General features: G+C 64.0%; 48 protein-coding genes, 1 tRNA gene and 2 riboswitches (2 of these 51 cut by a window edge). Of the genes, 21 read left to right on the top strand and 28 right to left on the bottom strand.

The window, feature by feature from the left end; translation table 11 throughout:
* Both ettA and ACE2AA_RS12750 read right to left on the bottom strand, forming a co-directional pair.
* Positions 1 to 1,610, bottom strand: partial view of an energy-dependent translational throttle protein EttA gene (ettA, locus tag ACE2AA_RS12755; protein ID WP_141261773.1) — the 5' portion only. It extends 70 nt beyond the left edge of the window; 1,610 of the gene's 1,680 nt are visible here — the first part of the coding sequence; the start codon lies at positions 1,608 to 1,610; the stop codon falls past the left edge of the window.
* Positions 1,611 to 1,710: 100 nt separating this feature from the next.
* Positions 1,711 to 1,784, bottom strand: a tRNA-Ile gene (locus tag ACE2AA_RS12750).
* 262 nt (positions 1,785 to 2,046) lie between these two features.
* Here ACE2AA_RS12750 and ppa point away from each other — a divergent pair.
* Complete coding sequence (gene ppa, locus ACE2AA_RS12745; protein WP_395370026.1) at positions 2,047 to 2,574, top strand: inorganic diphosphatase; 528 nt, start codon at positions 2,047 to 2,049, stop codon at positions 2,572 to 2,574.
* Positions 2,575 to 2,613: 39 nt separating this feature from the next.
* On the opposite strand, the gene ACE2AA_RS12740 is transcribed toward ppa, so the two are convergent.
* The 7 genes from ACE2AA_RS12740 to ACE2AA_RS12710 all read right to left on the bottom strand — a co-directional run bounded on the left by ACE2AA_RS12740 (position 2,614) and on the right by ACE2AA_RS12710 (position 14,066).
* On the bottom strand, positions 2,614 to 3,870 hold the full coding sequence (locus ACE2AA_RS12740; RefSeq protein WP_141261813.1) for a glycosyltransferase: 1,257 nt from the start codon (positions 3,868 to 3,870) through the stop codon (positions 2,614 to 2,616).
* Positions 3,871 to 3,976: 106 nt separating this feature from the next.
* Positions 3,977 to 5,077 carry a hypothetical protein gene (locus ACE2AA_RS12735; RefSeq protein WP_395370024.1) on the bottom strand — a complete coding sequence of 367 codons (1,101 nt, stop codon included), beginning with the start codon at positions 5,075 to 5,077 and terminating at the stop codon, positions 3,977 to 3,979.
* An 81-nt stretch (positions 5,078 to 5,158) separates the two neighbouring features.
* Positions 5,159 to 8,110 carry a glycosyltransferase gene (locus ACE2AA_RS12730; RefSeq protein ID WP_395370023.1) on the bottom strand — a complete coding sequence of 984 codons (2,952 nt, stop codon included), beginning with the start codon at positions 8,108 to 8,110 and terminating at the stop codon, positions 5,159 to 5,161.
* Positions 8,097 to 9,884 (bottom strand): tetratricopeptide repeat protein, encoded by a 1,788-nt coding sequence (locus ACE2AA_RS12725; protein ID WP_395370021.1) that lies wholly within the window; start codon positions 9,882 to 9,884, stop codon positions 8,097 to 8,099. The genes ACE2AA_RS12730 and ACE2AA_RS12725 overlap by 14 nt, the downstream gene beginning before the upstream one ends.
* A 13-nt stretch (positions 9,885 to 9,897) precedes the next feature.
* Positions 9,898 to 11,343 carry an HlyD family type I secretion periplasmic adaptor subunit gene (locus ACE2AA_RS12720; protein ID WP_395370019.1) on the bottom strand — a complete coding sequence of 482 codons (1,446 nt, stop codon included), beginning with the start codon at positions 11,341 to 11,343 and terminating at the stop codon, positions 9,898 to 9,900.
* Positions 11,340 to 13,592 carry a peptidase domain-containing ABC transporter gene (locus ACE2AA_RS12715; protein WP_395370017.1) on the bottom strand — a complete coding sequence of 751 codons (2,253 nt, stop codon included), beginning with the start codon at positions 13,590 to 13,592 and terminating at the stop codon, positions 11,340 to 11,342. The genes ACE2AA_RS12720 and ACE2AA_RS12715 overlap by 4 nt, the downstream gene beginning before the upstream one ends.
* An 87-nt stretch (positions 13,593 to 13,679) precedes the next feature.
* A complete protein-coding gene (locus ACE2AA_RS12710; protein ID WP_395370016.1) occupies positions 13,680 to 14,066 on the bottom strand; it encodes a hypothetical protein in 387 nt (128 codons plus the stop codon).
* A 186-nt stretch (positions 14,067 to 14,252) separates the two neighbouring features.
* Between ACE2AA_RS12710 and metH the strand changes: the two genes are divergently transcribed.
* From metH to ybaK, 6 genes are all read left to right on the top strand, one after another.
* The gene (gene metH / locus ACE2AA_RS12705; RefSeq protein ID WP_141261766.1) at positions 14,253 to 17,762 is read left to right on the top strand and encodes a methionine synthase; all 3,510 of its coding nucleotides are present in this window, start codon (positions 14,253 to 14,255) and stop codon (positions 17,760 to 17,762) included.
* A gap of 67 nt (positions 17,763 to 17,829) precedes the next feature.
* Positions 17,830 to 18,243 carry a phosphoribosyl-ATP pyrophosphatase gene (locus ACE2AA_RS12700; protein WP_395370014.1) on the top strand — a complete coding sequence of 138 codons (414 nt, stop codon included), beginning with the start codon at positions 17,830 to 17,832 and terminating at the stop codon, positions 18,241 to 18,243.
* Positions 18,244 to 18,408: 165 nt separating this feature from the next.
* Complete coding sequence (locus ACE2AA_RS12695; RefSeq protein WP_141301836.1) at positions 18,409 to 18,933, top strand: CvpA family protein; 525 nt, start codon at positions 18,409 to 18,411, stop codon at positions 18,931 to 18,933.
* Positions 18,934 to 18,984: 51 nt separating this feature from the next.
* A complete protein-coding gene (purF, locus tag ACE2AA_RS12690; RefSeq protein WP_141261763.1) occupies positions 18,985 to 20,499 on the top strand; it encodes an amidophosphoribosyltransferase in 1,515 nt (504 codons plus the stop codon).
* Positions 20,496 to 21,233: an SDR family NAD(P)-dependent oxidoreductase gene (locus ACE2AA_RS12685; RefSeq protein WP_141261762.1), complete on the top strand. Its 738-nt coding sequence runs from the start codon at positions 20,496 to 20,498 to the stop codon at positions 21,231 to 21,233. The genes purF and ACE2AA_RS12685 overlap by 4 nt, the downstream gene beginning before the upstream one ends.
* A 113-nt stretch (positions 21,234 to 21,346) precedes the next feature.
* Positions 21,347 to 21,820 (top strand): Cys-tRNA(Pro) deacylase, encoded by a 474-nt coding sequence (gene ybaK / locus ACE2AA_RS12680; RefSeq protein WP_395370011.1) that lies wholly within the window; start codon positions 21,347 to 21,349, stop codon positions 21,818 to 21,820.
* Positions 21,821 to 21,937: 117 nt separating this feature from the next.
* Here ybaK and ACE2AA_RS12675 read toward each other — a convergent pair whose 3' ends face one another.
* From ACE2AA_RS12675 to xseA, 4 genes are all read right to left on the bottom strand, one after another.
* On the bottom strand, positions 21,938 to 22,657 hold the full coding sequence (locus ACE2AA_RS12675) for an OmpH family outer membrane protein (RefSeq protein ID WP_141261812.1): 720 nt from the start codon (positions 22,655 to 22,657) through the stop codon (positions 21,938 to 21,940).
* A gap of 127 nt (positions 22,658 to 22,784) precedes the next feature.
* Entirely contained in the window at positions 22,785 to 23,192 is a 408-nt protein-coding gene (locus tag ACE2AA_RS12670; protein ID WP_141261811.1) for a DNA-binding protein, read from the bottom strand.
* 160 nt (positions 23,193 to 23,352) lie between these two features.
* The gene (locus ACE2AA_RS12665) at positions 23,353 to 23,709 is read right to left on the bottom strand and encodes a hypothetical protein (protein ID WP_395372207.1); all 357 of its coding nucleotides are present in this window, start codon (positions 23,707 to 23,709) and stop codon (positions 23,353 to 23,355) included.
* A gap of 47 nt (positions 23,710 to 23,756) precedes the next feature.
* Entirely contained in the window at positions 23,757 to 25,217 is a 1,461-nt protein-coding gene (xseA, locus tag ACE2AA_RS12660; RefSeq protein ID WP_141261760.1) for an exodeoxyribonuclease VII large subunit, read from the bottom strand.
* A 66-nt stretch (positions 25,218 to 25,283) separates the two neighbouring features.
* Between xseA and purD the strand changes: the two genes are divergently transcribed.
* The 3 genes from purD (at position 25,284) to ACE2AA_RS12645 (ending at position 28,412) form a co-directional block, all read left to right on the top strand.
* Positions 25,284 to 26,564 carry a phosphoribosylamine--glycine ligase gene (gene purD, locus ACE2AA_RS12655; protein ID WP_395372206.1) on the top strand — a complete coding sequence of 427 codons (1,281 nt, stop codon included), beginning with the start codon at positions 25,284 to 25,286 and terminating at the stop codon, positions 26,562 to 26,564.
* A gap of 118 nt (positions 26,565 to 26,682) precedes the next feature.
* A complete protein-coding gene (locus ACE2AA_RS12650; RefSeq protein ID WP_395370009.1) occupies positions 26,683 to 28,074 on the top strand; it encodes an MFS transporter in 1,392 nt (463 codons plus the stop codon).
* Between the two features lie 194 nt (positions 28,075 to 28,268).
* A complete protein-coding gene (locus ACE2AA_RS12645; RefSeq protein WP_154670677.1) occupies positions 28,269 to 28,412 on the top strand; it encodes a hypothetical protein in 144 nt (47 codons plus the stop codon).
* 10 nt (positions 28,413 to 28,422) lie between these two features.
* On the opposite strand, the gene ACE2AA_RS12640 is transcribed toward ACE2AA_RS12645, so the two are convergent.
* The 10 genes from ACE2AA_RS12640 to ade all read right to left on the bottom strand — a co-directional run bounded on the left by ACE2AA_RS12640 (position 28,423) and on the right by ade (position 40,361).
* Positions 28,423 to 29,796 carry a uracil-xanthine permease family protein gene (locus tag ACE2AA_RS12640; protein ID WP_395370006.1) on the bottom strand — a complete coding sequence of 458 codons (1,374 nt, stop codon included), beginning with the start codon at positions 29,794 to 29,796 and terminating at the stop codon, positions 28,423 to 28,425.
* A gap of 111 nt (positions 29,797 to 29,907) precedes the next feature.
* Positions 29,908 to 32,412 carry a TonB-dependent receptor gene (locus ACE2AA_RS12635; RefSeq protein ID WP_141261758.1) on the bottom strand — a complete coding sequence of 835 codons (2,505 nt, stop codon included), beginning with the start codon at positions 32,410 to 32,412 and terminating at the stop codon, positions 29,908 to 29,910.
* Positions 32,413 to 32,896: 484 nt separating this feature from the next.
* Positions 32,897 to 33,337 carry a biopolymer transporter ExbD gene (locus tag ACE2AA_RS12630; protein WP_141261757.1) on the bottom strand — a complete coding sequence of 147 codons (441 nt, stop codon included), beginning with the start codon at positions 33,335 to 33,337 and terminating at the stop codon, positions 32,897 to 32,899.
* 54 nt (positions 33,338 to 33,391) lie between these two features.
* The gene (locus tag ACE2AA_RS12625; RefSeq protein ID WP_141261756.1) at positions 33,392 to 33,814 is read right to left on the bottom strand and encodes a biopolymer transporter ExbD; all 423 of its coding nucleotides are present in this window, start codon (positions 33,812 to 33,814) and stop codon (positions 33,392 to 33,394) included.
* A gap of 2 nt (positions 33,815 to 33,816) precedes the next feature.
* Positions 33,817 to 34,860 (bottom strand): MotA/TolQ/ExbB proton channel family protein, encoded by a 1,044-nt coding sequence (locus ACE2AA_RS12620; RefSeq protein ID WP_141261755.1) that lies wholly within the window; start codon positions 34,858 to 34,860, stop codon positions 33,817 to 33,819.
* 86 nt (positions 34,861 to 34,946) lie between these two features.
* Positions 34,947 to 35,615 (bottom strand): energy transducer TonB, encoded by a 669-nt coding sequence (locus tag ACE2AA_RS12615; protein WP_141261754.1) that lies wholly within the window; start codon positions 35,613 to 35,615, stop codon positions 34,947 to 34,949.
* A gap of 634 nt (positions 35,616 to 36,249) precedes the next feature.
* On the bottom strand, positions 36,250 to 37,065 hold the full coding sequence (locus tag ACE2AA_RS12610; protein ID WP_395370004.1) for a segregation and condensation protein A: 816 nt from the start codon (positions 37,063 to 37,065) through the stop codon (positions 36,250 to 36,252).
* On the bottom strand, positions 37,062 to 37,766 hold the full coding sequence (locus tag ACE2AA_RS12605) for a hypothetical protein (RefSeq protein WP_395370002.1): 705 nt from the start codon (positions 37,764 to 37,766) through the stop codon (positions 37,062 to 37,064). Before ACE2AA_RS12605 ends, ACE2AA_RS12610 begins: the two co-directional genes overlap by 4 nt.
* Complete coding sequence (locus ACE2AA_RS12600) at positions 37,759 to 38,634, bottom strand: tyrosine-type recombinase/integrase (protein ID WP_141261751.1); 876 nt, start codon at positions 38,632 to 38,634, stop codon at positions 37,759 to 37,761. The genes ACE2AA_RS12605 and ACE2AA_RS12600 overlap by 8 nt, the downstream gene beginning before the upstream one ends.
* Before the next feature lie 26 nt (positions 38,635 to 38,660).
* Positions 38,661 to 40,361 carry an adenine deaminase gene (gene ade / locus ACE2AA_RS12595; RefSeq protein WP_141261750.1) on the bottom strand — a complete coding sequence of 567 codons (1,701 nt, stop codon included), beginning with the start codon at positions 40,359 to 40,361 and terminating at the stop codon, positions 38,661 to 38,663.
* 148 nt (positions 40,362 to 40,509) lie between these two features.
* A riboswitch (TPP riboswitch) is annotated at positions 40,510 to 40,656 on the top strand.
* 99 nt (positions 40,657 to 40,755) lie between these two features.
* Here ade and thiC point away from each other — a divergent pair.
* Complete coding sequence (thiC, locus tag ACE2AA_RS12590) at positions 40,756 to 42,597, top strand: phosphomethylpyrimidine synthase ThiC (protein WP_395370000.1); 1,842 nt, start codon at positions 40,756 to 40,758, stop codon at positions 42,595 to 42,597.
* A 141-nt stretch (positions 42,598 to 42,738) separates the two neighbouring features.
* Here thiC and ACE2AA_RS12585 read toward each other — a convergent pair whose 3' ends face one another.
* From ACE2AA_RS12585 to ACE2AA_RS12575, 3 genes are all read right to left on the bottom strand, one after another.
* Positions 42,739 to 43,167, bottom strand: a complete 429-nt coding sequence (locus ACE2AA_RS12585) for a hypothetical protein (protein WP_141261748.1) — start codon at positions 43,165 to 43,167, stop codon at positions 42,739 to 42,741.
* A 197-nt stretch (positions 43,168 to 43,364) separates the two neighbouring features.
* On the bottom strand, positions 43,365 to 44,456 hold the full coding sequence (locus ACE2AA_RS12580; protein ID WP_141261747.1) for a branched-chain amino acid aminotransferase: 1,092 nt from the start codon (positions 44,454 to 44,456) through the stop codon (positions 43,365 to 43,367).
* 141 nt (positions 44,457 to 44,597) lie between these two features.
* Positions 44,598 to 45,461 (bottom strand): nitroreductase family protein, encoded by an 864-nt coding sequence (locus ACE2AA_RS12575; protein WP_141301818.1) that lies wholly within the window; start codon positions 45,459 to 45,461, stop codon positions 44,598 to 44,600.
* 331 nt (positions 45,462 to 45,792) lie between these two features.
* Between ACE2AA_RS12575 and ACE2AA_RS12570 the strand changes: the two genes are divergently transcribed.
* Entirely contained in the window at positions 45,793 to 46,773 is a 981-nt protein-coding gene (locus tag ACE2AA_RS12570; RefSeq protein ID WP_141261745.1) for an MDR family oxidoreductase, read from the top strand.
* 175 nt (positions 46,774 to 46,948) lie between these two features.
* Here ACE2AA_RS12570 and ACE2AA_RS12565 read toward each other — a convergent pair whose 3' ends face one another.
* Positions 46,949 to 47,173 (bottom strand): CbtB domain-containing protein, encoded by a 225-nt coding sequence (locus ACE2AA_RS12565; RefSeq protein ID WP_025439714.1) that lies wholly within the window; start codon positions 47,171 to 47,173, stop codon positions 46,949 to 46,951.
* A gap of 91 nt (positions 47,174 to 47,264) precedes the next feature.
* Between ACE2AA_RS12565 and ACE2AA_RS12560 the strand changes: the two genes are divergently transcribed.
* The 8 genes from ACE2AA_RS12560 (at position 47,265) to cobJ (ending at position 56,556) form a co-directional block, all read left to right on the top strand.
* The gene (locus tag ACE2AA_RS12560; RefSeq protein ID WP_395369997.1) at positions 47,265 to 47,873 is read left to right on the top strand and encodes a histidine phosphatase family protein; all 609 of its coding nucleotides are present in this window, start codon (positions 47,265 to 47,267) and stop codon (positions 47,871 to 47,873) included.
* Positions 47,874 to 47,926: 53 nt separating this feature from the next.
* Positions 47,927 to 48,171: riboswitch (cobalamin riboswitch) on the top strand.
* 156 nt (positions 48,172 to 48,327) lie between these two features.
* Positions 48,328 to 48,726: a DUF1636 domain-containing protein gene (locus ACE2AA_RS12555; protein ID WP_141301814.1), complete on the top strand. Its 399-nt coding sequence runs from the start codon at positions 48,328 to 48,330 to the stop codon at positions 48,724 to 48,726.
* Between the two features lie 5 nt (positions 48,727 to 48,731).
* On the top strand, positions 48,732 to 49,784 hold the full coding sequence (cobW, locus tag ACE2AA_RS12550; protein ID WP_141261742.1) for a cobalamin biosynthesis protein CobW: 1,053 nt from the start codon (positions 48,732 to 48,734) through the stop codon (positions 49,782 to 49,784).
* Between the two features lie 31 nt (positions 49,785 to 49,815).
* Complete coding sequence (gene cobN, locus ACE2AA_RS12545; protein WP_395369996.1) at positions 49,816 to 53,187, top strand: cobaltochelatase subunit CobN; 3,372 nt, start codon at positions 49,816 to 49,818, stop codon at positions 53,185 to 53,187.
* Positions 53,184 to 54,401: a precorrin-3B synthase gene (gene cobG, locus ACE2AA_RS12540; RefSeq protein ID WP_395369994.1), complete on the top strand. Its 1,218-nt coding sequence runs from the start codon at positions 53,184 to 53,186 to the stop codon at positions 54,399 to 54,401. The genes cobN and cobG overlap by 4 nt, the downstream gene beginning before the upstream one ends.
* A 6-nt stretch (positions 54,402 to 54,407) precedes the next feature.
* Positions 54,408 to 55,049 (top strand): precorrin-8X methylmutase, encoded by a 642-nt coding sequence (locus tag ACE2AA_RS12535; protein WP_141301808.1) that lies wholly within the window; start codon positions 54,408 to 54,410, stop codon positions 55,047 to 55,049.
* Entirely contained in the window at positions 55,046 to 55,783 is a 738-nt protein-coding gene (locus ACE2AA_RS12530) for a precorrin-2 C(20)-methyltransferase (RefSeq protein ID WP_395369993.1), read from the top strand. Before ACE2AA_RS12535 ends, ACE2AA_RS12530 begins: the two co-directional genes overlap by 4 nt.
* The gene (cobJ, locus tag ACE2AA_RS12525; protein WP_395369992.1) at positions 55,780 to 56,556 is read left to right on the top strand and encodes a precorrin-3B C(17)-methyltransferase; all 777 of its coding nucleotides are present in this window, start codon (positions 55,780 to 55,782) and stop codon (positions 56,554 to 56,556) included. Before ACE2AA_RS12530 ends, cobJ begins: the two co-directional genes overlap by 4 nt.
* Here the strand turns inward: cobJ and ACE2AA_RS12520 are convergent.
* A complete protein-coding gene (locus tag ACE2AA_RS12520) occupies positions 56,520 to 57,290 on the bottom strand; it encodes a cobalt-precorrin-6A reductase (protein WP_395369990.1) in 771 nt (256 codons plus the stop codon). The two genes, cobJ and ACE2AA_RS12520, sit on opposite strands and share 37 nt — an antisense overlap.
* Positions 57,291 to 57,322: 32 nt before the next feature.
* Between ACE2AA_RS12520 and cbiE the strand changes: the two genes are divergently transcribed.
* Positions 57,323 to 57,671, top strand: partial view of a precorrin-6y C5,15-methyltransferase (decarboxylating) subunit CbiE gene (cbiE, locus tag ACE2AA_RS12515; protein ID WP_395369988.1) — the 5' end (the start) only. 899 nt of this gene lie beyond the right edge of the window; 349 of the gene's 1,248 nt are visible here — the first part of the coding sequence; it begins with the start codon at positions 57,323 to 57,325; its stop codon lies off the right edge, out of view.

The following is a 57,671-nucleotide window of genomic DNA, read 5'->3' as shown; positions in this document are numbered from 1 at the left end:
TCTTCTTCATACGCCTGGAAGTTGCCCTCGAACCACTCGACGTGGCTGTCCCCTTCAAAGGCGAGGATATGGGTCGCCAGACGGTCAAGGAACCAGCGGTCATGGCTGATGATGACCGCACAGCCCGCGAATTCGGCCAGAGCCTCCTCCAGCGCGCGCAGGGTATCAACGTCAAGGTCGTTGGTCGGCTCATCGAGCAGGATGACATTGCTTTCCTGCCGCAGCATCTTGGCCAGATGGACGCGGTTACGCTCACCCCCCGACAGGACGCCCACCTTCTTCTGCTGGTCCGGCCCCTTGAAGTTGAAAGCCCCGACATAGGCGCGTGACGGCACGGCCCGCTTGCCCAGATAGATGACATCCGTCCCGCCGGAGATTTCCTCCCACACGGTCTTGTCGTCATCAAGGCTGAAGCGCGACTGGTCCACATAACCCAGCTTCACGGTCTCACCGATGGTCAGCGTGCCGCTATCGGGCGTTTCCTGCCCCATGATCATCTTGAACAGGGTGGACTTGCCCGCGCCATTCGGGCCGATCACGCCCACGATGCCGCCCGGTGGCAGCTTGAAGTTCAGGTCATCGATCAGCAGGCGGTTGCCGAAGCCCTTGCGCAGGTCCTCGGCCTCGATCACCGTGCCGCCCAGACGGGGCCCGGGCGGAATGATGATGTCGGCCACACCACCGCCCTTCTCGTTATTCTGGGCCAGCATTTCCTCATAGCGCGCGATACGCGACTTGCTCTTGGCCTGACGGGCCTTGGGCGAGGAGCCGATCCATTCCTGCTCGGCGGCAAGGGCGCGCTGGCGGGCGCTTTCTTCCTTCTCTTCCTGCGCCAGACGCTTGCGCTTCTGTTCCAGCCAGGAGGAGTAGTTGCCCTCGAACGGATAGCCGCGGCCGCGCTCGAGTTCGAGAATCCAGTTGGTGACGTTGTCGAGGAAGTAACGGTCATGGGTAATGACCATCACGGTGCCTTCGTAATCACGCAGCGTCTTTTCCAGCCACGATACGCTTTCCGCATCAAGATGGTTGGTCGGCTCATCCAGCAGCAGCAGGTCGGGCTTTTCCAGCAGCAGGCGGCACAGGGCCACGCGACGGCGTTCACCACCGGACAGCTTGTCAACGGGGCTGTCGGCGGGCGGGCAGCGCAGGGCTTCCAGCGCGATTTCCAGCTTGCGGTCCAGTTCCCAGCCATCGCCCGCGTCGATCACTTCCTGCAGTTCGGCCTGTTCGGCCAGCAGGGTGTTCATTTCGTCATCGGACATGGGTTCGGCGAACTTCATCGAAATCTCGTTGAAGCGGTCCACGGCCTTTTTCAGTTCACCAAAACCCAGGGCCACGTTTTCGCCAACCGTCAGGCTTTCATCCAGCTTGGGTTCCTGCTCCAGATAGCCCACGCGCGCGCCTTCGGCCGCCCATGCCTCGCCGCCGAATTCCTTTTCCACGCCCGCCATGATCTTGAGCAGCGTGGATTTACCGGCACCGTTGACACCCAGCACGCCAATCTTGACGCCGGGCAGGAAGGACAGGGTAATACCCTTGAAGACTTCACGCCCACCCGGATACGCCTTGGTCAGGTCCTTCATCACATAGACATATTGCGTGGCGGCCATGACGGTCGGCTCCTGATAAACTGAAAGAAAAACTGGCAAGTCACCCGCACGGCGTGGACTGGCACGGGGCCATTACCGCTGTGCTGCATGCTAAAAAGCCTGCGCCCGGCAGGACTTGAACCCGCAACCAAGCCGTTATGAGCGGCCCGCTCTAACCAATTGAGCTACGGGCGCGCAGGCAGCCCCTGATCTCGCGCATGTAGAAGGATTTGGCAAGATCCACGTGCCTTTTTCCGCGTAATTTTTTCCATTCCGATGGCGATATCGCCATAAAAAAAACAACTTCATGATCTGGCTCATGGTTGGACATCCTGCCACGGAACATGACTTGCACAGGAAACGGTGGGAGATATACCGTCATCCCCCGTTAATTCATGCCGCAACACCCCGGGGCGGCCCTTAACGCACATACAGGCAGCAGGAGGCCTGAACAGCAATGGACGTATCGAAGATTTCCCCCGGCAAGGACGTACCCAACGACATCAACGTCGTGATCGAGATCCCGCAGGGTTCAGGCGTCAAGTACGAGATCGACAAGGACAGCGGCGCGCTGGTCGTGGACCGCATCCTGTTCACGCCCATGGTCTATCCCGCAGCCTATGGCTTCATTCCCAACACGCTGGCCGCCGATGGCGACCCGACCGATGCGCTGGTGCTGATGCCCGCAGCCGTCGTGCCGGGTGTCGTGGTGCGTGCGCGCCCCATTGGCGTGCTACGCATGGAAGACGAAAGCGGGCAGGATGAAAAGATCATCTGCGTGCCGCATGACAAGGTGCATCCCTACTACTCCAGGGTGGAGAAGCTGGAAGACCTGCCCGAGATCGTGCTGAAGGAAATCGAGCATTTCTTCACCCGCTACAAGGATCTGGAAAAGGGCAAGTGGGTCAAGGTCGCAGGCTGGGCCGACAAGAAGGTCGCCGGCGAAGTGATCCTTGAATCCGTCAAAGCCGTAGCTGGCAAGTAAGCCACGCCCTGCTGTCCGCCGGGCCATGCGGCCCGGAGGTCACGCAACGGCATCGGTCAGCGCGGCGTGGGCCATGCCTCCCGCAAGCTGACCGATCAGCCGGTGATAGCGCGCCATGTAGGCGTGCATGTCCAGCATGCGTTCCGCCTGTGTGCGGACATTGGCCCGCAGCCTGTGCGCCAGACGCCTGTCTTCCAGCAGTTCCAGCACGCCTTCGGCAATCCGCCGGGGTTCAAGGAACGGCACCAGCCGCGCCGTCCTGCCATCACGCAGGAATTCCTCGACTGGCGGCGTCCGGCTTCCCACGATGGCGCAGCCACACGCCATTGCTTCACGCAGCGACCATGACGCCACGAACGGATATGTCAGGTAGACATGCGCATCCGATCGCTGCAGCAGGCGGCAGAAATCACCGTAACCGACCTTTCCCGCAAAATGGACGCGCCCCGCATCCAGCGTGGAGCCCAGTTCCGCCAGCATATGCTGCCGCCAGGTCCGGCCATCCGGCGCGCGACCGCCGTAGCTTACGCCATCGCCGCCGACCATGATCACCCGTACGTCGCCGCGTTGGCGCAGGATATGTGGCAGGGCGCGCATGAATACGTGAAACCCGCGATATGGCTCCAGATCACGGGCAATATAGGTGACCAGCTTTTCATCCGTGCCCACATGGATGTCCCCCAGTGCGAATGGCTGCGTGGCTGCCTGCGGGTCGGGGGCGCATCGATCCAGATCCACTCCTTCAGGCAGGAGCGTTATGCGCGCGCGCGCCCAGTCGGGATAGGTGTCGCGCTGGAAGCGGGTGGGGGAATGCCCCCAGCCTGAACCGGCAAGGGCCAGCAGGTTCAGCGTATTGCGTGCCCGGACCAGGGGGGCAACGCCAGCGGCGGGGGCGAATTCCGGGTCAAAGCCCACATCCAGGCCGGTAGGGTGGTAGAAGAATTCGTAATATCCCAGCATCGGCACATCGGGATAGACATCGGCCAGTTCCAGCATCTCGCCCCAGCCATGGTGGCCGATGATGATGTCGGGCACGTAACCCAGCCCCCGCAACGTTCGGGCCGCCCGCGCCACCTCGGCCGCGCGCTGCATGGCGCGGGCCAGTTCGGCCACCGGGGCCGGGGCCGCCATCCGCACGGGTGGCGGCAGGCGATAGGATACCCGCCGCACGCCGGGCATGTGCCCCTGTCCCGTTTCACTTATGAAAACGATTTCATTCCCGCCCCGCGTCCGCAGGTCACGCAGCAGATGCACGAACTGGGCGGGAAAATTCTGGTGCACGAACAGGTATTTCATCCCCTGTCGCCCCGATTGTTCCTCCGGCACGCCGGCTGTTTCCAGAACCAGACCGTTCGGGCCGGGCATGGTGGAAGGGCACTACGTGCTGGCAGGTCACAAATGTTCACGACCCCACCATTGTGCGTGACTGTCGCCCCACCTTGCGGCGCCGGTCGCGCGGCGGGGCGGCGGATGCGGATGCGGGTGCTGCGGCATGCTTTTCGGGCCTGCGGTGCCACCATGGCACGGACTGGCCAGACTTGTTTTCGGGTGTTTCGGACTGATGCGCCGGCACACGCGCGGGCGGGGTGCGCCTGCCCCGCCGCACGCGGGGGACGGGCGATGGCGCCGGTTCGTCATGTGGAACGGTCGCCTGCAATGCGTCTTCCGCCCCGCCATCGGGACATGAGGATGGCGGCGGAACAGCCTGCCGGGGCAGGATTTCAATCCGGAAGGCTTCCAGTGGCGCATGCGAAGGCGCCATGACCGGCGCGTCCTCCTGCGGGCCAAGACGGGTACCATCGGTAAAGCAGGCTTCGATATGGCATGTAAACCGCCGCGCGGCGTCCCCCTTCAGCCGGGCCCGCAGGCCCAGCAGGGGCAGCGCCATGCCCCGGCTGCCGCAATAGGCTCCACCGTCCACCCATGGCGAAAACCAGTCTTCGCCCAGAATGGCCTGATACTCCATGTCACCTGCGGCAAGGCCGGAAGCGGGCTGGATGGCAAACCCTTCCAGCCACTGCCCGCTGCCACCCTTGCCCAACCACGTCCCGAGCGGGGCGCTGATATCACCCCGGCCCTGAATATGGGCGATCATGCTGCCTGCATCGATTCCCCCGGCGTCCACCGCCGCTGGTGGCGGGGCGGCGACTGCCGCGTCCACTGCCTGTGGGCCGGACAGCCTGACCACCTGCAATCCCGGCAGGGCAGCCCCATCATGCGCCGGATCACGATAGGTGGTGACCAGCACCCCGCCGCCGCCATCAGGCATGCGGACCAGGGCCGCCCCACCCTGCGCCCCCATCCAGCCATCCGCATCGAATGCACTGACCTTGACCCCGGCCATGCCGGGTGGCGCGGTCACGCGCATGCCCGACAGAGGGCTGAACCCGGCACCTGCGGGGGCTGAGGCATGGAAAATGCAATACGTGCCACCTTCCAGCCGCATAAGCTGCGCGCTGGCCTGTATGTCACCTGCCCGCGGGGCAGTTCCTGCGGTCCCCATTACCGGCATCCCGCCACGAAAAGGCACAACACCGCACGCACATGGGCTGGGACAATAACGATCAAGACGGGCCTCTTTCGCTTAAATCAATGGATGGACGCTGGCCATGGCGGGATGCCCGGCCCGGGCATAAGACAGCAAAAACGTATTCAATTGGTGAACGGGCAGCCCCAGCGGCAGACATGTCCCCCGCCCCGTTGCGCGGATGCGGGTCGCGACGGCACCAAGGTCAAATGCCACGCAGCGCAGTCCTGCACGCCAGAGCTGGGTCAGGGTGAAGCACCATGTCTCGGGACAGATGGAGGGCACGAACCCCACATCCCCCGCCGCCCCACGCAGCAGGGACACCGCTTCCTCCCCCTCATACCGTCCGGTAATGAACACGCGCCCGGTTTCCAGCAGGGCCGCGTCATCGGACGTATGGCCCACCACGATGAATTCCAGCGGCAGGTCCCGCGCCTGCGCGTCCCGTGCAGCCGCAAGCATGATCCCATGCCCCTTGTCCGGTCCGATGCCGCCTGCCACCACGACACGGCACCGATCATTACGCGGCGGCAGGCCGATTGCGGGCCGGTCCGCGCAGGCTGCAGCGAACTGGCGCAGGGACAGGCCGGGACTGTCATGTTCCAGCGCGGATATTTCATACGGAACATCCGGGACGTAACGCGCCAGCCTGCTGGCCACATCCGCCGACGGCACGATCACGCGCCGCGCCCCGGCAAGTTCACACGCCGTAATGCTGCGCAGGCGGTCCACATCCGTCTCATCCACCAGTGAACCCAGCGCATCGACACAGGCCCGGCACCCCGCCACATCCGGCTCCCCGCAATAACGCCCCGCAGGCCCCACCAGCGTAATACGCGGGCAGATCCCGGCATAATCATGCACATGCCGGTCATATGGCACGTCCAGTCGCGCACACAGGTCACGCACCCGCGCACCATGGCCCAGATGGTGGTGTACCTCGACCAGACGCAGACCAACTGCCCGCAACAGCGCCACCAGCGCGTCCCCCTGTGCCGGCCATGCAAAATGCAGCGCGGGACACGGGCTGGCCTGCCTGCCGTCACGCAGCAAGAACCCATCCGCCGCCGGTTCCAGCACAAGCGGGCTGCAACCCGCCTTCCCCCATTCCCGCACGCGATGGGCGACCACGCGGGCTACGCCCCCCGTCCCGGCATGGGTTACCAGCAGGACCGCACCATCCCCCCCCATCTGGCGCGCGGCACGATGCCACACCAGAAGCGACAGGCGCTGGCGTGCCGCCGCCAGCGGGTCCGCCGCGATATGCGCCTGCACCAGTGCGTCATAACCGGGAAACAGCCGGTTCAGTATCCACAGGTTACGCTGCTGCAGCGCCCTGCGCTGCGCCCCGAACGACACACCGCCCACATGCCCCACGAATACGCCCGCCGCCACCCGGTGCCGCCAGCCCGCCAGCCGGGCGCGCATGGAAAAATCATTTTCCTCCCCATATCCCCGGCCATAGAATTCGGGGCGGAACAGGCCGGTCTGGCGCAGGCAGTCATGACGGACCAGCATGCAGAAACCATGCGCGGTGGGGATTTCCACATCCTGCCCCCCATTGGCGTGCAGGCTGGCCGCCATAATCCGGTGGACCGTCTCCATGTCACAGGGCCAGGGCGCCTCCGGCTCGGGCCATGTCAGGATGGAGGCATCATTGGACAGGGGAGAGACCGTGCCCGTATCAATCCGCATGTAAGCCACGCGCAGCATTTCATCCAGCCAGCCAGGAGCCAGCAGCGTGTCGCTGTTCAGCAGCACGACATCCATGCCATCCGCGTCGGACAGGGCGGTATTGACCGCTGCCGGATACCCCAGATTGGCATCATGCCGACGCAGGCTGATCCGTCCCGCCTCCGCCAGATCATCCAGCGCCAATGCCAGCGCCGGCTCCGGCGTCGCATCGTCCACCACCATGATTTCCGTGACTGTGCCATCAGACCGCCGGGCCAGCGTGTCAAACACGCTGTTCAGGCAGGCCAGCGTACGCACCCGATTGGCATAGACCGGGATCACCACCCGGCAGCGCGCCGCACGCGGGGGCATATGGGCGGGGATGCGCACCCGTCGCCGCATGGTGGGAAACACCTGCCGCGCCCGTGGCAGGCACACCGGCAGCGGGGCACCAGTCAGTTGCCGCCCATCAGGCAAGGCGACATGCACCATACCCTGTGGCGCAAGATCGGCCCACGCCATGCCAAAGCCCCATACCGGCGCGCCTGGACCAGCAATATCGTCCCCCCCTGCCCCCCACTGCCGCGACAGGACAGGGGAACGCCTGCCATAGGCATCATCGGATACGGACAGCACGGGGGGGTGATCAGGCTGCGCGGGCATGAAGGCCCAGCCTGTCATGCCCTGAGCATCGGGCATGACAGCCCCTGTTACATGCAACAGTTCCGCCCGGTCCGGCCGTGCGCCCAGCAGGGGTATGCCGTCATACTGCACCACGATATCATGGGCCTGCCGCCAGTACCGAGGCAGTGTCACGCACAGCCCGTCATGCTGTCGGGGCGTCCATACCTGCCCATCCAGTATCACATCCGGCGCACAGCCATCGGGCAGCCCGCCCCAGTGCAGAACGCCATCAGGCTCCAGCGCACACCAGCCACGCAACGTCATACGCTGGCATACCAGTCCCGCCGGAATGCGCAGGGCCGGGTCAAAGCCGTAACAGGTAAAAAAACGCCCCAGGAGACGGGCCGCCTGTGTCCAGGCGCGCGCCACGCAATGGGCCAGCACCTGCAGGCGCAGGCCCGCGCGGAATTCCCCCGTCGCCATGACCGTTTCAACCGCGTCGGCCGCGCCAGTCCCGTCACCGGCACCCAGACGGGCTGCGGCCAACGCGTACAGCACGCCCCTGTCCGCCGGAGCCAGACGGGCCGCACGTTCCATCCACGCCAGCGCCAGCCCATGCTGCCCCTGTTCAGCCAGATGACGCGCATGCCGCATGGCATCCACGACATCCGCACCCGGTCCGGCCGCCACGCCCGCTTCACGTTGGGGCATGTTCATCCGTACGGGTCATATGGTCCAGTTCATCACGTGCGGCACGCACGCCTCCTGCCGCCGCCTGTTCCAGCCAGTACCGGGCACGCACACGGTCCACGGAGCCAGCCAGCCCCCTTGCCAGATACCGACCCAGCATGAGCTGCGACAGGGCATTGCCCCCTTCGGCACCCTGCGTGAACCAGTGCAGCGCCTGTGCCCGGTCCGGCGGCAGGTCATGGCCGCCGCCATACATGGCGCCAAGGGAAAACATGGCATCGGCCCGACCCGATCGTGCCGCACGATGGTACAGCGCCAGCGCGCCCGCATGGTCACGCGGACCACCCCGCCCTTCCAGCCGCAACTGCGCGGCCGCCACGCAGGCCTCGGCCAGTCCATGTTCGGCGGCACGTTCCAGCCAGAGACGGGCGTGGACCGCGTCCGCCGCCACCCCGTCCCCATCCAGCAGCATGCGTCCATACCAGTATTCGGCATTGACCACGCCCGCATGGGCGGCCCGTTCCATCCACGACGCGGCCTGTACCGGATCCGTCACGCCCCCCACCCCGTCATGCAGGCAGACCGCAAGGTTGAAAGCCGCAACCGGGTCCCCCGCCTGTGCCGCGGACATGAAATCGGGCAGTGGCAGACCGGTGACGGAATGCATTTCCTGTCCCTGCGCCACCAGTGATGCAGCCAGGTCGGTCATGGCCGCGACATCACCCAGTTCGGCCGCCCGCGCCAGCCAGTGACGGGCCTGATCAGGATCGGCCGCCGCGCCGCGACCGTGCATGTAAAGCAGCGCCAGCATGCGACAGGCCACTGCATGATCCTGTTCCGCCGCCCGGCGGTACCAGATCATGGCTTCATGATCGCCGGGCAGGGCTGCTTCCCCACGCGCATGCAGGTCCCCCAGCAGGGCCGCCGCCTCCCGATCACCTGCAAGGGCGGCACGGCGCAGCCATGTCTCGGCTGTCATGGCGTTGCGCGGCCTGCTGCCTATATCCTCCAGCAGCAACGCGCCATAACGCGCCTGTGCGGGGCGCACGCCCTGTACCGCGGCACGGGCATACCACTGTTCAGCCTGCGTCCGGTCCAGCGACAGGCCCCAGCCCCGTTCATGCAGCAGACCCAGCATGTACTGCGCGGTTGGCAATCCGCTATCCGCTGCACGGATCAGGGCCGCCACCGCGTCAGGATCGGTTCCCGGCAACTGGTCCGATGCCGAAAAATGGGTCACCGCCAGCCCAAGGTCCCCCTGTGGGCAACCGGCCCGTGCCGCGCGTTCACACCACATCCGCGCGGCCTGCGGGTCGCGCACGGATTCCGGGCCGGTCGCCAGCAGGTAACCATACAGGGCCTGCGCGTCCGCCAGCCCTGCCTGCGCCGCCTGCCGCGCCCAGCCGGTTGCGGCTTCAGGGTCAGGCCAGCGGTCGATGCCTTCGGGCAACGCCATGGGCAGCAGACCATCAGCCCCCCTGTGATCTCCCCCGTGGCCCGGTGGATCAACCAGCAGCATCAGGGCAAGGGAAAAGCAGGCCTCCACATGCCCCGCGCACGCGGCCCTATGCATCCAGCGCACGCCCTCGAGCGGGCTGCGCGGAACGCCGCTGCCATCAAGGTAGGCACGCGCCACCTGATATTGCGCGACTACCATGCCCCCACGCGCAAGACGCCCCAGAAGGGCGAACCCCTGCGCCGAACGCCCTTCGTGTTCCAGCAGGCGGCACGCATGGCGGAAACGGGCCGCGGGCGTGATCCCCCCCAGCAGGCCAGACAGAAATTTGCGCACCAACGCTGTCCCCCGATCAGGGTTCGCGCATGCCGTCGGTCACGGCAGGCAGGAGGCGGTTGAGCAGGTACTGCATGATGGTGCGACGCCCGACATGGATATCCGCCTCGACCGGCATACCCGGCTGGGGCCGGAAGAAGGGCGGCACCCCATGCAGGGTGTACCGGTCGATGGACAGGCGCACACGGTAATAGGCATTCATCGTGTCGCCCGTATCACCACCCTGTTCGGCGCTGGCGCCGGGCTTTGCACCAGATGTGGTAAAGGAATCCGGACTTATGACACGTACTGTCGCATCCCCCCCGCCATACTGGGTGTAGGGGAAGGCTGCGAATTTCAGCAGTGCCGGGTCCCCCGCCCGCACGTAACCCGCATCCACCCCGCGCAACGTGGCCACCATGTCCAGATGGCTGCCTGCTGGCACCAGCGTCAGCAGCGGGGTCGCCGCCTGAATGACCGAACCGGCGGACAGGTGCGCGATGCTCAGTACCACCGCGTCCCGGTCGGCACGCATGACGATCAGGTCATGATGCAGCACCGCCTTGCTGTAACTGTCATCGGCATCCGCCAGACGATGCTGGGCCAGGGCAAGGTCCTGATATACCGTGGCGTGCCAGTTGCTGGCATATCCGTCGCGCTGGGCCTTCATGGCCTCCAGCCGGGCGCGGGTGCTGTCGGCGGAATGGCGGGCGGACACCTGTGAGCGTGTCACCTCCATAAGCGTATCCTGCGCCGCCAGTGTGGACAGCCGACTGCCCACCTGTTCATGCTGCAGGCGCACGCGCATGTCCTGTACATCACGTGCGACACGGGCGCGGGCGGCATACATTGCCGCACTGGCCTCATACCCCTGCAGTTCACTTTCCAGTCCGGCAACCTGCCGGTCGTAATTGGACATCTGGGCGGTATATTCCGCCTGACGGCGCAGGTAGGCGGCGGCTTCCTGCACGGATGCGGGATCGTTCATGTCCGCCGTGTAGGGACGCCCTTCGGCTTCGGCCGTGCGGCGGGCGACCTCCGCCCGGTAGGCCGCGACCTGGCGGCGCATGTTGGTGACATCCGCATCTGTTACCGTGGGGTCCAGCCGGGCCAGCACCTGCCCCTTGTGTACGGTATCACCCTCATGCACCTCCACCATGCGGATGATGGAGGTTTCCAGCGGCTGCAGCACCATCGTGTCGTCAAACGGCGTCAGGCGGCCATTCACGCTGACCACCCGGTCCAGCGGGAAAAACGTCATGACCAGCAGCCCCGCCCCGGCCAATGCCGCAACCAGCCAGATGACATAGCGTGCCGCATCGGACGGCGGCATCTCGATCAGTGCAGCGGATGGGGAATAGAACGCCAGCAGCGCAGGGGGCAGGTCAGTGGGAATATCCGCCGTGGGTGGCGGCAGGACCGACAGCATGCCGGATTCTTCCGCCGCCTCGGACGTGGGAGGCACAAGGTCATGACCACTCATGCCGCGTCCCCATGCATATGGGGGACGGCAGGCGGCCCATCGCCATCATTCATGCCATCGGGATGGTTCTGCTGCATCCACAGCGTGCGGTAGATGGTACAGCGTGCCAGCAGTTCGTCATGCGTGCCGATATCGACCACCTGCCCATGGTCCATGACACAGATCTGATGGCACGCCACCAGCGAGGCAAGACGGTGCGAGACGATCACCATCGTGCGTCCCCGCGCAAGGTGACGCAGGTTGGCGTTGACCACCGCCTCGCTTTCCGGGTCAAGGGCGGAGGTTGCTTCATCAAGGATCATGAGCCTGGGGTCGGAGATCACGGCGCGCGCAATGGCAAGGCGCTGGCGCTGGCCGCCCGATATGTTGGTGGACCCTTCCTCGATCCATGTATCGAAGCCCGCGGGCATGCGTTCGATGAATTCTTCCGCCCCCGCAAGGCGCGCGGCCCGCACCACGTCTTCCAGCGTCAGGCCGGGGCGGCCTGCGATGATGTTGTCGCGGATGGTGCCGCGAAACAGGAAATTGTCCTGCAGCACCACCCCGCAGGACCGGCGCAGGTAGGTCAGGTTGATTTCACGCAGGTCGATGCCATCCAGCCGCAGGTGACCGGTATAGCTGCGGCTGACACCCTGCAGCAGGCGCGTGATGGTGGACTTGCCCGACCCGCTGCGCCCGACCAGCCCCAGCATGGTGCCCGCGGGCACGCTGAACGTGACACCCGACAGCGCGGGCGCGGGCGCACCGGGATAGGTGAAGCACACATCCGAAAACGCCAGCGCGCCATGGATGGGCGGACGCAGGCCGGTGGTCAGCGCCCGGGTTTCGGTCGGACGGTTGAGGACGGACCCCGCTTCCGCCAGCGCGCTGCGCACTTCATTCAGGTCGTCAATCAGCCGCGCCATGCCCACCAGCGGGGCCGCAACCCGGCCACCCAGCATGGTGAATGCCATCAGCGCCCCGGCCTCCATCCCTGAAGTGGTCGAGGTAATGGCCAGATACGCCCCGATCAGGATGATGCCGCGATTGATGAACAGGTCCAGCGGCATGACCGCCGTCGCGACACAGTTGCCCATGCGCCCCGCATCAAGGGACGCGGCCACCACATCAGCGGTCTTTTCGTCCCAGACTTCGCGCCGCACGGGTTCCAATGCCAGCGTCTTGATGGTGCGGATACCGGCCACCGTTTCATACAGCGCGCCGCTGCGCTCCATCTCGGCGCGGACCTGCCGGCCCATAAGCCGCGCCACGGCAGGCATGGCCAGCAGGATGACCACCCCGATCAGTCCGGCCGCAACCACCGTCAGGCAGGCCAGCGTGGCGCTGAGCCAGAACAGGAAGGGCATGACGACCAGCAGGGTGAACATGTCAAGGAACGTACCCAGCAGCCGCCCGGTCATGAACTGCCGGACCTTGTAGATCGCGCTGACGCGGCCGATCACGTTGCCCGCCTGTTCGCGTTCGAAGAATTCCAGCGGCAGGGCCAGCAGGCGGTCGAACACCGCCAGCGATATGCGCGTATCCAGCCGCGTGGTCAGTACCAGCGTGATCTCGCGCCGGGCATAGGTCAGCAGGATTTCATAAAACGACATCACCCCCACCAGCCCGGTCAGGGAAACCAGCGTGGACATGGAATGGAAGTTCACCACCCGGTCAATGACCTGCATGACAATCAGCGGCGGGAAGATCGCCAGCACGCTTATGACCATGGAGGCGATAATCACGTCGCGCAGCAGCTGGCGTTCCCCCAGCACCATGCGCCGCAGCCATGCGAAGTTGATGGCGTCTTCCCTGCGTGCGCCGTCCTGCCCGCCGCGCACCAGCAGCACGTCGCCACTCCACACGCTCTCCAGCCGTAGTTCGTCCACCGCCACGGGGGATGTGTCAGGACTGGCGAAGGGATCAGCCAGCCAGACCACGCCACGGGCCGCGTCCGCCCCCACCATCAGTCCCGCCGACCCGTCCGTGAACATCAGGACAACCGGCGGCACGTCACGCAGGCGCACGACCTCGCGCCATTGCAGGCGCATGCCCCGTGCGCTGCCGCCATTTTCCTCCACCCAGCGCGCAAGGGCGGGAATGGTGGGCACGGACTGACCGGCCTCGCCGGCAAAATCACGCACGTCAAGGTCAATGCCGTGGAAACGGGCCGCGCGCAGCACCGCCTGCAGGCGGATCAGTTCCGGTGCGTGCCGGGTATCCGCCTGTCCATGTGCGTCCGGGTCCGCTGATTGGTCTGGATGGCCCACGGCACCCCTTTTGCTCTACACGCTCTGTCCATTCACGCGGTCCAGACTAGGAGCAGAAAGCAAAGGGTTCCTTAACAGGACTATTTTTCAGGCCGAATCCGGATGCGGGGGCTGCATGGCAAAGCGCGCATTGACCACGACATCCCCCAAGAGTGCTGCCCGCCAGGCCGTTTCCTGCCCTTCGGGTGGCAGCACGGCAACGCGGTCGAACCATTTCAGGTCGCCCGTGGCACGCCTGCGGACAACATCACCCAGCACCGCTGCAAGCCCCCCGCCGCGCCCCGTGCAGCACACGCATCCCCTTGCATGCGTGAACGGCGATGCGGCAGGCTGGTCCACCGTGATGACACCGGCCCATGCAGCCCCCGACACGGATGCATGCGCATGATCCACCACCAGCAAGGTGTCGGCGCGCGGATGGGGGATTGCGGGGCGGGTCAGGAATTCCAGCACGATACGCCCGTCACGGGTCATGGCATTCTCCATTTATCCATACGGGCCTGCGGGTATGCTCCATCTGGGGCAATGGCGCTGGACACTGGCGGGAAGTTAAGGGAATAAAGGGCACCGGACATAACTTTATGCAAGACAGTTACCGGACACCCGACGGCACAATGCCATCGCCCGCCGTGTCCCCTTTCATGAGACATCAGGATAACAATGACCACTCGTCCCCATCTTCTCGATGCCCTTCGCGATCAGGTCCTGCTGTGTGACGGCGGCATGGGTTCGCGCGTACAGCTTCTGGACCTTGAGGTCGAGCGCGATTACTGGGGGCAGGAAAACTGCACCGAAATCCTGAACCTGTCCCGGCCTGAACTGGTGCGCGAAATTCACCGCGGGTATTTCGAGGCCGGGGCCGATATGGTGGAAACCAACAGCTTTGGCGGCTCGCCCATAACACTGGCGGAATTCGGGCTGGCGGACCGCGCGCGTGAAATCAACCGCACGGCCGCCCATCTGGCGCGTGAAGCTGCCGAGACCTTTGCCGATGGCCGCCACCGCTACGTTGTCGGCTCCATCGGGCCGGGGACCAAGCTGCCTTCGCTGGGCAATATCGATTACGACACGCTGGAAGCGGGCCTGGCCGAGCAGTGCCGTGGCCTGATCGAAGGGGGTGTTGACTGCTTCCTGATCGAGACATGCCAGGACACGCTGCAGATCAAGGCCGCCGTGAATGGCGCCAAGATCGCGCGCGCCGAGATGGGCGTGGATACCCCCATTTTCGTGCAGGTCACGGTGGAAACCACCGGCACGCTGCTGGTCGGCCCCGACATTGCCGCCGCCGCCACGGTCATCAACGCGCTGGACGTGCCGCTTATGGGCCTGAACTGCGCCACCGGCCCGCAGGAAATGGCGGAACATGTGCGCTGGCTGTCCGAAAACTGGCCGGGCCTGATCTCGGTCCAGCCCAATGCGGGCCTGCCCGAACTGGTCAATGGCACGACGCACTATCCGCTGACACCTGCCGAAATGGCAAGCTGGGTCGAGCGTTTCATTACCGAGGACGGGCTGAACCTGATTGGCGGGTGCTGTGGCACCTCCACGCCGCATACGCAGGCCCTGGACCAGATGCTGCGCAAGCGCGCCGAGGGCACGGGCCGCATCCGTCCCGCCCCCGTGCCGCGCAAGCCGGTATGGATCCCGTCGGTCGCCAGCCTGTACTCACAGGTGCCGCTGCGGCAGGAAAACAGCTATTTCTCGATTGGCGAGCGCTGCAACGCCAACGGATCGAAAAAATGGCGGCAGCTGCAGGAAGCCGGCGACTGGGATGGCTGCGTGGCACTGGGCCGCGAACAGGTGGCCGAAGGCTCCAACGCACTTGATATCTGCACCGCCTTCGTGGGCCGTGACGAAATGAAGGAAATGAACGCGGTGGTCACCCGCTTCACGTCCTCGGTCAACGCGCCGCTGGTGATCGATTCCACCGAAACCCCGGTGATCGAGGCGGCGCTGAAGCTGCATGGCGGCAAGCCGATCATCAACTCCATCAATTTCGAGGATGGGGAGGCAATCGCCACCGAACGCATGCTGCTGGCACGCAAGTTTGGCGCATCGGTCATTGCGCTGACCATTGATGAAGTGGGCATGGCCAAGACTGCGGAAGACAAGCTGCGCATCGCGACAAGGCTGGTTGAATTCGCATGCGAAAAGCACGGTCTGCCGCAATCCGACCTGATGATCGACCCGCTGACATTCACCATCGGCACCGGCACGGAAGATGACCGCAAGCTTGGCGAATGGACGCTGGAGGGCATCCGCCTGATCCGCGAACGCTTCCCCGATATCCAGATCGTGCTGGGGCTGTCCAACATATCGTTCGGCCTGAATCCAGCGGCGCGCGCGGTGCTGAACTCCGTCTTCCTTGACCACGCGGTGCGCGCGGGCATGACGGCGGCGATCGTGCATGTGTCGAAAATCCGCCCGCTGCACCTGATTGCGGCCGAGGAAGTGAAGGTCGCCGAAGACCTGATTTTCGACCGCCGCGCCGAAGGCTATGACCCGCTGCAGCGCATGCTGGAAATCTTTGCCGACCGCAAGGCCGCGGACGCAGTAAAGAAGGCCCGGGCCGAAACCGCGCCCGAACGCCTGAAGGACCGCATTGTCGATGGCGACCGCAAGGGGCTGGAAGACGACCTTGCCGAAGCCATGCAGGACATGGCGCCGCTCGACATCATCAACACCGTGCTGCTGGATGGCATGAAGGTGGTGGGCGAACTGTTTGGCGCAGGCAAGATGCAGCTGCCATTCGTACTCCAGTCAGCCGAGACGATGAAGGCCGCCGTTGCATGGCTTGAACCCCACATGGAACGCACCGAAGGGCAGGCCCGTGGCACCATGGTGCTGGCCACCGTAAAGGGCGACGTGCATGACATCGGCAAGAACCTTGTCGACATCATCCTGACCAATAACGGTTACCGGGTCATCAACCTGGGCATCAAGGTGCCGGTGGCCGACATGATCGCGGCCGCGCGTGAGCACAGGGCCGATGCGATCGGCATGTCCGGCCTGCTGGTCAAGTCTACCGTCATCATGCGCGAAAACCTTGAGGAAATGCACCGTCAGGGCATTGACGCCCCGGTCATGCTGGGTGGGGCGGCGCTGACGCGCAATTACGTGGAAGAGGACTGCACCGCGGCCTATGGCGAAGGCGGGCGTGTCGCGTACGCACGTGACGCGTTCGATGGCCTGTCGCTTATGGACAAGGTGGTGCAGGGTGAGTTCGATACCTACCTTGCCGCCATCCAGTCCCGCCGCGCGGGCAAGGCCACGCGCGCCAACCGCACGCAGGATATCGAAGCCGCCGAAACCCGTGGCTTCGGCCCCGTGGACAAGGTTGCAGCCCGCGCGCGACGCGAAAAACTGACAGCGGACGAACCCGTGCTGACCCCGCCCTTCTGGGGGCCGCGCGTGCTGGAAGCAACGCCGGAGGCAGTGCTGCCGTTCCTTAATGAACGTTCGCTGTACCAGTTCCAGTGGGGTTTCCGTAAACAGGGTCGTTCGCTGGATGATTTCATGGTCTGGGCACGCAGGGAACTGCGCCCGGTGCTGCGCCAGATGCTGACCCTGTGCGCGGATCAGGACATCCTGCACCCGCGCGCCAGCTACGGCTACTGGAAGGCGGCAGGCGAGGGCAATGACCTCGTGCTGTTTGGCGAGGACGGCACGAATGAGGTCGCCCGCTTCACCCTGCCCCGCCAGCCACGCGCGGACGGGGCCTGCATTGCCGACTTCGTGCGCGACATTGACGATGCACAGCGCGATGTGATCGGCCTGCAGGTCGTGACCGTAGGACAGAATGCATCGGACCGCGCGCGTGAATGGTTCGAGGCGAACCGTTACAAGGATTACCTCTACCTGCATGGCCTGTCGGTGGAAATGGCGGAAGCCATGGCGGAATACACCCACAAGCGCATGCGCGCCGAAATGGGGTTCGCCGCCGAGGACGACCGCGACATGGCGAAACTGCTGCAGCAGGGCTACCGGGGGTCACGTTATTCCTTCGGCTATCCCGCCTGCCCCCGGCTGGAGGAACAGGAGCCGATCCTGAAGCTGCTGGATGCGGAAAAAATCGGTGTATCCCTGACCGATGGCTTCCAGCTGCACCCCGAACAGTCCACTTCGGCGCTGGTGATTTTCAACCCGCACGCGAAGTATTTCTCGATCTGAAAAACGCATCGGGGCCATCCGGCGGGACTTGTTGACCGGTGGGCGAAATAATGTCCATCATCATGCCATGTCCCGTTCCCGCCCCACGCCTTCCCCGCCATCAGACCGGCCCGGCGCCGACCATGCGCTTGGCCGGTTGCAGGCGCGTCTGGACGCGGCCCGCACCCCTGATGGCAGGCCCCGCAATACCCGTGTCACGCGCGAGGCCGGTCGGGCCTTCACCTGTGCTGCCGAACAGTGCGTGATGGATCTCATGACCCATGACCGTACGGGCCTGATCGCACACAGCGCCGATGTCCTGACCCACCTGCTGGAAATCTGGGCCGCCGATAGCATCGATCCCGAGGATGTGTGGACCGAACTCGACCGCCGCACCCGCATGGGCAACCTGCTGCTGGCGCTGAACATGACCGAACGCACATCCATATCCACCGCCGCGCGCAGACGGCCATGGAAAATCCGTACCACCAAGCTGCCCTGACCCCCCTGTACGGGTACGAAATCGAAACGGACCATTTTTGGCCTATGCGTTACCGCATGCCGGTGGCATAAGCTGGCCGCAGGCGGAACAGCAGGAAATGTCGCGATAGATGGACCAGGTCCATGCCTGTTACCTGCCGGCGGGCACTCCCCCGGTCCGGCACGCATGAACTGGATTGACGCAACAGGCATCGCCATTGTCGCCCTGTCGGCTGTGGTGGGTGCGGTCCGCGGCTTTTCACGCGAAGTACTGGGCCTTGCCGCCTGGGTCATGGCCATCATCATGGCCGTGGCGTGGTATGGCGCGCTCATGCCCTATGCCACGCAATGGATCAGCAACCATACGCTGGCAGCCCTTGCGTCCTTTGCCGTGCTGTTCCTTGTACTCCTTGTCATTTTCACCACGACTGCCCATCTGTCAGGGCAGGCGGTACAGGGGTCCATCCTGTCGGGGATCGACCGTATGCTGGGCCTGATATTCGGGCTGGGGCGCGGGTATGTCTGCCTTGTACTGCTGTACGCGGGCATCACCGCCCTCATCCCCGCAGCCGAATGGCCCGATGTCATGCGATCGAGCCGTATCGTTCCCCTGATTGGCGACAGTGTGACGTATCTGAACGCCTATACGCCCGATAACTTTCACGCGCACCTTGCGCAACCCGCCGGGACGCGGCATGACGCGCCCATCTGAACCTTCTGTCGGTACCCCCCGCACCCGTCCGTCAAGGAAAGATTGCTGACCATGTCCCGCACTACCTTCCATGCTGTTTCCGGCGATCCCACAACACAGCACGAACGCGATGATATAGCTGCCCAGTGGCGGCATGATGATGACAAGCCGCATGAGGAATGCGGGGTTTTTGGCGTATGGGACACCAAGGATGCTTCCGCCCTGACCGCCCTTGGTCTGCACGCGCTGCAGCATCGCGGGCAGGAAGCCAGCGGCATCGTGTCCTTTGATGGCGAACGCTTCCACACCCACAAGGGACTTGGGCTGGTTGGCGAGGTATTTGGCGATGCCCGCGTCATGGCCACCCTGCCGGGCAACTGCGCGGTGGGCCACAACCGTTACGCCACAACGGGGGCAACGCTGATCCGCAATGTGCAGCCGCTGTTTGCCGATTTTGAATTCGGTGGGCTGGCGGTGGCCCATAACGGCAACCTGACCAATGCCGAAACCCTGCGCAAGGCGCTGGTGCGCCGGGGCTGCATCTTCCAGTCCACTACGGATAGCGAGGTATTCATTCACCTGATCGCCATCTCGCTCTATTCCAACGTGGTGGATCGTCTGATCGATGCGCTCAAGCAGGTGCTGGGGGCGTATTCCCTGATCGTGCTGTCGCGCAATGAACTGATTGGCGTGCGCGACCCGCTGGGCGTGCGTCCGCTGATTCTTGGCCGCCTGCGGGAAGAAGACGGCTCGGAAGGCAAATGGGTTCTGGCCAGCGAGACCTGCGCGCTGGACATCGTGGGGGCGGAATTCGTGCGCGACGTGGAACCAGGCGAGATCGTGATCATCAACGATGATGGCATCCGTTCCCTCAAGCCGTTCGACAGCAAGCAGTCGCGCTTCTGCGTGTTTGAATACATCTATTTCGCCCGGCCCGATTCCGTCATGGATGGCAAGGCCGTGTATGACACCCGTAAACAGATTGGCGTGGAACTGGCGCGTGAAAGCGCGGTCGAGGCAGACGTGATCGTGCCGGTACCCGATTCCGGCGTGCCATCAGCCATGGGGTTCGCCGCCGAAAGCGGTATCCCGTTCGAACTGGGCATCATCCGTAACCATTACGTGGGCCGCACCTTCATCGAACCGACCGACCAGATCCGCAATCTGGGCGTGAAGATGAAACATTCCACCAACCGTCCCGTGCTGGATGGCAAGCGTGTGGTGCTGGTGGATGATTCCATCGTGCGCGGCACCACGTCGCGCAAGATCGTGGACATGGTGCGCGCGGCGGGGGCCAAGGAAGTGCATATGCGCATCTCCTCCCCGCCGACCACGCATTCATGTTTTTACGGTATCGACACGCCCGAGCGCAGCCAGCTTCTTGCCGCCCAGCACAATGTCGCGGAAATGGCCAAGCTGATCGGCGTGGACAGCCTTGCCTTCATCTCGTTCGACGGGCTGTACCGCGCACTGGGCTACAAGGACCGCAAGAGTGCGGCCAACCGCTACTGCGATGCCTGCTTTACCGGCGATTACCCGATTGAACTGGTGGATTACGAAGCCGAACACCACCCCGAACCTGCATGACGGGTTCGCTTACCGACCTCGTCGGGCGCATCACCCTGGTTACCGGCGCCAGCCGGGGCATCGGGCGGGCGGTTGCCGTGGCACTGGCACGGGCGGGCGCGCACTGCATCCTGACCGCACGCACGCAGGGTGGGCTGGAACAGACGGATGACCTGATCCGCCAGCATACGGGTCAGAACGCCACCCTGCTGCCGCTGGACCTGCTGGATGGCGAAAAGCTGGATACGCTTGGGCCTTCCATCGCCATGCAGTTCGGTAGGCTGGACTGCATGGTCCATTGCGCGGGGGAACTGGGCATGCTGTCCCCGCTGGCCCACATGCAGCCCGGTGACTGGGAACGGGCCATGCAGGCCGGACCCCGGACAACATGGCGGCTGATCCGCACGCTGGCCCCCCTGCTGGAACGCAGCCCCGCCGGGCGCGCCGTCTTCCTGACCGACAGCCATGGACAGACGCCCGCCCCTTTCTGGGGGCTGGTGGCCGCGACCCGCGCAGCGCAGGACGCCATTGTCAGGACATGGGTCAGTGAACTGCCACAGGGCAGCGCGCTGCGCATCAACCTGTTTGAACCTGGCATGGTCGCGACCCGGCTGCGCCGGCTGGCCATGCCGGCACTGGACATGGACAGCCTGACCCCGCCCGAGGCGGTAGCGCCCCGGATCGTCAGCCTGTGCCTGCCCGGTCCCCAGCCACAGGGGACTTATGTACATTTCGGTATTGAAACAGCCTATTGAAAAATAAAAGTTTTTGGGTTCCACCTGTTTTCAATAAGGCGGAAGTCTTTCGAAGCTTTTTGAAAAAGGCTTCACCAAAAACTTTTGTATGATTTCAGGGAAAAGGAAACCGTATGAGCAGGGCGACACCCGCCACGGCGGCACTGGAAAAGGCAGGCGTTACATTCAGCGTCATTGAATATGAATATGACCCCAATGCCGGACAGACGGGCAACCATGCCGCCGCATCAATCGGGGACGATCCCGCGCGGGTATTCAAGACCCTGATGGTGATGGTGGATGGACGCCCCGCCTGTGTTGTGGTGCCGGTCGCCGCCACCCTGAGCATGAAGAAGGTGGCTGCCGCATTTGGCGGCAAATCAGCCGAAATGATGCCACCCCCCGATGCCGAACGCAGCACGGGTTTCCGCGTAGGCGGGATCAGCCCGTTCGGCCAGCGCAAACGCGTGCGGACCGCCCTGGCGCAGGAAGCGCTGACACAGCCCTATGTTGTCATCAACGGAGGAAAACGGGGCTATCTGGTCCGGCTGGCGGCCACTGATGCCGTATTGGCAACCGGGGCGATCACAGCCGACCTGCTGGCCTGAAAATCATAAAGAAGTTTTTGGTGAAGCCTTTTTCAAAAATCTTCAAAAAGAATGCCGCCTTTTTGCAAAAGGCGGCACCCAAAAACTTTTACTACTCTTTAAATGACCGTCAGATGATCATTCGCCGCCGTTATCGGCGGGCTGGAACGGCATGACCGGGTATTTACCGCTCTTGGCGATTTCTTCAGGATCTTCCGTAGCACTGGGCAGGTACACCGATGGCAGCGCCTGATTCAGATAGGTCACGACCTGATCGCTGATATCAAGGCTGTTGTCATGCAGGGCGGCGGTGCCAGCCTGCAGCACCATGGTCATGCCACGGGCTGTGGCAATGGCGCTGACAATCTGCTGCATTTCACGCTGCACCTGGTTCAGGGCAACCTGCGCATCTTCTTCCAGAATCCGGTTCCGGTTACCGAATTTGGTACGGTCGGCATTCACACGCTTCTGCAGTTCCTGCTGCTGTTCCGGCGTGGGAGCCTTTCCTGCCTTGATGATGGACTGGCGCAGGGCCTGCAGTTGCCCGTCCTCGGCGCGGACGTCACGCACCAGCGCCTCGCGCCGGGTGCCCAGTTCGGTCTGCAGCTTCTGCACTGCCGTGGACTGCGCCATGATCTGCTGGGTATTGAAAATACCGATGACAGGCGCCACAGGCTTCGTGCCCGGGGGTAGCGGCTTGAATTCCGGCACGGGCGGCATGGGCAGTATGGGGGCCTGCTGCTGGCCGCCACCGGCATCCTGCGCCATGGCAAGGACAGGGATCAGGGCAAGTGCCGCCCCACAAACCGCGCCACATAGCCGCGCGTATCCGGTCCGGGCCATAATGCTGCTGCGCATACCTGTCATTATCCGATCCATTATTGTTCCGCTATCGTGGTTTCTGCGTAGCGGATCGTATGTCGAATGAACATACCCGCACAGCCCAAAAAACGCATTTTCCCGAAATGCGCCCCACGTCATACCCTTACAGCCGCCAGATCAGGGGCGTATGCGACAGGAAAATCAGGCACAGGCCGCCAAGAAACAGGACGCGGAACCCGCGATTGGCCCCTTTTTCCAGAAGTTCGTCACGGGTGAGTATCTGCATGAAGGAATCGGATATGCCGCCGCGTGCCTCTTCGGGCAGGGCGGCCAGCCTGCCGCGCCATTCGTTACGATGCCGTGCCTGTTCGGTATGGGAAATGTTGGCGCGGCGATAGAGGCTGTCCACGTATTCATCCAGATCCTCGATCCGGAACATGACCCCGCTCTTGTTGCGCATGGCGGCATGGGGCCCCGCATTCACAAGACGCAGGCTACGCAGCCGCAGCAGCGTGATGCCCACATACTCCGCTGCCTCGCGCAGCGACAGCATGCGCTTGAGGGGGAACATGTGTACCGTCGCCTGCGGGTCGCCTACGCTATCGGATGATGGGGGGAGGCTCATGATGTCCCAAAGGGTCAACCATCCATCCGGACCAAGTCAATCGGAATATGACGCCCGCCTGCCCGCCCGTGGTATATGACCCATGCAGCGTGTTGTGCCCCGGGCGCTAGCGGCAGACCCGCCGGCTGCCATCGGCGGCGATATAGGTACCGGTCTGCGCATCGAAACATGCATTGACGGCGCAACTGCTGGCCGTTGGGGTGATATCGGGGTGGATGGTGGCGCCAATGCTGTTCGCCTCCCTTGCCGCATGGCCACATAGCGGCGTATCCGCAGGTGCCGAAGGGTCATTGGTCAGGATGGTGCCCTGTGGGGGCGCCCCTTCCTCCCCCGTCAGGCCGGGAGCGAAATCCTGTGGGGGAATACGTCCCGGCGGCGTGGCCGCCTGTCCCGCGGCGGGACGGGGTGCGGGCCGGTGCGCCGCCTGTCCCGCGCACCCCGCCAGCAGCAGGGCGGCGCCCATGGCGCAGAATCGTATCGTTATCGTCATGTTTCGTGCCTGTATGTGCATTACAGATCCAGATGCCCCTGCTGCGTTTTTCCCGGACCGATGGGACGGGCCGCGACCTTGCCATCGGCAAAGGTCAGGGTCACCTGTGTCGCCCGGCGGGCCTGTGCCGCATGTGCCAGGGGTTTGCCCGCGCTGTCAGTCACCAGCACGTAACCACGTTCCAGCACGGCCTGCGGGGAAAGGGAGGCCAACTGCCCCGCCGCCCCGGCAAGGCGGCTGGTGCTGGCATGCAGCTGCGCCACCAGCATGGCGGGCGGTACACGCAGGCCACGCAATGTGGAAACGCGGCGATGCAGGAAACCGGCCATGGCCTGCCGGGATGCCGCGTCAACACGCGCAAGGTCCGCGCGGCGCAGGGCAAGGACCATCTGCGGCGCGGGCAGCCGGTCGGACGCATTACGCAGGCGGCTGCGCAACTGTTCCATCCGCGTTGGCAGCGCCAGATCCAGCCGGTAGGCCCGGTCATCCAGCCGCCGCCGGGCATTTTCCACCACGGCAGGCAGGTCCGGCAACCCCGCCGCCGCCCGGTCCAGACGTGCGCGCGCCAGTTGCAGCGTGCGCCCAAGTCCACCGCGCAGGCGCGCATCACGCTGCGCAAGGCCCGCCTCCAGTTCGGCACGCACCGGCACCGCCATTTCCGCCGCCGCCGTGGGCGTTGGCGCACGGCAGTCGGACACGAAATCGACCAGTGTCGTATCCGTTTCATGCCCCACGGCGGAAATCACCGGGATACGGCACGCCGCTACCGCACGCAGCACGGCTTCGTCATTGAACGCCATAAGGTCTTCCAGCGACCCACCGCCACGCGCAACGATCAGCACATCGGGACGAGGTACCGTACCGTCCCCCGTAATCGCGTCAAAACCCGTGATGGCACGGGCGATCTGTTCGGCCGCATCTTCCCCCTGCACCGCCACCGGCCAGACCAGGACGGGATGGGGAAAGCGGCGGGCAATGGTGGTACGGATATCATGCAGCACCGCGCCCTGTGGCGATGTGACCACCCCGATCACACGCGGCAGGAAGGGCAGTGGCTGCTTGCGGTCCGCATCGAACAGGCCCTCCGCCGCAAGGCGCAGGCGCAGGCGTTCGATCCGGGCCAGTAGCGCGCCCTCACCTGCATATTCCAGCCGGTCGATCACCATCTGGTAGGAAGACCGTTCGCCGTAGGAGGAAATCCGGCCCGTGGCGATGACCTCCACCCCGTTTTCCGGTTTCAGCCCCAGCCGCGGCACGGTCCCCCGCCACACGACGGAGGACAGCTTGCCCCCTTCGTCCTTGAGCGCGAAATACAGGTGCCCGGACCGGGCGCGCATGAATTCCGTGATTTCACCACGCACGCGAATACGGCCGAACGTGCCTTCAAGCACCCGGCGGATGGCCCCTGAAATCTCGGCGACCGAAAATTCCGGGGTATTGCCGCCCATGGCGCGGCCGGAGTCGGGAAACTGTTCATCCATCCGCGCAAGGTATGATAGAGACGGCCACCCCGAAAGGGGAGAGATGAAAAACGGGAGAAACGAGTGATGCGGGTGCTGCTGGTTGGATCAGGCGGACGAGAACATGCCATGGCCGCTGCCATTGCGCGGTCGCCATTGCTTGATGCCCTGTTCATTGCGCCGGGCAATCCGGGCACTGCGGCGCTGGGCACGAACTGCCCCGTCCGCGCCGATGACGTACCGGGACTGATTGCGCTGGCGCGGCGTGAGCGCATTGACCTGGTCGTGCCCGGCCCCGAAGCGCCACTGGTGGCGGGCATTGCCGATGCCTGCGCCAAAGCGGGCATTGCCTGCGCCGGTCCCACGCAGGCTGCCGCGGCACTGGAAGGCAGCAAGACCTTCACCAAGGAAGTCTGTGATGCAGCAGGCATTCCCACCGCGCGGTGGGAACGCTTTGACGCAGCCGGTCCCGCACTGGATTACGTGCGCCGTCATGGCGCGCCGGTCGTGGTGAAGGCCGATGGCCTTGCGGCAGGCAAGGGCGTGGTCGTGGCCCAGAGCGCGGCCGAGGCCGAGCAGGCGATTACCGACATGATGACCGACGGCACGCTGGGACAGGCGGGCCACAGCGTGGTGATCGAGGACTGCCTGATGGGGGATGAGGTCTCCCTGTTCGCCTTCTGCGCGGGGGAAACCGCCGTGCTGATCGGCGCGGCGCAGGACCACAAACGCATTGGCGATGGCGATACCGGCCCCAATACCGGCGGCATGGGCGCTGTTTCTCCCCCCACCGGGTTTGACCGTGCGCAGCAGGAAGCGGCGCTGGACCTGCTGGTGCGCCCCATGCTGCGTGAAATGGCGCGTCGCGGCACGCCGTTCACCGGCATCATTTTCGCAGGCATCATGCTGACCCGGACCGGCCCGCAACTGATCGAATACAATGTCCGCCTTGGCGACCCGGAAGCACAGGCCCTGCTGATCCGTCTGGAAAGCGACCTGCTGGCCGCCCTTGCCGCCGTGGCGAAGGGGCAACTGGAACAGACCGATATCCGCTTTTCCAACCAGTCGTCCATAAGCGTGGTCATGGCCGCGCGCGGCTATCCCGGCAAACCGATAACCGGCGGCGTGATCCGCAATATCGCAGCGGCCGAAGCCATGCCGGGCGTGCATGTATTCCAGGCGGGCACGAAGCAGGATGCGGCAGGCGAACTGGTGGCCGCAGGCGGTCGCGTGCTGGCGGTCTGCGCCACGGGGGACACATTGCGGCAGGCCCGCGACCGCGCGTATGAAGCCGTTCAGGTCATTGACTGGCCCGATGGCATCTACCGCCATGACATCGGCCAGCGCGCGCTCAACGCGCTGGGCTGACCTTAAATATCCTGCCGCACGGTCGTCCCCCGTATCCGCATGGATACCGGGGCATTGCGGCGCGACCACATGCCGTTACATTATCATAACAGATACTCCCGCCTGAAAAGCCGCTGCCATGCCCCCCCGATCGACCCCTGTCCTGACCGAAGGCGAAGGCCTGCATGGCGCGGCCCGCGGCCGCGCGGTAACCGCCGTGGCGCTGTCGGTTCTGCTGGCGTTGCTGGATTACGCCATCGCCAATGTCGCCCTGCCCACCATTGCGCAGGATATCCATGTCTCGCCCGCATCAGCAGTGTGGATCGTCAATTCCTACCAGCTGGCCAGCGTGGTCTCGCTGCTGCCCATGGCGGCGCTGGGTTCACGCATCGGCTTTGCGCGACTGTGCCAGATCGGCCTGGCCCTGCTGACGGTGGCATCACTGTTCTGCGCGCTGTCGCATTCGCTGCTCATGCTGTCACTGGCGCGCGCGGTACAGGGCGTGGGTGGCGCATGCATCATGAGTGTCAGCATCGCGCTGATCCGCTTCATCTATCCCCATGCCATCCTTGGTCGCGGCATTGCGCTGAATGGCGTGATGGTGGCGCTGGGCGTAGGCGGCGGGCCGACGGTAGCCTCCATCATCCTGACGGTCGCCACATGGCCATGGCTGTTCCTGATCAACATTCCGCTGGGGCTGACAGCCCTTGTGCTGGCGCTGGTTTCCCTGCCGCGCACGCCCCTCAGCGCGGGAACGTTTGACGGAATCAGCGCCCTGCTGAACGTACTGGCCTTCGGCGCGCTGATCATGGCGGGGGATTCGGTGGCGCACCATGCAGGCATGCCGCAGGTCATCGCACTATTGCTGACCGGGATTGCCGCGGGCTGGCTGCTGGTACGCCGCCAGCGCGGGCGGGCACACCCCATGTTCCCGGTGGACATGCTGCGTATTCCCGCCTTCCGCATGGGCACACTGGTCGGATTCGTGGCCTTTGTCTCCTCCAACCTGTTCATGATTTCCTTTCCGTTCACGCTGCAGTCGATGTTCCATTACCCGCCATCCATCGTAGGGCTGCTCATGACACCGTGGCCGGTCGGCATCATGGCCGTTGCCCCCGTCATAAGCCGACTGACAGACCGGGTACCGGCTGCCATCCTGTCATCAGTCGGGCTGTTCATGACCTCAATGGGGTTTCTGACGCTCTATTTCCTGCCACCCCACCCGGAATGGTACGACATTGCGTGGCGCATCACGATTGCGGGTATGGGGTTTGGTGTTTTCCAGCCCCCCAACAACCGCATCATGATGATTACCGCGCCACCAGGACGTTCGGGCGGTGCGTCGGGCATGGTGCAGATCGCGCGCCAGTGCGGGCAGGCCACCGGGGCCATGTGCGTGGCCATGGTCTTTGGCCTGATCGCGCATGACGCGGAACGCAGTTGCCTGGGATTCGGGTCGGCTGTCGCCTTTATCGGCATGCTGTGCAGCGCCAGCCGCCTTGTCTTCCGACCCCGCAGCAGCACAGCCTGAAAGCCATAACGCGCCAACCTGCGCAGGCTAAATGGCGGCATCTGTCCTGTTATCTTGATGGCCAAATGCCTGCACCCTGGCGGAGAAACGACGTCTGCTGCTCACAGGCGACAGACCCTATCTGCCCCCGCAACCATATATGCGGCCTGTATTTTACCAAGGCCGTGTACAGGCACACCGGATTCCGTGAAAACATGAACCGGCTGAACACTGTTCCGGTTTATGTGGTTCTTTTTACCCGGCTGAAAGGCAACATCGTGCAAACACAGGGCTGGCACATGCCTGAAAACGACCGGGACGACAATAACGCTGATCTGCACAATCCTTTCCGTCCCTGAAAGGCTGCCCTTAACCAGTCCTGACAGTCTGCGACAGGGGCGGTGTGTCTTTTGCCACCTGAACCGCGGCATCCTCCACATCAGGCGTACTGCTTCTGCGTCCCACCAGCAGGTTGAGTAGTACGCCCGACAGGATACACAACAGCACGCCATTGCCCAGCAGCAGCCGCGCCAGCCCGTTCAGATGGATAAACAGGTCCGGGCATGCCATGGGCAATACGCCCAGACCAATGGACACGGCAGCAATCAGGCCATTGCGTGTCCCCTGAAAACGCACATGCAGCAGTTCACGTATGCCACCAATGGTGGTCATGCCGAACATGACCAGACCACATCCCCCCAGTACCGGCGGCGGCAGGGCCGCGATCAGCGCGCCCAGTTTGGGAAACAGCCCCAGTCCGATCATGACCACACCGGCGGCAGCCACGACAAAGCGGCTTCGGATATCGGTTATGGCGATCAGCCCGGTATTCTGCGTAAAGGCGTTGTAGGGAAAGCTGTTGAACATCCCGCCCAGCATGGTGGACAGGCCATCCGCCCGCAGCGCGCCCGCAATAGTGGCGTCAGTCACCGGCATATCAACCACGCGACCAATGGCCAGACAGTTGCCGGTCGTTTCGGCTACGATGATGACCATGCTCAGCAGCATGATGACCACCGGCATGACCTGGAATTCGGGCAGCCCGAATGCAAAGGGCATGCTGACGGCAAACCACGGGGCATCCGCCACCGTGCCATAATGCCCCATGCCGCACAGGGCCGCGAGGATACTGCCCGCGATCAGCCCGACCAGCACGCTGATATTGGCCACGAACCCCCTGCCCCACGCCTGCACCCCCACGGTGATGAGGATGGTGACAAACGCCAGCCCAAGGTTTGCTATGCTGCCAAAATCGGGCGCGCCAGGTGTGCCGCCGCCAATCCACCGCCCCGCCACCGGCACCAGCGTCAGGCCGATGATCGTAATCAGGCAGCCGATCACCACAGGCGGAAAAAACCGCATGAGCCGTGCCATGACCGGCGCCAGCACCACCATCGCCAACCCCGCGCCAATGACTGCGCCAAAGACCGAGCGCACCCCGTATATCTGGCCGATCAGAAGCATGGACGCCAGCATGGCGAAGGATGACCCCTGCACGATGGGCAGGCGGGAACCGAATTTGCCTATACCGATGCTCTGGATGATCGTGGCGATACCCGATGTCATCAGCCCGCAATTGATCAGCAGGACAGTCTGTGCCGGTGACAGGTGCATGGCCGCGGCAAAGACCAGCGGCACGGCGACCGTACCGGCGTACATGACCAGCGCATGCTGCAGACCAAAGGCAAACAGCATGCCTGCGGGCAGCATTTCATCAACGGGGTGTATCGGGCCTGTTTTCACAATCCGTTTCCCAAGCTGACTGCCCCCGCGTTTTCGCTACGACGGGACAGCATTGACACAAAGAACCCCGCCTTTTTTGCAAAAGACGGGGTTTGCCGTGTGTGATGATGATCAGAAGGAAGTGGAAATCGTGCCGGTCATGGTGAAGCGTGGCTCGACCATGAAGGAGTTGCCGTCTGCTGCACGACCCGTGGGGCTGGATGCACCATAAAACACCGGATAACTGCCGCTCTGGCTGCCGGCATGATAGATGGCCCCCATGGCCCCTGTCCGCACGATGGAGCCGGTCAGGTTGCTAAAGTTCAGCTTGAAGGAAGGCGACTTGGCATACATGAACGGCTTGAAGTGATATCCCAGCGACAGGGTATCGGTCACGTAGCCGGGCATGCGCTCGCTGTTGTCCAGCGCGACAGACTGCGGACCCGTGTAGTGCACGGCAGCATTGGCAAAGAAACCCCTGTACTTATAGGTCAGGCCAAAGTTTGCCATCACATGCGGCGCCATGATGGCCTGCTGGCCTTTTGCCGCGATCGTCTTGCCATAGCTGGCATCAAACGGGTTGGAGTCCACTACATTGGAATCCTGCGTTGCGTGCAGGTATTCAAACGAAGCGTAGGGACTGAACCCGTGGAACGGACGGCTGGCGATCATGACGTCAAAGCCACGCATGGTCTGGTTGCCACCTTCGATCGGCATGTACTGGTTGGCGCCCAGATAGGTGCTGAGAATACGGTTCGTCACATTGTAGTTGAACAGTGACAGGTCAAGCATCACGTATTTGTCGTGATAGCGATAACCCAGTTCTTCCTTGATGGAATACTGGTTTTTCAGCATGGGTGAACCCGTCGTGGGTGACAGCCAGCCCAGATCCGTAGCACTCGGCTGACGGTAATCGCCCTCGGCATTCACATAGATCTGGTGATGATCGTTGAAGGTGTAGCTGATGGAAAGCTGCGGCAGGGGTTCAGTCGTATTGGCGCCGTTATGGCCCGTTTGCTGCCCATTCTGGCCATAAACCCACTTGCGCGCATCGGAATTGGCTGCCCAGCCCTTGTTCCATGCATCAGACATGACGAACTTGAAGCCCGCATGGATCTGCAGCTTGTCGTTAAAGTACTTCGCGGTATCCTGAATGAACAGCGAATGCAGTTCATAACCGGCATTAACACCGGTAATGCCGTACCCATTGGCGGCCGTACCCTGATATTGCTGCCAGTTGGGGCTGGGTGCCGCCCCGTTCGCCATGGTGTACCCAGTGGGATAGTTCTGGATGGTCTGGTTGTTTTCATACCAGTACCCAAACGAAAGATGGTTGTGCCGGTCGATGTCGTAACTCACCTTGGCGACCGCGCCGACCTGTCGGGCTTCGTTTTCCAGGAAATAGCTGGTGTAGTTCCGGTTTTCGGACGCGCTCCAGTTCTGGCCGTACAGGGTATTGTTCCCCGGTGAGGCATCCCACCCCTGCCCGAAGCTGAAATAGGGCTGCAGGTCGAAGGCGAATTTCGCAGGTAGCACGACATGGATCGGCGCCGTCAGGAAAATCTGGTTCCAGTGGTCGTTGTTGTTTTTCCAGTAGTTGTCGCTGGTCGGGTCGGAATTACGGCCGTAACCGGTGCCCGTGTGCTTGTAGTTGTAGAACGCCGTGCTGTCGGGATAGGCGTCGATTGTGAAGTCCTCGGAGTTCCATGACACGAACAGCCTGGCATTGGATCCGTTGTCCCAGTCCTTCTGCAGCCCGAAATCGATATGCTTGCGCTGGTTGATGCCCGAACCCATCCACGAACGTGAATGCGTGTTGGAAAACGAGAAGTAGCTACGGATACCGGTCTTGCCGATATCGCCCGATTCAAGGCGGATGAACTCACGCGACATGTTGTTCGTCCCGTAGGAGAAGTCGGTCATGCCACCGAATTTGTGCGATGCCGTGTGGGAACGCTCGTTCATCACACCGCCTGCAGCGGACATGGCGGGCAGGTCCGTGGCGGAACTGCCGGGCGTGACTTCCACGCTTTCCAGGTTTTCGGAATCGATATCCTCGTTGAGATACTTCGCCGCCGCTGCGGGTGCACCATCCAGCATAAGTCCCATATCCAGATCGGTCAGGCCGCGGGTCTGGATCTGGCCACCTTCCATACCTGACGGATCGGGTGTGGTCACGTTCATGCTGGGCAGGTTCTTGACCAGATCCAGTGCGGTGCTGGTCGGATTACGCATTTCAATGAACTGCTTGCCAATGGTCTGGACCGCATGCGGCGCCGTTTCCAGCCGCATCATGCCGCCGCCGCCATCACGCGCCTGACGGGACGAGGCAACGCGGATCGTTTCCGGCCCCTGCTGGTCCACGATACCCGCGGGCTGTGCCGGGGTGGCAGTCTTCGGCTGTGCCGCCGCAACATGCCCTGGCGTGACATGGCGGTGCTGTGCCGGTGTGGTGGGCGTGGCTGTCTGTGCCCACGCATCTGCCCCCGTGGCGATACAGACGGTCCCCACCAGGCAGGACATGGCACGCAGCCGTGTCTTCAGTCCCGGCATCCGCAGACCGGCCAGTCCGGCGCGTCCCCCCGCGACCCGTACCTGACGTTTTACTGCGCTATAGAAATCCCGGCCCGTCTTCATGTATTCCCCCGCAAATATATGTGGTGCCCACGCTCACGGACAGCCATACGGTTTCCAGTGGCAGCCATCCCCGTCTGCCTTCCTGTCCACAGCCCCGTCCCGTCCGGTCATGCTGAAGTAATTACGGAAACTGAACATTCCGCCTGTCTGTTGACTTATGAAATACACATGCACAGGCAAAGTTTAAAAAATGCAACGCGCTGTTTATCTATCTGACCACAGCCTGTTGCCCCCGGCAGGTATCAACCCGTATCCCGCACAAATACAACGATTTTCGCATTTTTTCTGATTTTCCGGACAAGATATCGACGGCTGAAACAGCCTGAACAATGTGGCATGTGTGCCTTTTATACCACAGGGCAAATCAGCGGAATGCCTTAAAAAGCAGCATTCCTTACGGCTGGAACCGGATACAAAAAAACGGCCCCTCCCGAAGGAAGGGCCGTTGTGCTGACCGTTATACAGTAATCAGGAACTGGCTGGCTTACTGCGCATCCATGAACTGATCGCTGCCCATGATACCCAGCTTGCTTACACCCAGGCGCTGCGCATCCGCCAGTACCTTCGCCACGACCTTGTAGCTGGCCAGGCGATCGGGATGAATGTGCATTTCCGGCTGGACCGGCTGGGCCGCCGCATCCTTGAAACGGGCCTGCAGGTCCGCATCATCGGCAACGGGTTCGCCATTCCATGTGATGGTGTTGTCAAAATCGATCGCTACCGTGTCCACCACGGGATCAGGCTGCGGAGAAGACGGCGGCGGATTGCCCTGCGGCAGATCGATCGAGACTGAATGCGTCTGAAGCGGAATGGTGATGATCAGCATGATCAACAGCACCAGCATGACGTCAATCAGGGGCGTGGTATTGATATCGACAATACCTTCGTCCTCGGTCGTGCTGTCTGAGCCGATATTCATGCCCATGGTCTACTCTCCCGAAATTGGCCGGAGCACACAGGCCCCGGCCGGGAATGGATATCAGCCGTGCGGCTGCTCGGTAATAAAGTCGATGTGGACGATACCGGCCTGCTGACAGGCTGCAATCACTTTGCCCACACCTTCGTATTTCGCCGCCTGGTCACCACGGATCTGGATCTGTGGCTGCGGGTTTTCCGCCGCCACGTGCTCCAGATGCGATTCCAGGTCAGCATAACTGTTAAGCGGCGTTTCGTTCCAGTATGCCTGCCCCTGCGGGGTCACCGCGATGACGATGTTGTTCATCATCGTCCGGGTGGGCTGGTTAGCATCCATGGGGAGGCTAACCTTGATGGTATGTGTCGCGACGGGGATGGTGATCAGGAAGATGATCAGCAGCACCAGCATGACATCGACAAGCGGTGTGGTGTTGATGGCGGACACCACCTCGTCTTCATCGCTGCCACCTCCAACTTGCATACCCATGATCAGGCCACCCGGTTATCGATAGTCGTCGTGGTCGGGGAGTTGTCCGGATGAACGGTGATTTCCGCACCATGGCGATAACCACCCATCAGGATCGACTGCACGTCAGCGGCGAAGTTGCGGATCTTGTCCATCGCACCCTTGTTGCGGCGGACCAGAAGGTTGTAGCCCAGAACCGCAGGCACGGCGGTGCCCAGACCAATGGCGGTCATGATCAGCGATTCACCAACCGGGCCGGCAACCTTGTCGATCGATGCCTGACCTGCAATGCCGATGGCCGTCAGCGCGTGATAGATACCCCAGACGGTCCCGAACAGACCCACGAACGGCGAGGTCGAACCCACGGTGCCGAGGAAGGCCAGGCCGCCCTGCAGCTTGGTCTGGATCACGTCAACCGAACGCTGGATGGACATGGTGGTCCAGGAATGCAGGTCAATGGATTCCTGCATCGTGCCCTCGTGATGTTCGGCAGCCTTGACGCCGGTATCGGCGATGTAGCGGAACGGGGAGTTCGCGGGCAGGGCGGCAGCACCGTCCTTGATGGAACCCTTGGTCCAGAAGTCGCTCATGACCTGCTTGGCGGCATTCATGACACGCGCCTGCTCAAAGAACTTGGTAATCATGATGTACCATGTGCCAAGCGACATGAAGACCATGATCAGCAGGACGCCACGGGCAATGAAATCACCATTGGCCCACAGCGCGCCCAGACCGTACGGGTTGCCTTCGGGTGCCTTGGGGGCATCAGCCGGCGGGGCTTCAGCGGCAGGCGCGGGCGCCGGTGCTGCGTCAGCAGGGGCAGCATCGGTCGGGGCGGCGTCGGTCGGGGCGGGTGCCTGCGCGGCCGGGGCATCAGCGCCGGGGGCCGGGGTGGCGGCAGCGCCGGTGCCATCGGTCGCAGGGGCGGAAACCGCCGGTGCCGTGGCCGCATCGCTAGCGGCCGGGGCGGCATCCTGGGCCAGCGCGGCGAGCGGGGAAGCCGCGCACAGCATGGCAGCGAAAGCAGCCGAGGCAACAAGAGTGTGTTTACGATGCAGTCTGATCATTTAACCAAAATCCTCTGGAGCAGGATGTTTTTTCCGAGGCGGCGGGGTGCTGCCGGCCCCCGCCGTGCCTGACCTAACATTCAGGCTCAGTCATTCAGACTGAACGTGATCGTATAGAGATGGTGGAACTCCTTGACGGGCACACCATTTTTGACAGCCGGCGCATAACGCGAACGGCGGACCGCCTTCAGTGCGGCATCAGCGAATGCCTGACCGCCCTTTACATTGACCACCTGGCAGTTGCTGGTCACGCCGGTCGGTTCCACGTCACATGCCACGGACACAACGCCTTCACGACCTTCTTCCGACATTTCTTCCGGATATTCCGGAACGACATGGTTCAGCGGCGACGTACCGGCCATGTGATCGGGCACTGGCGGCGCGTTGGACACGGGCGCATCAGCCGGCGGGGTCGCCTTTGCGGGCGGCATCGCCTTCGGCGGCTTCGTGTGGGTCACCTTCATCGGCGGCGGCGGCGTCGGAACCTGGATCTTCGGCGGCGGAATGTACGGCGGCGGCGGCTGCGTAATTTCCGGCGGCGGTGGCGGTGGCGGCGGCGGTGGCGGCGGTGGCGGCGGTTCCTTGATCATGTGGACCTGCACCGGCGGCCGCGGCGGTTCCTTGGGTGCATCCGGCGGGGAACTGAGCCCGAACAGGAGCGCCAGCACCAGCAGCCCTTCAAACACCAGGACAAGCGCGAAAACAATTACCTTTTGTAGTCTATTATCACTCTGTTCCGCATACGTCATACCCATACCTCACTCAGAACGGCATAGTTTTAGGAAGGAATTATTACAGAATTTGTTCTGGATGTTCTGATTTCACCAATTTTACTACGGGAGTATGACCAGATTTCTACGAAACGACTGATGCGATCCGCCTTGTTCTCCCCGGCTCAACCCTGAAGCACGACAGCCCCCCTTCCCGGCGGAACGGGAAGGCACGACCGTCGCCGCCTCCGGCAGTGCATATGCCAATGCACGGACATTGCATGCACCCTGCCCCGACAGGCCAAGCCACTCATTCATCACGTTTTATCCATAAACATTATTAACATCTCGAAATCAACCCTGATCTTATATGAAATAATCTTGGTATGAACGTCCTGCCCGACAAATCATGGCCCATGGCGAAAAACGCCCTATGAAACAGCCCCTGTCAGTGCCCGGCAGGCCAGTAAAAAACTCTCGTCTGCCAGCTTGGTCAAAAAAAAATCCCAGTCAAGCAAACTGTTAAAAAATGAGGAAAAAAAATCTGTCATCCCGGCCGGGACCGCCTGTTTTCCAACAAACTGTTGCGACTTCGATACAAACTGACAGTTATCAAATATAAGATGCAACGATAAATTCATTTCACTGTATTTTCGGGTGAAATGAGTCCTACCCCATTCTACCCCGTTTCCGCCTGCACGCCGCTGAAACGGGGCAGCGTGTCCGGTTCGGCCTGATAGGCCAGCGCCTCCCCCTGCTTCACCATTTCCAGACAGGCGGCGAACGTACTGCTCCATGCCGAACGGCGCTGCCCCGATGACAGGCTGGCTGCCGGCCCCACCCGCACGGAATCGGGCAGCATCCGGTCCAGTGGCACCGGCCCGTCATGGGCCCGCGCCAGGCAGGTGCGTACGCGCATGCGCGCGTCCTCGACGGAAAACAGATCAAGCTGCACCGGGGCATAGAACGGAGTCTCCACCGGCATGACGCCCCAGTTCCCGTCAAATACCGCAAGGCACCCCCACAGGAATTCGATCCGGTCCACTTCCCACTGCACCGATTCGTCCCCATCGGGGGTAACCGCGCCGCCAAAAGCATGAACGTCACGGCCAAGCTGTTCGCGCGCCGCAAGCCAGTCGGCAAGGCGGGCTGAATCTTCAGCCGCCAGCAGGCGCGTGCGCAGGTCGGCCGCTTCCTGTGTCGCCTGCTGCTGGCGTGGGTCATCGGCTGGCAGCATGAGGCGCGACCGCAACAGCAGCAGCCCCGACGCCATGACTGCCCATTGCGCCTTGATCCCCAGCGGCAGCGACGTGTGCGTCCGCGCCGCTTCGGCCAGCTGATCGATCAGGGTGACGATATCCAGCCGCGCCAGATCGATTTCACGCGCATGCGCCAGCTGCAGCAGATGCGACAGGCCGCCCTGATAGATGTCGAGCACGATGACAGCTTCGCCATCGGGCAGCGGAGCGCTGAAAAGCTCGGTCTGCCCCGTCATGCCAGCGACCGTTCCGACAGGCGGAATGTCAGGGTGGGATAATGTTCCTCCATCTGGCGGACCACGGGCCCAGGCGTGCCCATCCGGGTAAAGAAGCCGTACACCATGGCCCGGTGGCCACGTGGCAGCCGACGCCCCGCCTTGCGTCCTGGCAGGTGGCGTACCTGACGTGGCGCTTCGGTCAGGCCCCAGTTGTCACGCAGCCATGCCCGCGCATCAGGGTGGGTGGCGCCAAGCTGGAGAATCCGTTCCGGCACTGGGACAAGCTGATGGAAATCCAGCGGACATGCCGTGTCCGCCTGCAGTCCCAACCGGGCGTGACGGGCTTCCGCCGCCGTGCGGAACTGGCGCGCAAGGATCCGGCAGCCGTCAATGGACAGTCCGGCCCGGCCACGCGCGGGCGAGTTGGCGCCGATCGCCAGCGCGAACATGTCTTCCTCCACCCGTTCGGCATCAAACGGCCATGGGATCAGGCCGGGGCCTGCCGCGTCCGCAACAAATGCGTCCATGTCCGTATCCGGCCCGTATACCAGCAGGTGCCACCACTGCCATGGCGATGGTTCGGCAGGCTGTGGCCAGGCGGAAAGCGGACGCCGTCCCCGCCGTCCCGGCGCGCGCCGCGTGGTCCCGGCGGCCTCGTCTTCCCGTGCGGTTGCAGGGGGCGGCAGATCAGCCCATGGCAGGCGCAGGTTTTCAGTCATGGGCCAGCAGGCGCTCATACGGCCGCAGGGCGCGCGGATCACGGTAACGGGTATGCTGGCACAGGGCTTCGGTTTCCATCCCCTGCCGCAATGCCGCGACAATGTAGCCCGAGCGCAGGGCATGGGCGCTTAACGTCGCGGCAATATCCGGCGGCACTTCCGCCATCAGCGCGCGGCGTTGCAGGATACGGGTCACGGCGTACGGAGTCAGCGCCCGTCCGCCCACGCGTTCCCCTTTTGAGATGGCACGGAACAGCGGCCCGGTCTGCCGGTGCGCCACCTGCTGCCATGCGGCAAACGCTGCGGCGGGGCACATCGCGCCATCGGATGGCAGGGGCAGGCTGACCGACTGTGCCGCGCCCTCCTCCCGAATGGTCAGCACGACCTGCGTGCGTTCAGCGCGCACGTCTTCCACCTGCAGCCCCACCAGTTCCGAACGGCGCAGCGCGCCCGCGAAACCGAACAGCAGCAGGCAGCGGTCACGCAGCCCCCGCGGGGAGCCATCCGCGCAGTGTTCGACCATGGCGCGCAGCATGTCCGGCGTCACCACCGCAGGGGGGGCGGCCGGGCGGCTGGCGCGTTCAGTCATGTCGGCTACGGCCGCGCGGATACCGGGCTCGGTTACGTCCCACGCCATGTTGTTGAAACGGTGCATCTTGCCAATCGCGGCCAGCCTGCGCCGGATGGTTGAAGGCGCGAATTCCGTCAGGCTGCGCAGATAGGTCGCCACGACCTTCGCCGTTGCGGGAATGGGGGAAACCGCGTGGACGGCGCACCAGTTGGTGAAATGCACCCAGTCCGCACGGTAGGCACGCAGGGTGGCCACGGCTTCGCGCGCGGGGGCTGCGATATCACTGGCCCCTGTCATGGGCTGCTCCTGTATCGTGGACCGTATCAGACCAGTTCCATCCGGTTGACATCCACCATGCCGAAATCCGTGATCTTCAGGTGCGGGATAACCGGCAGCGGCAGAAAGGCCAGCTGCAGGAACGGCTCGTCAAGCTGGCAGCCCAGCGCACGGGCGGCGGCGCGCAGTACCTCCAGCTGATCGCGCACGGTCTCGAACGGGGCGTCACTCATAAGGCCCGCCACCGGCAGCGGCATATCCGCCACCACTGTCCCGTCACGCACCACGACAAAGCCGCCGCCGGTCTTTTCCAGATGGTTGACCGCAACCGCCATATCCGCGTCATTCATGCCCACCACGCAGATATTGTGGCTGTCATGCCCGACCGAGGACGCCAGCGCGCCGCCCGACAGGCCAAACCCCTTAACAAACCCGCGCCCGATATTGTCATTGTGCCCATGCCGCGCCACCACGCAGATGCGTGCGATATCCTGTGCCGGGTCGGGCTGGACAATACCATCCACTACCGGCAGATCGGCATGCAGGAAGGGGGTGATGATCTGGCCGGGCAGCAGGCCGATCACCGGGCGCTGCGCACCACTTCCCGCGACCTGCATGTCCTGCGTACTGACGGGCGCGGGCAGGCTGATACTGTCGGTGCCGACGGGGGGAATGATGTCACGTGCGGCAAACAGCGCGTCATTCACCAGACGCCCCGCGCTGATAACATCCGACACCCGGCATTCACGCAGGTCATCAAGCAGTACGATATCCGCCCGCCGCCCCGGCGCGATCATGCCCCGGTCGCGCAGGCCAAACGCGTTGGCCGCACTGAGCGAGGCGCTGCGATAGGCCGCCAGCGGTTCCACCCCCAGCGAGATGGCAAGGCGGATCAGGTAATCCAGATGCCCCTCATGCGCGATTTCCAGCGGGTTGCGGTCATCGGTGCAGAAGGCGAAGAACGGCGATGTCACGGGGTTGAGCAGCGGCACCAGCGCGCGCAGGTCCTTGCACACCGATCCCTCGCGGATCAGCACCATCATGCCCTTGCGCACCTTTTCCAGCGCTTCTTCCGCCGTCGTGGCCTCATGATCGGTGGTGATGCCCGCCGACAGATACCCATTGAGCTTACGCCCGCGCAACAACGGTGCATGGCCATCAATATGACCGCCGGCAAAGGCCGCCAGCTTTTCCATGCACACCGGGTCGCCATTCAGCACGCCGGGAATGTTCATGAACTCGGCCAGGCCAATGACCTTGGGGTGGTCCCGATAGGCCAGCAGGTCAGCCGCCCCCAGCGTCGCACCCGATGTTTCAAGCGCGGTGGACGGCACGCAGCTGGACAGGTTGACCCGCAGGTCCATGACCGTACGCATGGCCGCTTCGGTAAAGTAATCCAGCGCCGGTCGGCCCAGCACGTTGGCCATTTCATGCGGGTCGCATATGGCGGTGGTCACGCCATGGGGCAGGACGCAGCGGTCGAATTCAAACGGGGTGATGAGCGAGGATTCGACATGCAGGTGCGTATCGATAAAACCCGGCACGGCAATGCGGCCATGCCCCTCGATCACGTTCTCGCCCTCGTAATGATCCAGCGTGCCGACAATGGTGTCACCACATATGGCGATGTCGGTCGGCAGCAGTTCGCCCGTCACCAGATCGAACAGGCGGACATTGCGGATCACGGTGTCCGCCGCCACCCGTCCGCTACCCTGTGCGATCCGGTCGGAAATCACGCTACCTGCCATACTGTCCTGCTTCCCCGCAAAAGATGGATATTCCCCAGCAGTCTAACACAACCGCGCGGCTGGCAAATCGGCACACGAATTCTTTTTCATCCCGCCCGTCCGTACCCCGTCTGACGATGTTGACAAGTGCCGGGTGTTTCATGATCCTGAAATGACCAAGGGGAGTCCCGGCAAGGGGCTGAGATACCGCTGGCATGGTCCGACCATGCGCGCGGGGACCCTTCCGGGCGCATCGTGCGTTCCGGGGAACCTGATCCGGCTCATACCGGCGGAGGGACTGGTGCAGACAATCGGCACGATGCGTCAGACCTGACGACACTGCGCACATGATCCATGTGGCGTTCCGGTTTTCTCCCCCACACCCCCTGTCGGAGAGAAAACGAGGAGCATTGCCATGACCACCGTTGCTTCGCCTTCATCTCCCGACCATGTCACAACCGGCCCCATCATGGGGTCCACCAAGGTCTGGTCCACGCCCGATGGGCACCCGCATATCCGCGTGCCCTTCCGCGAAATCGCCCTTGAACCCAGTGCCAACGAACCGCCGGTGCGGGTCTATGACACTTCCGGCCCCTATACCGACCCGCATGCGCGTATCGATGTACGCGCGGGGCTGAAACCCGTCCGCGCACCATGGATTGGGGCCCGCAACCTGCCCACTATTACGCCGCGCGCCGTCCGGCCCGAAGACAATGGCTTTGCCAAAGGCGGAAACCTGGTCCCCGCCTGCCCTGCGCCCCATACGGTGCATGAAGGCAGGCCGGGACAGATGGTCACGCAGTACGAATTTGCACGCGCGGGGATCATTACCGAGGAAATGATCTACGCCGCCCACCGCGAAAACCTTGGCCGCGCCACCATGGACGAAGGCGCTGAAGAACGCCGCGCGGATGGCGAGGATTTCGGGGCCGACATTCCCGCCTTCGTCACCCCGGAATTCGTGCGATCCGAAATCGCGGCGGGTCGCGCCATCCTGCCCGCCAATATCAATCACCCCGAGCTGGAGCCGATGGTGATCGGGCGCAACTTCCTGGTGAAGGTCAACGCCAATATCGGCAATTCGGCCGTGACGTCATCGGTCGCGGAAGAAGTGGAAAAGATGGTCTGGTCCATCCGCTGGGGGGCCGATACGGTCATGGACCTGTCCACGGGGCGCAACATCCACAACATCCGCGACTGGATCCTGCGCAACGCCCCGGTGCCCATCGGCACGGTGCCGCTGTACCAGGCACTGGAAAAGGTCGGCGGCGTGCCGGAAGACCTGACATGGGACATCTTTCGCGACACGCTGATCGAACAGGCGGAACAGGGTGTGGACTACTTCACCATCCATGCGGGTGTGCGGCTGCAGCATGTGCCGCTTACGGTCAACCGGGTTACCGGCATTGTCTCGCGCGGCGGGTCGATCATGGCCGGGTGGTGCCTGCACCATCACCGCGAGAGCTTCCTGTATGAGCATTTCGAGGAAATCTGCGACATCATGCGCCGCTATGATGTCTCGTTCTCGCTGGGTGACGGCCTGCGCCCCGGCTCCATTGCCGATGCGAATGACGCCGCCCAGTTCGCCGAACTGGAAACGCTGGGCGAACTGACGAAAATCGCGTGGGCAAAAGGCTGCCAGGTCATGATCGAGGGGCCGGGTCACGTGCCCATGCACAAGATCAAGGTCAATGTGGAGAAGCAGCTACGTGAATGTGGCGAAGCCCCGTTCTACACGCTTGGTCCGCTGACGACCGATATCGCGCCGGGTTATGACCACATCACATCCGGCATCGGTGCAGCCATGATCGGATGGTTCGGCACGGCCATGCTGTGTTACGTCACACCGAAGGAACACCTCGGCCTGCCCGACCGCAATGACGTGAAGGTGGGTGTGGTGACCTACCGCATCGCCGCCCACGCCGCCGATCTGGCGAAGGGGCACCCGGCGGCACGCATCCGTGACGACGCGATCAGCCGCGCGCGCTTTGACTTCCGCTGGAACGACCAGTTCAAGCTGTCGCTCGACCCGGATACGGCATGTTCCTACCATGACGAGACGCTGCCGCGCGAAGCGCACAAGAACGCGCATTTCTGTTCCATGTGCGGCCCCAAATTCTGCTCCATGCGCATAAGCCATGACCTGAAGGCCAATGCACGGCGACAGGCGGGGCTGGAACAGAAAAAGGAGGAATTCCGCAATAACGGCAACCGGATCTATGTACCGGTTGATGAAGCGGTCACACCGGCGGAATAAGACGCGCCCAGCCCCATGCCAACACGCATGGGGCTGGGCCTGTCACCACAAAAATAAAGAAGTCTTTGGTGAATCTTTTTTAAAAAGGCGGCGCCCGGAAACTTTTATCTTCTTGTAAACAGGTTATTTTTAAACAAGCCATTACCGGGAAATGGTAACGCAATCCGCATCGGATGCAGGCGTTTCGGCCACCCTGATTTCCGCCACGACACTGCCTGCCGCACGACGGATCATGAGGAACGGGCCCGACCAGGAACCGGCGATATGCCACTCCCCCTCGATCTCGCTGCCATCCGCGTTCAGCGTACCCCTGTACAGCACGGCATGCTGGCGCACGCCGTCCTCATACATTTTCGTAAAACGTACCTGCGTACTGGTCCGCTCTCCCCGCACCATGGCAATGAAACATTGCCCGGCATTCGCACCCGACGTGGCACGTTCCGTCACCGTGCCACCCACATGGCTGCCGGCCTCGAACAGCGATGCAGAGAAAAACTCCGGTGTCAGCGTGTGGGGATAACTGAACTGCCCATCCCACTGCCCTGTTACATCCAGCACTTTCCCAGTCATCGGACCTGTTCTTTTCCTAAAAAATACCAAAAGTTTTCGGGTGCCGCCTTTTTTTACAAGGCAGCGTTCTTTTTTGAAGCTTGTCCATCTGGATACAGACGGGGCGGAACATGCCGCAACCGCATGAGCCGTCCCCTGTATATGATAACCATCAGTCATGGCCGGGCGTGCAGGACACCCCGGCCATGACCGGAAAATCAGATAATCTTTTCCACCCAGCCATGGGTATCGGGCGCCGTGCCGCGCTGGATGCCAATCAGGGCATTACGCAGCTTTTCGGTCACGGGGCCAATGCCCTTGCCATCACCGATCACCACTTCGCCCTTGTGGCTGCGGAAACGCCCGATGGGGGACACCACCGCCGCCGTGCCACAGGCGAACACTTCCTTCAGGCGACCGGACGCGGCATCGGCATAAAGCTGGTCGATGGCATAGGGTTCCTCACGCACGGCCAGACCCATTTCACGCGCCAGCGTCAGCAGCGAATCGCGCGTGATGCCACGCAGGATCGTGCCGGTCAGCGGCGGGGTGCCGACGGAACCGTCATCGAACACGAAAAACACGTTCATGCCGCCCATTTCCTCAATCCAGCGACGCTCCACCGCATCAAGGAACAGGACCTGCGCACAGCCATGGCCCTTGGCTTCCTGCTGCGCCAGAAGGCTTGCTGCGTAGTTGCCGCCGCACTTGGCTTCCCCCGTGCCGCCGGGGGCGGCGCGACAGAAATCGGACACCCACACGCTGACCGCTTCCGCACCGAAATAGGCGCCCACGGGCGAGGCGATGACCATGAACATGTATTCCGACGCGGGTTTCACACCAAGGAATGTCTCGCTCGCGATCATATAGGGACGGATATACAGGCTTTCATCGGGATTGCCGGGCACCCATGCGTGATCCACGCGCACCAGCTGGCGCACCGCCTCGACAAACACTTCGTCAGGCAGATCCGCCATTGCCAGACGTTCGGCCGACTTGCGGAAGCGCGCTGCATTGGCATAGGGGCGGAACAGGGTAATGCCGCCTTCGGCCGTGCGGTAGGCCTTCATCCCCTCGAAAATTTCCTGCGCATAGTGCAGCACGGCCGCCGCCGGGTTCAGCGAAATCGGTGCATAGGGCTGTACGCGGGCATCATGCCACCCCCTGCCTTCCACATAACGGATAACGACCATGTTGTCGGTAAAGACACGCCCGAAACCGGGATTGGCCAGAATTTCCGCCCGCCGCTGCGGCGAAACCGGTGAGGTGCTGGGGGAAAGCGTAAAGGGAAGGGAAGTGGCGCAGTCCATAGCCGTTGTTTCTCTCTCATCATGGCGCTGGCGCGATACACAGGGCGCGCCCCTGCCCGCCAACAGACGCGGGCAACGTAGCAGAAGTTCACCAGAACATTGTGCCGGTCAACCCCGACGCATGCGCATGACCCCTGCTTTTCATGCCTCGCCCAGCATGAAACCAAGGGCCCGCAGTGCCTGTGGCAGATGTTCGCGACCGTGCAGCGCCTTCACATCACCCAACCGCGCCATAACACTTTCGCTCCATCCCCGCGCGGGTTGCCCCTGTGCCGCGCGCGCGGCGGCAAGACGTTCATCATACGCGGCAATGGTGGCGCGGTCACTGGCGGCATCAGGATCATACCGCTCGGAATGCAGGACGGCATGCTGCGGCAGGCGGGTGCGGATGGCAGTTGGCTTCTTGCGGTCGGGGTAGCCAACACTCATGCCGAATACCGCAAACGTGCGCGCTGGCAGGCCCAGTTCCGCGGCGATGGCTTCGGGCTGGTTGCGCACCGCCCCCACATACACGATTCCCAGACCGTAGGATTCGAACGTGGCCGCTGCATTCTGCGCGGCGAAAGCAGTATCCATCACCGCGCCCAGGAAGGTATCCAGACAGTCCACCCCCGGTAATGTGCGGCCCTCCGCCTGGCCCACATGCTCCAGCCGCGACAGGTCGGCAATCCACGCCAGGAACAGTGGCGCCTGTGCGATGAAATCCTGGTCCCCCGCGATCTTCGCCAGCCGGGCACGGCGGCCAGCGTCACGCACGGCGATCACGCTCCATGCCTGCAGGTTGCATGATGTCGAGGCCGACTGCGCCGCCGCCACCGCCGCTTCCACTACGCCATCGGGAAGTATCGCGGGGCTGAAGGCGCGAACGGAACGATGGGTCATGAGGCTGCGCGCCACCGGGCTTTCCGGCAGGGGGCTGGGCGGCGGCCGGGTGCCATACCGCGCCTGCCACAGCGCATTCATGGAAGACAGGGCGGGAAAGGAAGAAACTGTGACGTCGGACATCGGCATGCCTCCTGCCTGTGCAATAATGGCTGAAAAAGCAGCACACCACACCGTCCCCCCGGCGGGAAGCGTGGGAAGGTCACACCAGACCTGCACTTTTTCATGTCAGCGCACATGCCGCGGCCAGATGACATGCGCGACATGAGTCCCGGCTGATCGCCATTGTAAAATCATTTTGTATAATCAACGGTTTTTCTGAACACGCTGCTTCACGATCATGCGAAATCACGTAGTTGCACATAGGAAGATAGACCTAAATCGGGCATGAAAACTGCATTGAACGCGGTTCAGCGTTCCATTTTTTCCTTCATCATCACGGAAGACTGCCAGCATGTTCGACGCCCTCATGATCAGCCGCGCGGATGGCGTGGTCACGACCCGGCTGGAGCAGGTCGATCCCACGCGCCTGCCCGAAGGCGACGTAACGGTGGAAATCGACCATTCCAGCCTGAACTACAAGGACGCGCTGGCCATGACCCGTGGCGCGCCGGTGGTGCGGCAGTTTCCCATGATCCCGGGCATCGACCTGGCGGGACGCGTGCTGCATTCCGATGATCCGGTCCACCGCCCGGGCGACCGGGTGCTGGCCACTGGCTGGGGACTGGGGGAACGGCACTGGGGCGGGCTTGCCCGCATGGCGCGCCTGCCGGGGCGGTGGCTGCTGCCACAGCCTGCCGGGCTGACCGCACGGCAGGCCATGGGAATCGGCACGGCGGGCTTTACCGCCATGCTGTGTGTCATGGCCCTGGAGGACGGCGGCCTGACCCCTGCCAGTGGCCCCGTTATCGTCAATGGCGCAGGCGGCGGCGTGGGGGGCATGGCCATCATGCTGCTGGCGCAGCTGGGGTATCAGGTGGCGGCGGTAACCGGGCGGCCACAGCTCCATGCCTACCTGACCGGGCTGGGTGCAGCGGAGGTGCTGCCACGCGATACACTCAGCCCCACGGGCAAGGCACTGGAAACCGCACGCTGGGCGGGGGGAATCGACGTGGTGGGGGGTGAGACACTGGCCGCCATGTGCGCTTCCATCCAGCACGGTGGCACGGTGGCGGCCTGCGGACTGGCGGGCGGACTGACGCTGCCGCTGACAGTGGCGCCTTTCATCCTGCGCGGCATACGCCTGCAGGGAATCGATAGCGTGATGTGCCCGCGCCCACGCCGCATGACCGCATGGACGCGCCTTGCGCGCGATATCGATCCCGTGCGCCTGGAAAACATGCTGCATGACGCCCCCCTGGCTGATGCCATCGGCATCGCGCCGCGCATCCTTGCCGGTCACATCCGGGGACGGACTGTCATCAACATGGGCTGATCAGCATACCTGGCGGGAAAAATGGAATTTGCGGGCGCAGCGTTTTTTACAAAGGCAGCATTTCCTGATCCGGTTTCAGGAAACAGCCCCTCGAACACACCCAATAAAAAACGGCATACCCGCCGGGGCATGCCGTCCTTCATTCACCGTCGCGCCGTATCGGCACGCAGGCCGTTCAGTGACAGGGGAAACCCAGCAGATGGCGGCCATCATGTACGAATTCATGCACGTAATGTCCGGAAATAAGGGAAGTCGCACCCTGCTCGGCGCCCACGAAATAGATCAGCAGCGACGCCAGAACCAGCCCGAACACACCCCACGGCAGCAGGTCGCGAACCGGGATGGAAACCTGCGGCGCAGCGATCGCGGCGCTGGACAGAACGGATGTATCTTGGCTCATACTGGTAACTCCATGGATCTCGTGCGACCCGGAGCAGCATGCAGGGGACGCACCATGTCAGGCCGCCCTTCCCATAACCGGATCTGGGTCCATGTTTTCAAAATTGACGTGGAAGGTCAATCATTCCCTTGCATATCCCACCCCTTCCCCACACGCAGGGCCGCATGGCATGAACCAGACCCTGACCTGTATTGCACTGCCTGCCCCCGACTGCGTGCGCCATGGCATTTTTCCACTGCATGACGAGACATGCCCGCTACCCGCCGACCTTGCGCGACATGTCGAGGACGCCGAACAGATCCTGCTGCCCCCCACCATGCCAGCCCCAGACACACGCAACACCTTGTCCGAACCAGCCCTGCGCGCCCCGGATATGGGCGCATGGCAGGGACAGTCACTAAAAGACCTGCCTGCCGCCGCTCTTGCGCGCTGGGTTGCCGATACCGGTTTCGCCCCGCCGGGTGGGGAAAGCCGGGCTGCACACCTGCAGCGCGTGACGCGGTGGCTTGAAGCCCTGCCATCTGCGCCCGCACGCATGGCAGTGCTGGCCGATGCCACGGTTGTACGGGCCATCGTGGTGGCCGCCCTTGGCGGCACAGCGGCAATGCTGGTCCGTCTGGATATCGCCCCCCTGACCCGGACGCACCTGACGCGCCATACGGCATGGCGCGTGGCCGTCAGTGGCGCACCACTGCCATGACCGCATGACATGCGCGACGGCCCCGGTTTTTTTGACAGCGCCGGGACCGATCGTCTAAATCCGCCAGTGATGGTCCCCCTGTTGGGGGAGAATAGGGAAGACGGTGCGCCATACCGGCAATTCCGTCGCTGCCCCCGCAACTGTAGGTGGCTGTTTCCCGGCCTGGTCCGCCCATTGCGGGCCAGCATGCGCCACTGGTTCCCGTGATCGGGACCGGGAAGGCCGCCGGGATCGAGGACGCTGACCCCAGCACCCTCCGCCACAAGCCAGGAGACCTGCCATCATGTCCGTCCGCAGGCGGACAAACAGGACCGAGATTCAATCGCATGGCCGGCGGGGTGCCCGGCACGCGACAGGCCACCGCCCTGCCCGTACGCAGGTCGCAGGGCCATGACCGTGCACCCCGCCCACCGCTGCCCGTGCGCAGCAACGCCGCGAAAGGGCACGGACCATCATGAGCATTCCCGCATCACCCGATCCCATGGAGGCTGGCCCCGTTCACCTGCATGTCTGCGTGACGTGCCGCCGTGGCCTGCCCGCGTCCGACAACCCGCCGGGGCGCCAGTTGCATGACGCCATGCATGTACTGGCATCAGGCAACCCGCAGGTCGTCGTGCATGAAGTCAGTTGCCTCGCCGCCTGTAACGATGGCTGCACTGCCGTGGTGGCCATGCCGGGCAAATGGGGCTGGCTGCTGGCCAACCTTGGCCCGGAAAAGGCCGCTGACCTCATGACCTATGTCGCCGCTTACGGCGCTTCACGCAGCGGTACCGTCATGCCGTCCCGCCGCCCTGCCAGCCTGTCGGACATGGTACGCGGCCGTTTTCCTGCCACCCTTTTTCCTGGAGCCTGATCGCCATGACCCCATCCAACACGGCCCGCGCCAAGGTGCCCGTTACCGTCATCACCGGTTTTCTGGGGGCAGGCAAGACCACACTGCTGCGCCATGTCCTGGCCAATGCGAAAGGCCGGCGCATCGCCATAGTGGTCAACGAATTCGGCACGCTGGGCATTGATGGCGACACGCTGCGCGCGTGTGGCGTGGAAGGATGCCGGGACGAGGACATTGTGGAACTGACCAATGGCTGCCTGTGCTGCACGGTGGCCGACGACTTCCTGCCCACCATGGAAGCCCTGCTGGACCGTGAAGCAGCCCCCGACCATATCGTGATCGAGACATCAGGACTGGCGCTGCCCAAGCCGCTGCTCAAGGCGTTTGGCTGGCCCACCATCCGCACCCGCATGACGGTCGATGGTGTGGTCACGGTCGTGGACGGCCCCGCCGTGGCTGCCGGCCGCTTTGCCGATGACCCGGCGGAAGTCGCCCGCCAGCAGGCGGCCGACCCGTCGCTGGACCACGACAATCCACTGGCGGAAGTGTACGAAGACCAGTTGCTGTCCGCCGACCTTGTGATGCTGAACAAGACCGACCTCATGACCCCGGCACAGGCCGATGCGGTGGAAGCCTCCATCCGCGCCGAGATCCCGCGCGTGGTGAAAGTGGTGCGTGCAACCGATGGACAGGTGGACCCTGCCATCCTGCTGGGCCTTGACGCTGCGGCGGAAGACGACCTTGACGCCCGCCCGTCACACCACGATGCCGAAGGCGGCGAGCACGAGCATGATGATTTTGAAAGCTTCGTCGCCTCCATTCCCGAACAGGACAGCGTAGAAGGCTTCATTGCCCGCCTGAAAACGCTGGCCGAACAGCATGACATCCTGCGCATGAAGGGCTACGCCACCGTGCGCGGCAAGGCGATGCGCCTTGCGGTGCAGGGCGTTGGCAGCCGTTTCCGCCACCAGTTCGACCGCGCCCTGTCCCCTGACGCGCCGCGCACGGGCAGCCTTGTGGTCATTGGACAGAAGGGCATGGATCAGTCCGCCATTACCGCTGCCCTGGCGCAGGGCTAGACGGCAGGCCAGCGGAAAACGGGGCGCCACCATGCACCTGCTTGCACGTGAAGTCCGCACGCTGGAGGACGGCGAACAGGCTGAAGACCTGGGGCACGCCCCGGCGGATATCGTGTTCCTGTCCTTTTCGGACAGTGACCTTCTGTGCCTGAACGCAGCCCACGCGGCGCAGGATGCGCCGAGTGCAACCCTGCGCATGGCCACGCTGTCGCGCCTGCTGCACCCCATGTCGATCGACCTGTACGTGGCCGACACGATCATGGAATCGCGCTGCGTGGTGGTCCGGCTGCTCGGCGGCGTGGAATACTGGCGCTACGGGGCGGAAGAACTGTCCCGTGCCTGCCGGCAGGCCGGAATTCCGCTGGCCTTCGTGGCGGGTGACGGGCGCGATGACCCCCGCCTTGCCAATCTTTCCACCGTGCCGGAAGCCATGCGCGCCCGCCTTGATGCGCTGCTGCGCACCGGGGGGATGGCCAATATGGAAGCCGCCCTGCGGCTTATGGCGCATCTGGCCGGACGTGGACCGGATGATGGTGCCGCCCCCGTCCCCCTGCCACCGGCCGAATTACTGCACGCAGCCGACCCGGCCCTGCCGCTGCGGGCCATGGTGGTGTTCTACCGCGCGCACCTGCTGGCGGGGGATATCGCGCCCATCACGCAGCTTGCAGCCCGCCTTGCACGCCGCGGCATGGGGGCGGACCTTGTTTATGTCACGTCGCTCAAGAACCCCGATTCCGCCCGCCTCGTAGCCGCGCGGCTGGCGCAGGCCCCACCGGATGTCATCATAAACGCCACCTTCTTTTCCGCCCGCACGGGAGAAGACGGCAGTTCCCCGCTGGACCTTGCGGGCGTGCCGGTGCTGCAGGTGCACCAGCCGGGCATTCCCCATACCGTATGGCGCGACAGCGTACGCGGACTGTCGCAGGCCGACCTGGCGATGCAGGTGGTGCTGCCCGAACTGGATGGCCGCATTCCCGCCTGCCCCATTTCCTTCAAGGAAGAAACTGCTCCCGGCCTGCCAGCGCGGCATGAACCCTATCCCGATGGCATAGATCTGACCTGCGCGCGCGCGGTGGGCTGGGCGCGGCTGGGACATGAACCGCCCGCCACGCGACGGGTCGGGATCATCCTGTCCGACTACCCCGGCGCGCAGGGTGCGCCCACGGGGCAGGCGGCGCATGCCGTGGGGCTGGACAGTTTCGCAAGCCTTGAACATATCCTGCGCCTGCTGCGCAATGCCGGTTACGATACGGGCGATAGCGCCCTGCCCACGGCGGATACACTGGCCCGCATGCTGGCGCGTGCCCCGGCACGGCCCTTCGTTTCCGTCGCCACCTATCGCCAGTGGCTGACAGCGCTGCCTGCAGCACTTCAGGACGCGCTGGCCGCCTGCTGGGGCACGCCAGAGGATGATCCCACCGTAATGGATGGCCGGTTCCACCTGCGCCATGTCCACGTGGGGCATATCCTCATGGCGTTGCAGCCCGATCGCGGGGCCACGACCGACCGGCACGGGGGGTACCACGATCCCGATACGCCCCCCCGGCATGCCTATGTCGCGTTCTATCTGTGGCTGCGCCATGAATGCGGGCTGGACGCCATGGTGCATCTGGGCACGCATGGCACGCTGGAATGGCTGCCCGGCAAGGCGGCGGCCCCTTCGGCCATGTGCTGGCCATCGGTGCTGGTGGGGGGAATGCCGGTCATCTATCCCTTCATCGTCAACAACCCTGGCGAAGCTGCGGCATCCCGGCGCAGGCTGGGGGCGGTTACGATCGGTCACATGACCCCCCCCATTGTGCCCGTTGGAACAGCGGGGGCCGATACGGGCGACCTTGAACGCCTGATTGACGAATATGCCGCAGCGGACGGACTGGACCGCAGGCGGGGCGCAATCCTGCGCGGGGAAATCCTGCAACGCGCGGACAGTCTCGGGCTGCTGAACGAGTCCGGCGTAACCCGCACGGATGACGAGGACGAAGCCCTCGCGCGGCTCGATGCCTATCTATGTGATGTCAAGGACCTGCAGATCCGCGACGGGCTGCACGTATTCGGCAGCACGCCGCCGCGCGCGCCAGAACTGGTGCAGGCCATTGCACGCTCATGCGGCGGAGTGGGAACAGACGCCATCACCACCCGGCTGCTGGCCTGTGGTGCGGCGGAAAGCAGGGCACTGCTGGCGGCCCTTGACGGGCGGTCTGTCGCGGCGGGACCTGCGGGCGCGCCCACGCGTGGCCGGGCCGACGTGCTGCCCACGGGGCGCAACCTGTACGCCATGGACCCGCGCGCCATTCCCACCCGATCCGCCATGGTGCTGGCGCAGCGTACGGCGACGCTGCTGCTGGAAGGGCACCTGCAGGATCAGGGCGAACCGCTGCGCAGCCTTGTCATCGACCTGTGGGGATCGGCCAGCCTGCGCACGGGGGGCGAGGACCTGGCCCTTGCGCTGCTGCTGATGGGGGTACGCCCGATATGGGATGGCGCATCGGGACGGGTGACAGGGATCGAGATCATCCCGATGGCCGAACTTGATCGCCCGCGCGTGGATGTGACGCTGCGCCTGTCAGGGCTGTTCCGTGATGCCTTTCCGGGACAGATCGCCCTGTTTGAACAGGCGGTGCAGGCTGTTGCCGCACGCGGCTTCGAATCCCCCGACCTCAACCCGCTGGCAGCACAGGCAATGGGACTGGAGGGAACTGCGTTACAGACCGCGACCGCGCGCATGTTTGGCGCGGCACCGGGCAGTTACGGCACGGGAGTGGAAGACCCGCTGGCGCGTGGTGCGTGGACGACGCGGGACGATCTGGGTCAGGCATGGCTGGATGGGTCGGCGTGGACCTATGGCGGCGAGCGGGAGGGACAGCGCCAGCCCGACGCACTGGCCGCCCGCATGGCGGGGGCCGCAGTCGTGCTGCATGTGCAGGACAATGCCGAAACCGACATTCTGGAAAGTGCCGACATGGCCACCCATGAAGGCGGCATGGCAGCAGCGGCCGGCATGCTGGGCAATGCGCCACGCCTGCTGCATGGCGATACCTCCCGCCCCGATGTGCCGCGCCTGCGCGCGACCGCACAGGAAGTGGCCCGCGTCACACGCGGGCGGCTGGCCAACCCGGCATGGCTGGCAGGCATGCGCCGCCACGGCTACCGGGGCGCTGCCGAAATTGCACGCGGGGTGGAGGCGCTGCATGGTTTTGCCGCAACCGTACCCGCACGCTTTGACCGGCAGTTCGACCTGACCTTCCGCGCTCTGCTGGACGATGCGGAAATGGACGCTTTCCTGCGCCACGCCAACCCCGATGCCCATGCTGCCATCCGCCGCCTGCTGGCCGATGCCCTGCGCCGGGAACTGTGGCAACCGCGCAGCAACTCCGCGGCCATGCTGCTGGATCCACAGTCGTGACCACGGCACCAAGCGTACGCGGCTGGTGCCCTGGCCTGCATACCCCGATGGAAGCCGCCGATGGCTGGCTGGTCCGCGTGCGGCCCCCGCTTGGCCGCCTGTCCGGGATGCAGGCCCGACAGGTCGCACATGCGGCCACAACTCATGGCAATGGGCTGATTGAACTGACCGGCCGGGGCAACCTGCAACTGCGCGGCCTGACACCCGACAGCGCACGCGCCTTTGCCCGTGACATGCATACGGCAGGACTGGGCAGCAATGATGCCGCGACCGAAGCCCGGCGCGGCCTGCTGCTGTCGCCACTGGCGGGAATCGACCCTGATGCCGCACCCGATGCACCGGATGTGATCCGCGCGCTGGATGCCGCCCTTGCTGGTGCCGATACGCTGCGCGGCCTGCCCGCCAAATTCGTGATCGCGGTGGAATGCGGTGGGCATATCCCGGCGGGCACGCTGCGGGCGGATATCGTTGCCCGCGCCACGGATGCCGGATGGATGGTGGTCTGTGGCGATCGCGCACTGGCCTGCACCGGGGCAGATGTTCCGCGCACTGTCGTGGCTGTGGCGCACGCGCTGGCGGCGACGCAACCCGCCACGCGTCCCCTGCGCGATCCTGCCCTGGGCCGGACCGCCTTTGCACGAATCGGAATGGGGGATGCCACAACAGCCCCCTCCGACCATCCGCACCGCCCCGCGCTGGCTGGTCCCCTGCCCGGTCATGCCATGGGTGTCGTGCTGCCGCCCGGCCCCATTACGGCGGCCATGCTGGAAGACATTGCGCGATGGTGCGACGGACATGGCAACGGCCATATGCGCATCGCCCCATGGCATGCGATCGTGCTGGAACAGTGTGACGCACGGCCCTCCCTGCCCGGCCTGATTGCGCAGGCTTCGGACCCGCGCCTGCGCATATGGGCGTGCATCGGCACGCGGGGCTGCGCCTGTGCCGCGCGCGACGTCATTGCCGATGCAGACGCGCTGGCTCCCGACCTGCCGTCAGGCGTCAGCCTGCATGTATCAGGATGCGCCAAGGGATGCGCCCATCCGGCCCCTGCCGACATCACGCTGGTGGCGGGGCCGGACGGCTACGGGCTGTGCCCGCATGGCCGGGCGGACAATACGCCTGTGGACATCGGGCTTTCACTGGCACAGATACATCCGATCGTGCGGGGCTGGTCCCCGGCACCAACCGACGCCACCCCACGGGAGAACTGAACCGGCATGACCCCGCAGACGGAACCGTACGACTACATTCATGAGGGGGCGGCGATCTATGCCCGTTCCTTTGCCATCATCCGCGCCGAAGCCGACCTGAGCGGACTGAGCCAGGCCGAAGCCCGCGTGGTCGTACGCATCATCCACGCCTGCGGCATGGTGGATGTGGTGAAATCCATCCGCATGTCCCCCGATTTTGTAAGCAGCGCGCGCGCCGCCCTGCTGGCGGGAAAGCCTATACTGTGTGACGCCAACATGGTCGCCCACGGCGTGACCCGTACGCGCCTTCCCGCCGAAAACCCGGTCATCTGCACGCTGCGCGACCCGCGCACACCGGGCATTGCGAAGGAAATCGGCAATACCCGCTCGGCCGCGGCAATGGACCTGTGGGGCGACCAGCTTGATGGCGCGGTGGTGGCCATTGGCAACGCGCCAACCGCGCTGTTCCACCTGCTGGAAATGATCCGTGCGGGCGCGCCCCGGCCCGCTGCGGTCATTGGCATGCCGGTCGGTTTTGTCGGTGCCGCGGAATCCAAGGAAGCGCTGGCGGAATTTGGCGACCTGCCGTTCATTATCGTACGTGGGCGACTGGGCGGCAGCGCCATGGCGGCGGCTACTGTCAACGCGCTGGCGAGTGAAGCGGAATGAACGCCAGTCCTGCTACGGGCCGTCTGTCCATTCTGGGAATGGGGCCGGGCGACCCGGAACTCATGACCGTAAAAGCCGCGCGCGTGCTGCGTGAAAGCCCGGTGGTGGCATGGTTCTGTCGCCATGACCGCCCCGGCCATGCCCGCCAGATTGCGGGCGACATGCTGCCCGAACAGGCCGAGACCATGCGCTTTGCCTATCCCTTCACCACTGAAATCTCTGTCAGCGACCCGACCTATCTCGTGCGCATGGCGGCTTTTTACGACGAATGCGCCGCACACATCGCAACCCGCCTGCAGAACGGGCAGGACGTTGCCCTGCTGTGTGAAGGGGACCCGTTCCTGTTCGGATCGGCCATGTATGTGTTTGACCGGCTGCACGAACGCTTTGCCTGCACGGTCGTGCCTGGCATTACGGCCATGGCCGGGTGCTGGTCGGCGGCACGTCAGCCGATGGTGCACGGCGATGACGTGCTGTGCGTCATTCCCGGCACGCTGGATGAGGCGGAACTGACCAGATGGCTGGAACGGGCGGAGGCCGCGGTCATCATGAAGCTGGGCCGCAACCTTGAAAAGGTGCGCACCGCCCTGCGCCATGCGGGCCGCGAAACGCGTGCGATCTATGTCGAACGCGCGACCCAGCCGCAGCAGCGCTGGATGAAGCTGACCGACATGACGGGACCGGCCCCGTATTTTTCCATCATCCTTGTCCCGGGACGGGAGGACGCGCGATGACGCAGCAGGCGGCAGGGCGCATCTTCATCGTGGGTCTTGGCCCCGGCGCGCCGGAACAGATGACACCGCAGGCACGTGCCGCACTGGCGCAGGCGACCGACCTGATCGGCTATGCACCCTATGTCGCGCGGGTCGAGGCCGGGCCGGAAGTCGTGCGCCATGCATCCGACAATCGCGTGGAACTGGACCGCGCGCGCCATGCCGCTGAACTGGCGCTGGCAGGACGGAGTGTTGCGGTCGTATCCGGTGGGGATGCAGGCGTATTCGGCATGGCCAGCGCAGTGTTCGAGGCCATAGACCATGGCCCCGCCGCGTGGCGGGGGGTGGATGTCACGGTCATTCCCGGCGTTTCCGCCGTGCTGGCGGCTGCCGCCCGGCTGGGCGCGCCGCTGGGGGGGGATTTCTGTGTCATTTCCCTGTCAGATAACCTCAAGCCACGTGCGGTCGTGCATCGCAGGCTGGCGGCAGCTGCGGATGCGGGGCTGGTCATTGCGCTGTATAATCCGCGATCGAAAGCCCGGCCCGACCAGTTGGGCGAGGCGCTGGACCTGCTGCGCACCATCCTGCCCGGTGATGTGCCGGTGGCCTTCGCCCGCGCCATTGGCCGCCCGGACGAACGGGTGATCCTGACCGATATTGCCCATGCCGATCCCGAACGGGTGGACATGAGCACGCTGGTGCTGATCGGCTGCCCATTGACCCATGTGATCGACCGCGCGGATGGTGGGAAGTGGCTTTATACCTCCCGCCGGGTGGAGGAGTCGTGCGCATAAAGGCGCTCCAGCCATGCCATGGCTTCCTCCGCATCAGCCACGGTGGGGGCGGGCGCCACAGCAGGCCGGTCCACCATGATGACCGGCAGGCCCAGCGCGCGGGCCGCCACCAGCTTGGCATGGGTGGCGGTGCCACCGGAATTCTTGGTGACGATCACATCAATCCGTTCATCGCGCAGCAGGGCCTCCTCCGCCGCGACATCAAAGGGACCGCGCGCCTGCAATACCCGCGCGCCGGGCGGCAGCAGGGATGCATCCGGCCGGTCCACGCTGCGCAGCAGCCAGTCATGCGCCCCCGCATGATGGAAGGGCAGCAGGTCCTTGCGCCCCACCGTCAGCAGCACACGGCGTGGCGTGCTCCCCAGCGCGCGGGCGGCGGCCTGCATGCTGGCCACCCGTATCCAGTGGTCCCCTTCAACCGGCGTCCAGCCGGGGCGTTCGACGCGCAGCAGCGCGACACCGGCCCGCGTACACGCCTGCACGGCGTTGCCACTCATGCGCACGGCAAAGGGATGGGTAGCATCAATAACCGCGTCGACCAGGTGCGCCAGCAGCCAGTCATACAGGCCATCCACACCGCCAAACCCGCCAATCCTGACCGCCAGCCGGGGCAGGACCGGCGCGCGCGTGGCCCCGGCGAGGGAGACCGTGACAGCAAAACGCGCCCCCGCCTGTTCCAGCAGTCCATAAAGCGCGCGGGCCTCAGTCGTGCCACCCAGAACCAGAACCCGCATCTTTTCCCTCTTGCATTCAGCGGGGCACGCGCATGACCACCCCATGGCTGCATGTTATCGGCATTGGCGAAGACGGTGTCGAGGGGCTGCCGCCCGCGTCCCGCACCCTGATCGCGGGGGCGGGGCTGGTGGTTGGTGGCGCACGCCACCTTGCCCTTGCGGCATCGGTGATAACCGGGCGCACGCTGGCATGGCCGCATCCCTTTGCCGATGGCATCGACCGGATTCTGGCCCACCGGGGGCAGGCAGTCTGTGTGCTGGCGTCGGGCGACCCGTTCCTGTTTGGAGTCGGGACCACGCTGCGCCGTCATGTACCGATGGGTGAAATGATCTGTTATCCAGCCCCGTCCTGCGTGGCGCTGGCATGCAATCTGCTGGGCT

This window comes from Komagataeibacter diospyri, assembly GCF_043995075.1.
GTDB classification, from domain to species: domain Bacteria; phylum Pseudomonadota; class Alphaproteobacteria; order Acetobacterales; family Acetobacteraceae; genus Komagataeibacter; species Komagataeibacter diospyri.
The sequence above is the reverse complement of the archived record's forward strand: the minus strand, read 5'-3'. Positions and strand labels throughout refer to the sequence as shown.

Excerpts from the sequence above, each read along its gene's own strand:
- ppa (WP_395370026.1), top strand. The coding sequence starts at position 2,047 with ATGGACGTATCGAAGATTTCCCCCGGCAAGGACGTACCCAACGACATC.
- ACE2AA_RS12740 (WP_141261813.1), bottom strand. The coding sequence starts at position 3,870 with ATGAAATACCTGTTCGTGCACCAGAATTTTCCCGCCCAGTTCGTGCAT.
- ACE2AA_RS12735 (WP_395370024.1), bottom strand. The coding sequence starts at position 5,077 with ATGGGGACCGCAGGAACTGCCCCGCGGGCAGGTGACATACAGGCCAGC.
- ACE2AA_RS12730 (WP_395370023.1), bottom strand. The coding sequence starts at position 8,110 with ATGCCCCAACGTGAAGCGGGCGTGGCGGCCGGACCGGGTGCGGATGTC.
- ACE2AA_RS12720 (WP_395370019.1), bottom strand. The coding sequence starts at position 11,343 with ATGAGTGGTCATGACCTTGTGCCTCCCACGTCCGAGGCGGCGGAAGAA.
- ACE2AA_RS12710 (WP_395370016.1), bottom strand. The coding sequence starts at position 14,066 with ATGACCCGTGACGGGCGTATCGTGCTGGAATTCCTGACCCGCCCCGCA.
- metH (WP_141261766.1), top strand. The coding sequence starts at position 14,253 with ATGACCACTCGTCCCCATCTTCTCGATGCCCTTCGCGATCAGGTCCTG.
- ACE2AA_RS12700 (WP_395370014.1), top strand. The coding sequence starts at position 17,830 with ATGTCCCGTTCCCGCCCCACGCCTTCCCCGCCATCAGACCGGCCCGGC.
- ACE2AA_RS12695 (WP_141301836.1), top strand. The coding sequence starts at position 18,409 with ATGAACTGGATTGACGCAACAGGCATCGCCATTGTCGCCCTGTCGGCT.
- purF (WP_141261763.1), top strand. The coding sequence starts at position 18,985 with ATGTCCCGCACTACCTTCCATGCTGTTTCCGGCGATCCCACAACACAG.
- ACE2AA_RS12685 (WP_141261762.1), top strand. The coding sequence starts at position 20,496 with ATGACGGGTTCGCTTACCGACCTCGTCGGGCGCATCACCCTGGTTACC.
- ybaK (WP_395370011.1), top strand. The coding sequence starts at position 21,347 with ATGAGCAGGGCGACACCCGCCACGGCGGCACTGGAAAAGGCAGGCGTT.
- ACE2AA_RS12675 (WP_141261812.1), bottom strand. The coding sequence starts at position 22,657 with ATGCGCAGCAGCATTATGGCCCGGACCGGATACGCGCGGCTATGTGGC.
- ACE2AA_RS12670 (WP_141261811.1), bottom strand. The coding sequence starts at position 23,192 with ATGTTCCCCCTCAAGCGCATGCTGTCGCTGCGCGAGGCAGCGGAGTAT.
- ACE2AA_RS12665 (WP_395372207.1), bottom strand. The coding sequence starts at position 23,709 with ATGGGCGCCGCCCTGCTGCTGGCGGGGTGCGCGGGACAGGCGGCGCAC.
- xseA (WP_141261760.1), bottom strand. The coding sequence starts at position 25,217 with ATGGATGAACAGTTTCCCGACTCCGGCCGCGCCATGGGCGGCAATACC.
- purD (WP_395372206.1), top strand. The coding sequence starts at position 25,284 with ATGCGGGTGCTGCTGGTTGGATCAGGCGGACGAGAACATGCCATGGCC.
- ACE2AA_RS12650 (WP_395370009.1), top strand. The coding sequence starts at position 26,683 with ATGCCCCCCCGATCGACCCCTGTCCTGACCGAAGGCGAAGGCCTGCAT.
- ACE2AA_RS12645 (WP_154670677.1), top strand. The coding sequence starts at position 28,269 with ATGAACCGGCTGAACACTGTTCCGGTTTATGTGGTTCTTTTTACCCGG.
- ACE2AA_RS12635 (WP_141261758.1), bottom strand. The coding sequence starts at position 32,412 with ATGAAGACGGGCCGGGATTTCTATAGCGCAGTAAAACGTCAGGTACGG.
- ACE2AA_RS12630 (WP_141261757.1), bottom strand. The coding sequence starts at position 33,337 with ATGGGCATGAATATCGGCTCAGACAGCACGACCGAGGACGAAGGTATT.
- ACE2AA_RS12625 (WP_141261756.1), bottom strand. The coding sequence starts at position 33,814 with ATGGGTATGCAAGTTGGAGGTGGCAGCGATGAAGACGAGGTGGTGTCC.
- ACE2AA_RS12620 (WP_141261755.1), bottom strand. The coding sequence starts at position 34,860 with ATGATCAGACTGCATCGTAAACACACTCTTGTTGCCTCGGCTGCTTTC.
- ACE2AA_RS12615 (WP_141261754.1), bottom strand. The coding sequence starts at position 35,615 with ATGGGTATGACGTATGCGGAACAGAGTGATAATAGACTACAAAAGGTA.
- ACE2AA_RS12610 (WP_395370004.1), bottom strand. The coding sequence starts at position 37,065 with ATGACGGGGCAGACCGAGCTTTTCAGCGCTCCGCTGCCCGATGGCGAA.
- ACE2AA_RS12605 (WP_395370002.1), bottom strand. The coding sequence starts at position 37,766 with ATGACTGAAAACCTGCGCCTGCCATGGGCTGATCTGCCGCCCCCTGCA.
- ACE2AA_RS12600 (WP_141261751.1), bottom strand. The coding sequence starts at position 38,634 with ATGACAGGGGCCAGTGATATCGCAGCCCCCGCGCGCGAAGCCGTGGCC.
- ade (WP_141261750.1), bottom strand. The coding sequence starts at position 40,361 with ATGGCAGGTAGCGTGATTTCCGACCGGATCGCACAGGGTAGCGGACGG.
- thiC (WP_395370000.1), top strand. The coding sequence starts at position 40,756 with ATGACCACCGTTGCTTCGCCTTCATCTCCCGACCATGTCACAACCGGC.
- ACE2AA_RS12585 (WP_141261748.1), bottom strand. The coding sequence starts at position 43,167 with ATGACTGGGAAAGTGCTGGATGTAACAGGGCAGTGGGATGGGCAGTTC.
- ACE2AA_RS12580 (WP_141261747.1), bottom strand. The coding sequence starts at position 44,456 with ATGGACTGCGCCACTTCCCTTCCCTTTACGCTTTCCCCCAGCACCTCA.
- ACE2AA_RS12575 (WP_141301818.1), bottom strand. The coding sequence starts at position 45,461 with ATGTCCGACGTCACAGTTTCTTCCTTTCCCGCCCTGTCTTCCATGAAT.
- ACE2AA_RS12570 (WP_141261745.1), top strand. The coding sequence starts at position 45,793 with ATGTTCGACGCCCTCATGATCAGCCGCGCGGATGGCGTGGTCACGACC.
- ACE2AA_RS12565 (WP_025439714.1), bottom strand. The coding sequence starts at position 47,173 with ATGAGCCAAGATACATCCGTTCTGTCCAGCGCCGCGATCGCTGCGCCG.
- ACE2AA_RS12560 (WP_395369997.1), top strand. The coding sequence starts at position 47,265 with ATGTTTTCAAAATTGACGTGGAAGGTCAATCATTCCCTTGCATATCCC.
- ACE2AA_RS12555 (WP_141301814.1), top strand. The coding sequence starts at position 48,328 with ATGAGCATTCCCGCATCACCCGATCCCATGGAGGCTGGCCCCGTTCAC.
- cobW (WP_141261742.1), top strand. The coding sequence starts at position 48,732 with ATGACCCCATCCAACACGGCCCGCGCCAAGGTGCCCGTTACCGTCATC.
- cobN (WP_395369996.1), top strand. The coding sequence starts at position 49,816 with ATGCACCTGCTTGCACGTGAAGTCCGCACGCTGGAGGACGGCGAACAG.
- ACE2AA_RS12535 (WP_141301808.1), top strand. The coding sequence starts at position 54,408 with ATGACCCCGCAGACGGAACCGTACGACTACATTCATGAGGGGGCGGCG.
- ACE2AA_RS12530 (WP_395369993.1), top strand. The coding sequence starts at position 55,046 with ATGAACGCCAGTCCTGCTACGGGCCGTCTGTCCATTCTGGGAATGGGG.
- cobJ (WP_395369992.1), top strand. The coding sequence starts at position 55,780 with ATGACGCAGCAGGCGGCAGGGCGCATCTTCATCGTGGGTCTTGGCCCC.
- ACE2AA_RS12520 (WP_395369990.1), bottom strand. The coding sequence starts at position 57,290 with ATGCGGGTTCTGGTTCTGGGTGGCACGACTGAGGCCCGCGCGCTTTAT.